Source organism: Actinoplanes sp. NPDC048988, assembly GCF_043197815.1.
GTDB lineage: Bacteria > Actinomycetota > Actinomycetes > Mycobacteriales > Micromonosporaceae > Actinoplanes.
Genome location: NZ_JBICTW010000013.1, coordinates 1 through 56,903, shown reverse-complemented (window position 1 = coordinate 56,903; position 56,903 = coordinate 1). Strand labels below are relative to the sequence as shown.

General features: G+C 71.6%; 52 protein-coding genes and 1 pseudogene (1 of these 53 running past the window's edge). 27 read left to right on the top strand and 26 right to left on the bottom strand.

The genetic code is table 11. The features are described from left to right. A protein-coding gene (locus ACGFJ7_RS32195; protein WP_392645507.1) for an MMPL family transporter crosses the window boundary here: on the bottom strand, positions 1–3,148 show its 5' portion. The gene continues 1,922 nt to the left of window position 1, outside the view; 3,148 of the gene's 5,070 nt are visible here — the first part of the coding sequence; it begins with the start codon at positions 3,146–3,148; the stop codon falls past the left edge of the window. 61 nt (positions 3,149–3,209) lie between these two features. Then, positions 3,210–4,106 carry a hypothetical protein gene (locus ACGFJ7_RS32190; protein WP_360253291.1) on the bottom strand — a complete coding sequence of 299 codons (897 nt, stop codon included), beginning with the start codon at positions 4,104–4,106 and terminating at the stop codon, positions 3,210–3,212. A gap of 213 nt (positions 4,107–4,319) precedes the next feature. Between ACGFJ7_RS32190 and ACGFJ7_RS32185 the strand changes: the two genes are divergently transcribed. Then, complete coding sequence (locus tag ACGFJ7_RS32185; protein ID WP_360253289.1) at positions 4,320–4,940, top strand: FKBP-type peptidyl-prolyl cis-trans isomerase; 621 nt, start codon at positions 4,320–4,322, stop codon at positions 4,938–4,940. Positions 4,941–5,085: 145 nt separating this feature from the next. Here the strand turns inward: ACGFJ7_RS32185 and ACGFJ7_RS32180 are convergent, their stop codons facing one another. The 3 genes from ACGFJ7_RS32180 to ACGFJ7_RS32170 all read right to left on the bottom strand — a co-directional run bounded on the left by ACGFJ7_RS32180 (position 5,086) and on the right by ACGFJ7_RS32170 (position 7,934). Next, complete coding sequence (locus ACGFJ7_RS32180; protein ID WP_392645505.1) at positions 5,086–5,874, bottom strand: YaaA family protein; 789 nt, start codon at positions 5,872–5,874, stop codon at positions 5,086–5,088. 9 nt (positions 5,875–5,883) lie between these two features. Then, complete coding sequence (locus tag ACGFJ7_RS32175) at positions 5,884–6,222, bottom strand: STAS domain-containing protein (RefSeq protein WP_360253285.1); 339 nt, start codon at positions 6,220–6,222, stop codon at positions 5,884–5,886. A 71-nt stretch (positions 6,223–6,293) separates the two neighbouring features. Continuing rightward, positions 6,294–7,934 (bottom strand): copper resistance CopC/CopD family protein, encoded by a 1,641-nt coding sequence (locus ACGFJ7_RS32170; RefSeq protein ID WP_392645503.1) that lies wholly within the window; start codon positions 7,932–7,934, stop codon positions 6,294–6,296. Positions 7,935–8,054: 120 nt separating this feature from the next. Between ACGFJ7_RS32170 and pgm the strand changes: the two genes are divergently transcribed. Together pgm and ACGFJ7_RS32160 are read left to right on the top strand one after the other, a co-directional pair. Next, positions 8,055–9,692 (top strand): phosphoglucomutase (alpha-D-glucose-1,6-bisphosphate-dependent), encoded by a 1,638-nt coding sequence (gene pgm, locus ACGFJ7_RS32165; protein ID WP_360253281.1) that lies wholly within the window; start codon positions 8,055–8,057, stop codon positions 9,690–9,692. Positions 9,693–9,766: 74 nt separating this feature from the next. Further along, positions 9,767–12,082 (top strand): EAL domain-containing protein, encoded by a 2,316-nt coding sequence (locus tag ACGFJ7_RS32160; protein WP_360253279.1) that lies wholly within the window; start codon positions 9,767–9,769, stop codon positions 12,080–12,082. A 106-nt stretch (positions 12,083–12,188) separates the two neighbouring features. Here the strand turns inward: ACGFJ7_RS32160 and gndA are convergent, their stop codons facing one another. Then, on the bottom strand, positions 12,189–13,628 hold the full coding sequence (gndA, locus tag ACGFJ7_RS32155; protein ID WP_360253277.1) for an NADP-dependent phosphogluconate dehydrogenase: 1,440 nt from the start codon (positions 13,626–13,628) through the stop codon (positions 12,189–12,191). 176 nt (positions 13,629–13,804) lie between these two features. Between gndA and ACGFJ7_RS32150 the strand changes: the two genes are divergently transcribed. The 3 genes from ACGFJ7_RS32150 to ACGFJ7_RS32140 all read left to right on the top strand — a co-directional run bounded on the left by ACGFJ7_RS32150 (position 13,805) and on the right by ACGFJ7_RS32140 (position 17,995). Beyond that, entirely contained in the window at positions 13,805–14,119 is a 315-nt protein-coding gene (locus ACGFJ7_RS32150; RefSeq protein WP_360253275.1) for a type II toxin-antitoxin system PemK/MazF family toxin, read from the top strand. Positions 14,120–14,282: 163 nt separating this feature from the next. Beyond that, positions 14,283–16,130: a SpoIIE family protein phosphatase gene (locus tag ACGFJ7_RS32145; protein WP_360253273.1), complete on the top strand. Its 1,848-nt coding sequence runs from the start codon at positions 14,283–14,285 to the stop codon at positions 16,128–16,130. Positions 16,131–16,165: 35 nt separating this feature from the next. After that, the gene (locus tag ACGFJ7_RS32140) at positions 16,166–17,995 is read left to right on the top strand and encodes a diguanylate cyclase domain-containing protein (RefSeq protein ID WP_392645500.1); all 1,830 of its coding nucleotides are present in this window, start codon (positions 16,166–16,168) and stop codon (positions 17,993–17,995) included. On the opposite strand, the gene ACGFJ7_RS32135 is transcribed toward ACGFJ7_RS32140, so the two are convergent. The 5 genes from ACGFJ7_RS32135 to ACGFJ7_RS32115 form a co-directional block, all read right to left on the bottom strand. Further along, entirely contained in the window at positions 17,996–18,904 is a 909-nt protein-coding gene (locus ACGFJ7_RS32135) for an RICIN domain-containing protein (RefSeq protein WP_360253269.1), read from the bottom strand. Positions 18,905–18,969: 65 nt separating this feature from the next. Next, positions 18,970–19,680 carry a 3-keto-5-aminohexanoate cleavage protein gene (locus ACGFJ7_RS32130; protein WP_392645498.1) on the bottom strand — a complete coding sequence of 237 codons (711 nt, stop codon included), beginning with the start codon at positions 19,678–19,680 and terminating at the stop codon, positions 18,970–18,972. Between the two features lie 25 nt (positions 19,681–19,705). Then, complete coding sequence (locus ACGFJ7_RS32125) at positions 19,706–22,447, bottom strand: ATP-binding protein (protein ID WP_392645496.1); 2,742 nt, start codon at positions 22,445–22,447, stop codon at positions 19,706–19,708. A gap of 9 nt (positions 22,448–22,456) precedes the next feature. Beyond that, positions 22,457–22,987, bottom strand: a complete 531-nt coding sequence (locus ACGFJ7_RS32120) for a nitroreductase family deazaflavin-dependent oxidoreductase (protein WP_360253263.1) — start codon at positions 22,985–22,987, stop codon at positions 22,457–22,459. Continuing rightward, entirely contained in the window at positions 22,984–23,412 is a 429-nt protein-coding gene (locus ACGFJ7_RS32115; protein WP_392645494.1) for a hypothetical protein, read from the bottom strand. Before ACGFJ7_RS32115 ends, ACGFJ7_RS32120 begins: the two co-directional genes overlap by 4 nt. 84 nt (positions 23,413–23,496) lie before the next feature. Here ACGFJ7_RS32115 and ACGFJ7_RS32110 point away from each other — a divergent pair, with 84 nt between their 5' ends. From ACGFJ7_RS32110 to ACGFJ7_RS32100, 3 genes are all read left to right on the top strand, one after another. Then, on the top strand, positions 23,497–24,750 hold the full coding sequence (locus tag ACGFJ7_RS32110; RefSeq protein ID WP_392645492.1) for an erythromycin esterase family protein: 1,254 nt from the start codon (positions 23,497–23,499) through the stop codon (positions 24,748–24,750). Between the two features lie 83 nt (positions 24,751–24,833). Next, positions 24,834–25,163: a metalloregulator ArsR/SmtB family transcription factor gene (locus ACGFJ7_RS32105; protein WP_360253259.1), complete on the top strand. Its 330-nt coding sequence runs from the start codon at positions 24,834–24,836 to the stop codon at positions 25,161–25,163. Beyond that, on the top strand, positions 25,160–25,624 hold the full coding sequence (locus ACGFJ7_RS32100) for an SRPBCC family protein (RefSeq protein ID WP_360253257.1): 465 nt from the start codon (positions 25,160–25,162) through the stop codon (positions 25,622–25,624). Before ACGFJ7_RS32105 ends, ACGFJ7_RS32100 begins: the two co-directional genes overlap by 4 nt. Here ACGFJ7_RS32100 and ACGFJ7_RS32095 read toward each other — a convergent pair. From ACGFJ7_RS32095 to ACGFJ7_RS32080, 4 genes are all read right to left on the bottom strand, one after another. Then, a complete protein-coding gene (locus ACGFJ7_RS32095; protein WP_392645490.1) occupies positions 25,611–25,997 on the bottom strand; it encodes a nitroreductase/quinone reductase family protein in 387 nt (128 codons plus the stop codon). The two genes, ACGFJ7_RS32100 and ACGFJ7_RS32095, sit on opposite strands and share 14 nt — an antisense overlap. A 135-nt stretch (positions 25,998–26,132) precedes the next feature. Next, entirely contained in the window at positions 26,133–26,906 is a 774-nt protein-coding gene (locus ACGFJ7_RS32090; protein WP_360253253.1) for a methyltransferase domain-containing protein, read from the bottom strand. A gap of 48 nt (positions 26,907–26,954) precedes the next feature. Continuing rightward, complete coding sequence (locus ACGFJ7_RS32085; RefSeq protein ID WP_360253251.1) at positions 26,955–28,346, bottom strand: MFS transporter; 1,392 nt, start codon at positions 28,344–28,346, stop codon at positions 26,955–26,957. A 24-nt stretch (positions 28,347–28,370) separates the two neighbouring features. Then, positions 28,371–29,216, bottom strand: a complete 846-nt coding sequence (locus tag ACGFJ7_RS32080) for a phosphotransferase (RefSeq protein WP_392645488.1) — start codon at positions 29,214–29,216, stop codon at positions 28,371–28,373. A 157-nt stretch (positions 29,217–29,373) separates the two neighbouring features. Here ACGFJ7_RS32080 and ACGFJ7_RS32075 point away from each other — a divergent pair, with 157 nt between their 5' ends. The 3 genes from ACGFJ7_RS32075 to ACGFJ7_RS32065 are packed head-to-tail and all read left to right on the top strand — an operon-like array spanning position 29,374 to position 32,337. Next, on the top strand, positions 29,374–30,636 hold the full coding sequence (locus ACGFJ7_RS32075; protein WP_360253247.1) for a hypothetical protein: 1,263 nt from the start codon (positions 29,374–29,376) through the stop codon (positions 30,634–30,636). Between the two features lie 10 nt (positions 30,637–30,646). After that, on the top strand, positions 30,647–31,696 hold the full coding sequence (gene pstS / locus ACGFJ7_RS32070) for a phosphate ABC transporter substrate-binding protein PstS (protein WP_360253245.1): 1,050 nt from the start codon (positions 30,647–30,649) through the stop codon (positions 31,694–31,696). 23 nt (positions 31,697–31,719) lie between these two features. Beyond that, positions 31,720–32,337 (top strand): SMI1/KNR4 family protein, encoded by a 618-nt coding sequence (locus tag ACGFJ7_RS32065; RefSeq protein WP_360253243.1) that lies wholly within the window; start codon positions 31,720–31,722, stop codon positions 32,335–32,337. 42 nt (positions 32,338–32,379) lie between these two features. Here ACGFJ7_RS32065 and ACGFJ7_RS32060 read toward each other — a convergent pair whose 3' ends face one another. The 5 genes from ACGFJ7_RS32060 to ACGFJ7_RS32040 form a co-directional block, all read right to left on the bottom strand. Next, positions 32,380–34,089: a helix-hairpin-helix domain-containing protein gene (locus ACGFJ7_RS32060; RefSeq protein WP_392645485.1), complete on the bottom strand. Its 1,710-nt coding sequence runs from the start codon at positions 34,087–34,089 to the stop codon at positions 32,380–32,382. A gap of 197 nt (positions 34,090–34,286) precedes the next feature. Further along, complete coding sequence (locus tag ACGFJ7_RS32055; RefSeq protein WP_360253239.1) at positions 34,287–35,558, bottom strand: PHB depolymerase family esterase; 1,272 nt, start codon at positions 35,556–35,558, stop codon at positions 34,287–34,289. 29 nt (positions 35,559–35,587) lie between these two features. After that, a complete protein-coding gene (locus ACGFJ7_RS32050) occupies positions 35,588–36,898 on the bottom strand; it encodes an endo-1,4-beta-xylanase (RefSeq protein WP_392645483.1) in 1,311 nt (436 codons plus the stop codon). Between the two features lie 89 nt (positions 36,899–36,987). Further along, a complete protein-coding gene (locus ACGFJ7_RS32045; RefSeq protein ID WP_392645481.1) occupies positions 36,988–38,055 on the bottom strand; it encodes a hypothetical protein in 1,068 nt (355 codons plus the stop codon). Positions 38,056–38,089: 34 nt separating this feature from the next. Beyond that, on the bottom strand, positions 38,090–38,863 hold the full coding sequence (locus ACGFJ7_RS32040) for an IclR family transcriptional regulator C-terminal domain-containing protein (protein ID WP_360253233.1): 774 nt from the start codon (positions 38,861–38,863) through the stop codon (positions 38,090–38,092). A gap of 109 nt (positions 38,864–38,972) precedes the next feature. On the opposite strand from ACGFJ7_RS32040, the gene ACGFJ7_RS32035 reads away from it, so the two are divergent. The 7 genes from ACGFJ7_RS32035 to ACGFJ7_RS32005 all read left to right on the top strand — a co-directional run bounded on the left by ACGFJ7_RS32035 (position 38,973) and on the right by ACGFJ7_RS32005 (position 44,190). Further along, positions 38,973–39,926 (top strand): ABC transporter substrate-binding protein, encoded by a 954-nt coding sequence (locus tag ACGFJ7_RS32035; RefSeq protein WP_360253231.1) that lies wholly within the window; start codon positions 38,973–38,975, stop codon positions 39,924–39,926. Next, on the top strand, positions 39,923–40,693 hold the full coding sequence (locus ACGFJ7_RS32030; RefSeq protein ID WP_360253229.1) for an ABC transporter permease: 771 nt from the start codon (positions 39,923–39,925) through the stop codon (positions 40,691–40,693). The genes ACGFJ7_RS32035 and ACGFJ7_RS32030 overlap by 4 nt, the downstream gene beginning before the upstream one ends. Next, positions 40,690–41,454: an ABC transporter permease gene (locus tag ACGFJ7_RS32025; protein ID WP_392645479.1), complete on the top strand. Its 765-nt coding sequence runs from the start codon at positions 40,690–40,692 to the stop codon at positions 41,452–41,454. The genes ACGFJ7_RS32030 and ACGFJ7_RS32025 overlap by 4 nt, the downstream gene beginning before the upstream one ends. A gap of 9 nt (positions 41,455–41,463) precedes the next feature. Next, entirely contained in the window at positions 41,464–42,252 is a 789-nt protein-coding gene (locus tag ACGFJ7_RS32020; RefSeq protein WP_392645478.1) for an ABC transporter ATP-binding protein, read from the top strand. A gap of 51 nt (positions 42,253–42,303) precedes the next feature. After that, positions 42,304–42,567: a GlsB/YeaQ/YmgE family stress response membrane protein gene (locus ACGFJ7_RS32015; RefSeq protein ID WP_360253223.1), complete on the top strand. Its 264-nt coding sequence runs from the start codon at positions 42,304–42,306 to the stop codon at positions 42,565–42,567. A gap of 61 nt (positions 42,568–42,628) precedes the next feature. Next, positions 42,629–43,000: a YciI family protein gene (locus ACGFJ7_RS32010; protein WP_360253221.1), complete on the top strand. Its 372-nt coding sequence runs from the start codon at positions 42,629–42,631 to the stop codon at positions 42,998–43,000. Then, on the top strand, positions 42,997–44,190 hold the full coding sequence (locus ACGFJ7_RS32005; RefSeq protein ID WP_392645476.1) for an RNA polymerase sigma factor: 1,194 nt from the start codon (positions 42,997–42,999) through the stop codon (positions 44,188–44,190). The genes ACGFJ7_RS32010 and ACGFJ7_RS32005 overlap by 4 nt, the downstream gene beginning before the upstream one ends. Before the next feature lie 173 nt (positions 44,191–44,363). Here ACGFJ7_RS32005 and ACGFJ7_RS32000 read toward each other — a convergent pair whose 3' ends face one another. The 5 genes from ACGFJ7_RS32000 to ACGFJ7_RS31980 all read right to left on the bottom strand — a co-directional run bounded on the left by ACGFJ7_RS32000 (position 44,364) and on the right by ACGFJ7_RS31980 (position 49,183). Next, positions 44,364–45,443: a hypothetical protein gene (locus ACGFJ7_RS32000; RefSeq protein WP_392645474.1), complete on the bottom strand. Its 1,080-nt coding sequence runs from the start codon at positions 45,441–45,443 to the stop codon at positions 44,364–44,366. Further along, positions 45,440–46,144: a TIGR03943 family putative permease subunit gene (locus ACGFJ7_RS31995; protein WP_360253215.1), complete on the bottom strand. Its 705-nt coding sequence runs from the start codon at positions 46,142–46,144 to the stop codon at positions 45,440–45,442. The genes ACGFJ7_RS32000 and ACGFJ7_RS31995 overlap by 4 nt, the downstream gene beginning before the upstream one ends. Further along, positions 46,141–47,148, bottom strand: coding sequence for a permease (locus ACGFJ7_RS31990; protein WP_392645710.1), 1,008 nt, complete (start codon positions 47,146–47,148; stop codon positions 46,141–46,143). Before ACGFJ7_RS31990 ends, ACGFJ7_RS31995 begins: the two co-directional genes overlap by 4 nt. 94 nt (positions 47,149–47,242) lie before the next feature. Continuing rightward, positions 47,243–48,400, bottom strand: coding sequence for a 4-hydroxybenzoate 3-monooxygenase (locus ACGFJ7_RS31985; protein WP_360253211.1), 1,158 nt, complete (start codon positions 48,398–48,400; stop codon positions 47,243–47,245). 39 nt (positions 48,401–48,439) lie between these two features. Beyond that, positions 48,440–49,183 carry an IclR family transcriptional regulator gene (locus ACGFJ7_RS31980; protein WP_360253209.1) on the bottom strand — a complete coding sequence of 248 codons (744 nt, stop codon included), beginning with the start codon at positions 49,181–49,183 and terminating at the stop codon, positions 48,440–48,442. A gap of 71 nt (positions 49,184–49,254) precedes the next feature. Between ACGFJ7_RS31980 and pcaH the strand changes: the two genes are divergently transcribed. From pcaH to ACGFJ7_RS31940, 8 genes and pseudogenes are all read left to right on the top strand, one after another. Further along, positions 49,255–49,983 (top strand): protocatechuate 3,4-dioxygenase subunit beta, encoded by a 729-nt coding sequence (gene pcaH, locus ACGFJ7_RS31975; RefSeq protein ID WP_360253207.1) that lies wholly within the window; start codon positions 49,255–49,257, stop codon positions 49,981–49,983. After that, positions 49,980–50,501, top strand: coding sequence for a protocatechuate 3,4-dioxygenase subunit alpha (gene pcaG, locus ACGFJ7_RS31970; RefSeq protein WP_360253205.1), 522 nt, complete (start codon positions 49,980–49,982; stop codon positions 50,499–50,501). Before pcaH ends, pcaG begins: the two co-directional genes overlap by 4 nt. Then, on the top strand, positions 50,498–51,649 hold the full coding sequence (locus ACGFJ7_RS31965) for a lyase family protein (RefSeq protein ID WP_360253203.1): 1,152 nt from the start codon (positions 50,498–50,500) through the stop codon (positions 51,647–51,649). The genes pcaG and ACGFJ7_RS31965 overlap by 4 nt, the downstream gene beginning before the upstream one ends. Continuing rightward, positions 51,643–52,344, top strand: a pseudogene (locus tag ACGFJ7_RS31960) (alpha/beta fold hydrolase); the annotation flags it as partial. The gene ACGFJ7_RS31965 and the pseudogene ACGFJ7_RS31960, both read left to right, overlap by 7 nt. Before the next feature lie 90 nt (positions 52,345–52,434). Beyond that, complete coding sequence (pcaC, locus tag ACGFJ7_RS31955) at positions 52,435–52,776, top strand: 4-carboxymuconolactone decarboxylase (RefSeq protein WP_360254014.1); 342 nt, start codon at positions 52,435–52,437, stop codon at positions 52,774–52,776. Next, positions 52,773–53,423, top strand: coding sequence for a 3-oxoacid CoA-transferase subunit A (locus tag ACGFJ7_RS31950; protein WP_392645472.1), 651 nt, complete (start codon positions 52,773–52,775; stop codon positions 53,421–53,423). The genes pcaC and ACGFJ7_RS31950 overlap by 4 nt, the downstream gene beginning before the upstream one ends. Beyond that, entirely contained in the window at positions 53,420–54,046 is a 627-nt protein-coding gene (locus tag ACGFJ7_RS31945) for a 3-oxoacid CoA-transferase subunit B (RefSeq protein WP_360253199.1), read from the top strand. Before ACGFJ7_RS31950 ends, ACGFJ7_RS31945 begins: the two co-directional genes overlap by 4 nt. Before the next feature lie 142 nt (positions 54,047–54,188). Continuing rightward, complete coding sequence (locus tag ACGFJ7_RS31940) at positions 54,189–55,034, top strand: phosphatase PAP2 family protein (protein WP_360253197.1); 846 nt, start codon at positions 54,189–54,191, stop codon at positions 55,032–55,034. On the opposite strand, the gene ACGFJ7_RS31935 is transcribed toward ACGFJ7_RS31940, so the two are convergent. Next, entirely contained in the window at positions 54,986–56,617 is a 1,632-nt protein-coding gene (locus ACGFJ7_RS31935) for an amidohydrolase (RefSeq protein WP_392645469.1), read from the bottom strand. The two genes, ACGFJ7_RS31940 and ACGFJ7_RS31935, sit on opposite strands and share 49 nt — an antisense overlap. Positions 56,618–56,903 lie beyond the last annotated feature (286 nt).

The following is a 56,903-nucleotide window of genomic DNA, read 5'->3' as shown; positions in this document are numbered from 1 at the left end:
TGGTGAAAGTGCTTGTGGAAGAGGTGAAGAAGAACTCGTCGGGTGCCGAGTAGTCGGTGTAGTTGCTGCTGCTGTAGGTGGAGCCGTTCGAGGGCTCGGACGGCAGGAGGAAGCCGGTCGAGCTGGGGTAGACCGAGCCGTGGGGGAGGTCGTCGTCCTCGATGATCTCGGCGTCGATGATGTCGTCGTCGGGGTCGGAGGTGGTGTCGGTGGTCGACTCGACGGAGACCGGGTCGGGGGCGTGGGCGTAGGCGGCGTCGGCCTCGTCGGCGGCCATCTCGGCCTCGGCGCGTTCGATGCCGGCGCGGACGGCCTCGGCGGCCGCGGCCTCGACCAGCCTGGCCTCGACCGAGTCGGCCGAGGGCTGCTCGAGGGCGGTGTCGGCCGGGGCGGGAACCGGGGACGAGGGCGCCTCCTCGACGGCCGACGGGGCCTCGGCCGGTGACGACGCGTCCGCCGAGGGGCCGGCGGCGTCGGACTCGGTAGCGGCGGTGCCGGTGCCGGCTTCGGAGGAAGCGTCGGACGGGGAAGCGTCCGGCCCGGAAGCATCGGACGAGGAAGCATCGGACGAGGAAGCATCGGACGAGGAAGCGTCGGACGGGGAAGCGTCAGGCTCGGAAACGTCGGACGGGGAAGGGTCAGGGGAAATGTCGGAAGGGGAGGCGACGCTGCCGGCGCCGATCACCGGGTAGGCGGCCGTGCGGTCGTCCGTGCCGAGGTCGGCGACCACAGCGGTCGCGTCGGACGCGGTGGCGGAGGGCGAAGCGGCGGCCGGTTCGGGCTCGGTGGGCGGGAGGTCGGGGATGATCTCGGCGTCGATGGGCTCGTCGTCGGTGACGCGGGGGAAGACCTGGGTGGCGGCGGCGTCGGTGGAGGTGGAGGTGGGGGTGGAGGGGGCGCCGGACGGGAGCGCGTACGGCGAGGAGGCGCCGGGCAGGGCCCGCGGCTCGTCGAAGAACGGGGTCAGCCAGGTCGGGGCCGGGCCGGCCGGCAGGGCCAGCACCTGGGTGTCGTCCGTCGCGGCGTGGCGGCCCGTCGGGAGTTCGCCCGCGTGTTCGGACAGGCCGGCTCGCTCCTGGAGGCGCTTCAGGGGGCCGGGGGCCCACCAGGCCGCGTTGCCCAGCAGGCCCAGGACGGCCGGCACCAGAAGCATGCGGACGACCGTGGCGTCCAGGACCAGGGCGACGATCATGCCGACGCCGACGAAGCGCATGGTGGTGACCGAGGAGAGGGCGAAGGCGCCGGTGACCACGATCAGCAGCAGGGCGGCGGCGCTGATGACGCGGCCGGTGCGGGCCAGGCCGGTCGTGACCGCCTCCTTCGAGGTCGCCCCCTGGGTGCGGGCCTCGACCATGCGGGAGAGCAGGAACACCTCGTAGTCGGTGGACAGGCCGAACACCACGGCCGCCATCAGGACCACGATGCCCGCCTCGAGCGGGGCCGGTGTCACGTTCAGCAGGCCGGCCAGGTGGCCGTCCTGGAAGATCCAGACGAGGACGCCGAAGGTGGCGCTCAGGCTGAGCGCGCTCATCAGCACCGCCTTGATCGGCAGCAGGATCGAGCCGAAGGCGAGGAACATCAGGATCAGGGTGGCCCCGACCAGCAGGCCGACCATCAGCGGCAGCTTGTCGGCGGTGGCCTGGAGGCTGTCGATGTTGCGGGCGGTCGTGCCGCCGACCAGCAGCTCCACCCCGGCCGGGACCGGCAGCGCCCGGATGCTGTCGACCACGTCGCGCGGCTCGGTGCTGAACGGGTCGGTCGACGACAGGGTGGCCGTGAAGACCGTCGTGTTCTTCGCCCGCTGGGCCGGGGTGAGCTGCGCGATGCCCGGGATCTGGCGGAGCTGGACCGCGAACTTGGAAGTGTCGCCGGTGCCGCGCAGCACGATCTGCACGCCGTCGCCGGCGAACTGCGGGTAGCTGGCCTGGAGGGTTTCGATCGCCTGGCGGGCCGAGTCGCCGGCCGGCAGGGTGCGCTCGTCGGCCTCGCCGAAGCGGACGCCGCCGATCGGCAGGGCGAGCAGCAGCAGACCGGCCAGGATCGGCACCGCGACCACGACCGGGCGGCGCAGCACGCCGGTGGCCAGCCGGGCCCAGAACGACTTGTCGGGGTCGCCGCCCGAGAAGGGCAGGCGGACCGGCAGCTTGTCGACGCGCGGCCCGAGCACCGCCAGGACCGCCGGCAGCAGGGTCAGCGACAGGAGCGCGGCCAGGCCGACGGCGGCCAGACCGCCGTACGCCAGGGAATTGAGGAAGCCCTGCGGGAACAGCAGCAGCCCGGCCAGCGCGATCATCAGCAGGGTGGCCGAGAAGAGCACCGTGCGCCCGGCCGTCGCCACCGTGCGCCGCACCGCCTCGGCCGGTGAGCGCCCGGCCGCCTGTTCCTCGCGGAACCGGCCGACCATGAACAGGCCGTAGTCGATGGCCATGCCCAGGCCGAGCAGCGAGGCCACGTTCACCGCGAACGAGTTGACCTCGTGGTGCGCGGCGATGGCGTGCAGGATGCCGAGCGAGCCCAGCACCGCCGCGCCGCCGACCAGCACCGGCAGGGCCGCCGCGACCAGCGAGCCGAAGATGAACAGCAGCAGGATCAGGGTGATCGGCAGCGAGATGGCCTCGGCCTTGCCCAGGTCGGACGTGGAGCGCGTGGTGGACGCGTCGGCCAGCACGGCCGTGCCGGCGAGCTGGACCTTCGCGCCCTCGACGGCGAACTTGTCGTCGATCTCGCGGTACGCGTCGAGCTTGGCCCCGTCGTCGGCGCCGGCCAGGGTGACCACGGCGACGGCGCTGGACTTGTCCTTGGCCGCGTACTGCGGGCTGCGCGTCTGCCAGTACGACGTCGAGCCGGTCACCGCCGACTTGGGCAGCGCGGCCAGCCGCTCGCGGACCCGCTTGCCGAGCGCGGCGTCGTCGATCTTGCCCTTGGTGGGGGTGTAGATCACGACGAGGTCACCGCCCCGCGCACCGAACGCCTCCGTGACCGCCTCGGCGGCCCGGGAGGACTCACTGTTCGGGTCGTTGTAGCCGCCCTCGGACACCTGCCCGAAGACACCGAGCCCCCAGACGCCCGCACTGATCACCGCGACGAGCGCGACGGCCAGCACCGGCCACCGGAAGCGGGCCACCCACGATCCAAAGCCCGCGAACACCTAGTAACCCCTTTTGTCGCCTACGGCCGGCGCTTCCCGGCCGGCCCGATATGCAAGCACGTCATCGAAGCGTCGCCGCTTCCAGGGCCACCCCGCCGCACCCCTTGCCGTAGGTCGCGTCGGTGGTCCAGCTCAACCGCACCTGCCCGTTCTTCGGTGCGTGGTACGCCACGGTCAGCACCGCCGTCCGCAGCGTTCCGGTGCGCTGATCGAGCACGATAGAGCCGCCGGCCGTGCCCGTGGAGAGCCGGGCGGTCAATTTTCCGCGGGCCGCGAGCGAACCCACGTACAGCCGCAAGGTTCTCGTGTCCGGACCGGCCGGCACCGAGAGGGTGAAGCCGTTGTCCTTTCCGCAGGTGCGGATGCCGGTGTTCGTGCCCGTGCTGGCCGCCACCGGGCTGCCACCGGCCCAGCTGAACCGCTGCGGGCTCAGCTCGTGGCGGAACCGCGGCGCGGTCGGCGCCCCCTCCAGGATCTTGAAGCCGCCCCCGGCCGCCCGTTCCAGGGAGAACGTCCCGTTCAATCCCCAATGCACCCAGTCGGCCGCGCCCTCGGCCGACAGGTCGACCGCCGCCGGCACGTCGGCCTGCGTGATCACGACGCGGCCCGGGTCGGGCGTGGGGCTGCGGAACACCGGCGACTTGGGCGGCGTCGGCGACGGTGACGGCGACGCGCTGCCCAGCGGGATCAGGCCGGGCGAGCCGGCCGAGGGCAGCGTCAGGTCGCCCAGCGCCGGCGCCGGCGGGTCGACCGGCGGCAGCGCCTCGTCCCTGTGCACCATCGCCCGGGTGGCCACGAAGCCGAACCCGATGACCAGCAGCACACCGGCCAGGATCACCGCGGCCGAGGACAGCACCTCCTTGCGGCGCCCGCCGGTGTCGAGACCGTCCAGCGGCGGCGCGTCGTCCCGCCGTCGGGAAACGGCCCGATGGCCCGTCGGGCGTCGGCGCGGGGACAAGCGGAACTCCATCAGGGGGATTGGGGAGGTGCCTTAACAGACGCACACGATCTCACTTCGCCGTGTGACGGTGAAGAGCGGGATGCGTGACCGTCCGGACGGGGGATCACCCCCCTCGGCGGTTCGGAGGAGGTTTCACGCGGCGTGTTCGCGTGAAGCGCGTATCGTGTCCGAAGTTTCCGGACCGGCGTGATACAGGAGAGTCGACGACATATGAGTTCCCAGACCGCTCGCCCCGTCAACACCGACTCGAAGAAACGGCGCAGCCAGGCCATCGGCGGTGCCGTGGCCGGTGTCGCCGTGATCGCGGTGCTCGTCGCCGTCTTCGTGACCGTGCGCTCCGGCGACGACGACAAGAACAGCGCCCAGCCCGCGGCCGCCGCTCCCACCTCGGCGGCCGCGCCGGCGGAGGCCGCGCCCACCGAGGCCGCGCCCACCGAGGCGGCCCCGCCCGCGCCGACCGCCGCTCAGGTCGAGACGCCGGCCGCGCTGGCCAAGGAGCCCGAGGTCAAGGCCGGCGAAGGCAAGCTTTCCAAGCTCAACGTCACCGTGCTGGTCCCCGGCACCGGCCCCGCCGTGAAGAGCGGGCAGACCATCACCGCCAACTACAAGCTGGTCGACTACGCCACCGGTCAGGTGGTCGACTCGTCGTGGTCACGCGGCGCGCCGTTCGACGCGCCGATCGGTGTCGGCCGCGTCATCAAGGGCTGGGACCAGGGCATTCCCGGGCAGAAGGTCGGCAGCCGCATCCAGATCGACGTGCCCAACGCGCTCGCCTACCCCGAGCAGGGCAAGGACCTTCGCTTCGTCGTGGACATCCTCGCGGCGCAATAAGACATTCAGCGATACGGGATCAGCGGGTTCCGTCAAATCCGGGCGGAACCCGCCGTAGCGACCGGCTGGGTGCAACTCACCCTCCTCACCGGCTTCCGGCCGGTTCGCCGGGTCGCGGTCAAGGCAAAGTCACAACCGAGCGCGGTCAGAGCGCCTCGACCACCACGTCGAGTTGGCGGGGCTTCCCGGCCGAAGCTGGGTGCTCCTCGACCCGGTACTTCAGGTCACGGAGCGCTCCGATCAGCTCGCCGGTCGACGCCGGGGTCACGCCGGCCTCGGCCAGGGAGCGGACGATGCGGCCCTTGGTCGCCTTGTTGAAGTGGCTCACCACCGAGCGCTTGGCCACCCCGTCCACCACCCGCTCGTGCAGCACCCGGACCGTCGCCGCGTCGGCCCCCGGGGTCCACATCGCCCCGTACGCGCCCGAGCGCAGGTCCAGAATGGGCCCCGCGAGCGGATCGAGCGCCTTCGGCAGGACCTTCTTCCAGTACGCGGTCAGCCCGCCCACCGACGGCAGCGTCACCCCGACCGGGCAGCGGTAGGCCGGGATCCGGTCGTCCAGGCGCACCACACCCCACAGCCCGGAGAAGACGACCGCCCGCTCGTCGAGCCACGACCGGGCCGCCGGCGCCAGCGACGGGGCGTCCAGAGCCTCGTACAGCACCCCGCTGTAGATCGAGGCCGCCGGCGCCGCCGGTGCCTCCAGCAGCGCCGCGTTCAGCGCGATCTCGGACGTCTGCCCCGCGCTCAGCCCCAGCGTGGCCAGGGACTCGGCCACCGACCGGGCGCTCGTCCGCTTGCACATCGCCACCAGCCGCGACAGCACCCGCTTGCGGGCCGGCGCCAGCGACGGCAGCCAGTGCCCGGACGGGTCGACGGGAGAACCGGAGGTGGCGGGGGTCTTGCCCTCGGACGGCGGCAGGAGGATCAGCACGCAGGAAGGTTAGTCCGGGTTGCGGTCGGCCAGCGCGTCGGCCACTGTCGGATAGACCGAGATGCGCGGGGTCAGCCCGACCGTCTCCAGCAGCCGCCCGAGGAATTCACTGGGCGCGGCCAGCCGCAGCCAGCCGCCGTCGGCCCGGGCCCGGTTGTGGCCGACGACCAGCGCGCTCAGCCCGGTCGAGTCGCAGAATCCGACCCCGGACAGGTCGACGATCACCATCGGGGCCGGCCGGTCGAGCACCTGGTCGAGTGTGGTGGTCAGGACGGTGTTGCTGTCGATGTCGAGATCTCCCCGCACGGTGATGACCACCGACTCGTCGGAGTTATCCACCACGGACACATGCACTGGTTCCTCCCCGCTTCCGGCCGCTGAGGGCGTAGCCGAGGTACTGCCCAATCAGCGCGTGAAAGTCACCTGGACGCGGGAACGGAACCGGCCGGAACGGCGACGGTCGTCTTCACCGTCGCTTGGTCGAGCTCGCCGATACGGACGGTGAACTTGATCTCGTACGTGCCCGGGAACGGGAAGGCGACGGCCCCGACCGCGTGGTGCCGGGGGATCAGGCCGAGCAGCGGCTGCGTGACCGGCTCGACGTCGTGGTCGAGCAGCCGGGAGGTGACGCTCCACTCGTCGGCCGGCAGCGGCGCCCCGGCCGGCGTGTAGACGAACGCGTGGATCGTGTTGTTGTCGCCGATCTCGACCGGGTAGATGTTGAACTGCAGCGTGTAGAGCGGTGAGGTCAGCGTCTGCGACACGCCCTCCTCGCGGACGGCGCCCTGGTCGACGGCCGCGCTGCGCCCCGGGTTGACCTGCACCAGCACCGAGCTCAGGCCGAGGATCACGACCGTGGCCAGCACCTCGACGCCGACCGTGCGGCGCAGCCCGGCCGCGCCGGGCGCGCGGTGCACCAGCCTGCGGGCGAACCACGCGAACGCCAGCGTCACCGCGAGCACGGCCACCTTGGCCAGCAGCAGCCGCCCGTACCCGGTCTGCCAGAGCGCGCCGGCCGAGCCCACCTGGACCACCGCCTGCACCACCCCGCCGGCCACCAGCCACACCACGGCCAGCGCGGCCCAGCGCGACCAGACCGGCAGCACCACGCCCAGCACCCGCGGATCGGTGCGGCGCAGCAGGAAGACGGTGAGCGTGACCAGCCCGCCCAGCCACACCGCCATGGCCGCGATGTGCACCACGTCGGACGCGACGATCACCCCGGCCAGCGGGGAGGCGGCCGCGTGCCCGGTCAGCGGCCACGTCGTCATCCCGGCCAGCGCCAGCAGCACGACGGCCAGTGAACGGAGCCGGCCCGCGCCGCCGCGCAGCACCGGCGGCAGCAGGCCCGCGATCACGGCCAGCACGCCGATCCGGGCCAGCAGGGTCACGCCGTACGAGCTGGACAGCACCTCGCCCAGCTCGCGGCCGGAGACGTCCCACAGGGCGGCGCCGCTGCTCGCCGGCGCCTGCGCCCACAGCGAGGCCAGCGTGGCCACCCCGATCAGCCCGAGCCCCGCGTACACGGCCTTGATCGCACCCGCCCGGGAGCGGCGCCGCGGCCACAGGACCGCCAGGAACAGGGCGGGCCCGGCGGCGAGCGTCAGACCGGCGTACCCCAGAAAGCGCGTGACCGGTGTGACCAGCGTGACCGACCGATGGGTCCCGGCCTGGCCGGGGTCGGCGGGCCGCGTCGAGGGCGCGCCGACCGAGAATGTCAGCGCGCCGCCCACCGGATGGCTGTCGGCCGAGATCACCCGGTAGCTGACCAGGTACGTGCCGAGCGGCTGGTCGGCCCGGCGCACGGGAATGCGCAGCGTGGAGCCGGTCGCCCGAGCCGCACCGGAGATCCGCTTGCCGTCGGGCGAGATCACCTGGATGCGCCCGCCGACCGGCGTGACCGCCTCGCTGAAGGTGACGACGATCTCGGTGGGGGAGGTCCCCACGATGCTGCCCGGCGCCGGAACGGCACCCAGCAGCGACGCGTGCGCCTGGGCGGGGGAGGTCGGCACTGCGAGCACACCGAGGGCCACCAGGAGCAGGAGGAGCACGCGCTTCACAGGTGGTAGTTCGGATAACGGGCCGAAATGGTTCAACCGCTTACCGGGCCGATGCCGCGGGTAGTCGGTATGGATACGCTCACGCCAGGTCCGCGTACCGCCAGGAAAGAGGAGACCGTCATGTCCGTCAACCCCCGCGCCGGGAAGCCCGCCGAGCCGCGCGATCTGATCGACGTGCCCAAGGTCGTCTCCCGCTACTACACCGAGCATCCGGACCCCGAGGTGGTGGGTGAGCGGGTCACGTTCGGCACCTCCGGGCACCGGGGCTCGTCGCTGCGGAACGCGTTCAACGAGGACCACATCGCGGCCACCAGCCAGGCGATCGTGGAGTACCGCAAGGCGCAGGGCACCGACGGGCCGCTGTTCGTGGGCCGCGACACGCACGCGCTCAGCGAGCCCGCGATGATCACCGCGATCGAGGTGTTCGCGGCCAACGACGTCACCACGCTGATCGACAGCCGCGACGGCTACACGCCGACGCCCGCGGTGTCGCACGCGATCCTCACCTACAACAGGGGCCGCACGTCCGGGCTGGCCGACGGCGTCGTGGTGACCCCGTCGCACAACCCGCCGGACGACGGCGGCTTCAAGTACAACCCGCCGAGCGGCGGCCCGGCCGACACCGACGCCACCAAGTGGATCCAGGACCGGGCCAACGCCCTGATCGCCGCCGGCCTGAAGGACGTGCGCCGGATTCCCGCGGCGAAGGCCCGCGACCAGGTCGGCACGTACGACTTCCTCGACTCGTACGTGGGTGACCTGGGCGCCGTCATCGACATGGAGGCGATCCGCGCGGCCGGCGTGCGGATCGGCGCCGACCCGCTCGGCGGGGCCAGCGTCGCCTACTGGGGCGCGATCGGCGAGCGGTACGGCCTGGACCTGACCGTGGTGAACCCGAACGTCGACCCGACCTTCGGCTTCATGACCCTCGACTGGGACGGCAAGATCCGGATGGACTGCTCGTCGCCGTACGCGATGGCGTCCCTGATCGCCCAGAAGGACCGCTTCCAGCTGGCCACCGGCAACGACGCCGACGCCGACCGGCACGGCATCGTCACCCCCGACGCGGGCCTGATGAACCCCAACCACTACCTGGCGGTGGCGATCAACTACCTGTTCGGCGCCCGCAAGGACTGGCCGTCGGGCGCCGCCATCGGCAAGACCCTGGTCTCCTCCTCGATGATCGACCGGGTCGCCGAGAGCCTGGGCCGCCGCCTCGACGAGGTGCCGGTGGGCTTCAAGTGGTTCGTGCCGGGCCTGCTCGACGGCTCGATCGGCTTCGGCGGCGAGGAGAGCGCCGGCGGCTCCTTCCTGCGCCGCGACGGCGGCCCGTGGAGCACCGACAAGGACGGCATCCTGCTCGACCTGCTCGCCTCCGAGATCGTCGCGGTCACCGGCCGGACGCCCAGCGAGCACTACCGCGACCTGACCGCCAAGTTCGGCGAGCCGGCCTACGCCCGCATCGACGCCCCGGCCACCCGGGAGGAGAAGGCCGTGCTGGCCAAACTCTCGCCCGAGCAGGTCACGGCCAAGGAGCTCGACGGCGAGCCGATCACGGCCGTGCTGACCACCGCGCCCGGCAACGGCGCCGCCATCGGCGGCCTCAAGGTGGCCACCGCGTCCGGCTGGTTCGCCGCGCGCCCCTCCGGCACCGAGGACGTCTACAAGATCTACGCCGAGTCGTTCAAGGGCCCCGACCACCTCGCGAAGATCCAGGAGGAGGCCCGCGCGGTCGTCAGCGGAGCGCTCAAGAGCTGATCTTCTCAGCAACGGCGTTTCGCGGCCGACAGGTAGGCGGTAGGGACCTGCCTATCCGGGAGCCGTAGACACGCATGACTGAGGCCGTGAAGCCCGCCGCGATCCGCGCGGGCGGCGGCGCCCTGGCGCCGCTGCTGGTCGCGGCGGTCGCCACGCTGGCGGTCGTCGCGTGGCTGGTCGTGCGCGACCCCTCGGACGTGGTCTACGGCTACCTCGGCGGCCCGATCGCGCTGGTCGCGGCCACCTTCTCGCTGCAGCGGCTCGGTTCGACGGTGGTGCTGCCCCGGGTGGTGCGCGCGTTCTGGCGCCAGCTCGGGCACGCCGCGTTCATCCTGCTGGTCGGCTCGTCCACGGCCCTGGCGCTGGCCAACAACAACGCGGGCATGTCCCTCTACGTCGCCGTGCCGCTGCTGACCGGCGTGCTCTGGGCGATGACCGCCTTCCTGCGGCTGCCGATGGGCGACCGCACGGCGCTGGGCTGGTCGCGGGTGCTGCTCGACGGCGCCACCGTGGCCGTCGCCGGCACGCTCGTGTTCTGGTACGTCGTGCTCAGCTACGCCTCACCCGGCGCCGACCTGGTCACCCGGGCCGCGGCCGGGGTGGTCGGCGTGGCCGGCCTGCTCTGCCTGGTGGTGATCGGCAAGGCGGCGGCCCGCCCCGACGCCCCGGTCGACGCGCTGTCGCTGCGGATCCTGACCATCGCCCCGATGGTGGCGGTCGCCCTGGCCGTGCTGCTGATCGCCGGCGACGACACGTCCCGGCTCGTGCTCTCGGTGCTGGGCAGCCCGCTGGTGGCGCTCTCCTTCGCCGCGGCCGCCTTCCGCCAGCGCCGGGTCATCGAGCGGACCGCCGTGCTCAAGGCGCGCGGCCGCCGGTCCGTCTACGAGCTGCTGCCGTTCGTGGCCGTGCTGGCCACCGCCGCCCTGGTCACCGCGGTGTCGGCCCAGGAGATGGCCGGGCGCGACCTGACCGTCATCGTCGGCGCCGTGCTGATCGCCGCCCTGGTCGTGCTCCGGCAGCTGCTGGGCCTGCGCGAGAACCGCCAGCTGCTGGCCGGCCTGAAGGAACAGCAGGCCCAGCTCGAGCGGCTGGCCATGACCGACCCGCTGAGCGGGCTGGCCAACCGCACCCGGTTCAGCGCCGTGCTGGCCGAACGCCTGGCCGCCCACCAGCCCGCGACGGCGCTGCTGATCGACATCGACGACTTCAAGACGATCAACGACTCGATGGGCCCGGCCATCGGCGACCAGCTGCTCTACCAGATCGCCCAGCGCCTGCGGGCCACCAGCGCCGACGGCGAGCTGCCGGCCCGGCTCGGCGGCGACGAGTTCGCCGTCCTGCTCGACGTGGAGGAGCCGTCGTCGGCCGAGGCCACCGCCGGGCGCATCCTGGCCGCCCTGGCCGAGCCGTTCCGGGTCGGCGAACACCAGCTGCTGGCCCACGCCAGCCTCGGCATCGCCATCGCCGGTCCCGGCGACACCGCGGACGAGGTACTGCGCAACGCCGACATCGCCATGTACGCGGCGAAGGAGGGCGGCAAGGCGGCCTGGACCCGCTTCGAGCCGAAGATGCGGGCCGACGTGGTCAGCCACGCCCGGCTCGGCAGCGAACTGCACAACGCCATCATCCGGCGTGAGCTGTACCTGCTGTACCAGCCCGTCTTCGACATCGTCACCGGCCGGCTGCACGGGGCCGAGGCGCTGGTGCGCTGGAAGCACCCGGTGCGCGGCTTCGTCTCGCCGGGCGACTTCATCCCGGTCGCCGAGCGCTCCGGGCTGATCGTGCCGCTCGGCTCGTGGGTGCTGCGCGAGGCGTGCGAGCAGCTGGCCCGCTGGCGCCGGGAGCACGGCGACGGGGCGATCAAGGCGATCAACGTGAACGTGGCGGTGCGCCAGCTGCGCGAGTCCGGCTTCGTGGACGAGGTGGCGGCGGTGCTCAGCGAGACCGGGCTGCTGCCGCAGAACCTGGTGCTGGAGGTGACCGAGTCGTCGGTGGCCGACGGCCGCCAGGTGCGCGAGACGCTGCACGCCCTGCACGAGATGGGGGTGCGGCTGGCGCTGGACGACTTCGGCACCGGCCAGTCGTCGCTGTCGCTGCTGCGGGCGTTCCCGGTGGACGTGCTGAAGCTCGACAAATCGTTCGTCGACGGCATCACGGACGGCGAGGACCGGGGCCGCCTGGCGGTGGCGGCGGCGGTGGCCCAGCTGGCGGAGTATCTGCAGCTGTCGGCGGTGGCCGAGGGCATCGAGTCGCTGGCGCAGCTCGAACGGCTGCGCGAGATGGGCTACCGGCTGGGCCAGGGTTTCTACATGGCGAAGCCGCTGCCGGCCGAGGACGCCGGCGCGCTCATGAGCGCGAACGCGCCGGCCCCGGTGATGTACGCCGCGTGACGCCCACGGCCCGCCCTCCCAAGGGGGCCCCCGTCCCGCACCAGTCTGACCGAAAAGCGCGAGATCGTGCGGGCGGGCTGTGGACGACCGCGGAACTGTGGAAAACCTAGGCCGAAACTTCCTTGCGGTCGTCGGTCGCCCACAGCGTGTGGAACGAGCCTTCCTTGTCGACGCGGTGGTACGTGTGCGCGCCGAAGAAGTCCCGCTGGCCCTGGATCAGGGCGGCCGGCAGGCGCTCGGCCCGCAGGCCGTCGTAGTAGGCCAGCGCCGACGAGAAGCCCGGCGCCGGGATGCCCTGCGCCGCCGCGGTGGCCACGACCCGGCGCCAGGCGTCCTGGGCGCCGCTCACGGCGTCCAGGAAGTACTGGTCGACGAGCAGCGTCGCCAGCGACGGCGACTTGTCGTACGCCTGCTTGATGAAGTCGAGGAACTTGGCCCGGATGATGCAGCCGGCCCGCCAGATCTTGGCCATCGCGCCCGGGTCGATCTCCCAGCCGTACTCCTTGCTGGCCGCCTGGATCTGCTGGAAGCCCTGCGCGTAGGCGACGATCTTGGAGGCGAACAGCGCCTGCTCGACGTCGGCCTGCAGGTCACCGGCGTGGGCGCCGGTGGTCGCGGACGGGCCGGGCAGGCCGGCGTCGGCCGCCGCCTGGCGCACGTCGGCGCCGCCGGACAGGGCCCGGGCGAAGACCGACTCGGCGATGCCGCTGACCGGCACACCCAGGTCAAGGGCCGCCTGTACGGTCCAGCGGCCGGTGCCCTTCTGCTCGGCCTGGTCGAGCACCACGTCGACGAACGGCTTGCCCGAGGCCGCGTCGACCTGCTTGAGCACCTCGGCCGTGATCTCGATCAGGTAGGAGCCCAGCCGGCCCTCGTTCCAGCCCTGGAAGACGTCGGCGATCTCGGCCGGCGTGTGCCCGCCGACGCGGCGCAGCAGGTCGTACGCCTCGGCGATGAGCTGCATGTCGGCGTACTCGATGCCGTTGTGCACCATCTTGACGAAGTGGCCGGCGCCGTCCGGGCCGACGTGCACGCAGCACGGCTCGCCGTCGACCTTGGCCGAGATGTCCTCCAGCAGCGGGCCGAGCGCCTCGTACGACTCCTTGGAACCGCCGGGCATGATGCTCGGGCCGTGCAGGGCGCCCTCCTCGCCGCCGGACACGCCGGTGCCGACGAAGTGCAGGCCACGCTCGCGCAGGGCCGCCTCCCGCCGGCGGGTGTCCAGGTAGTGGGCGTTGCCGGCGTCGATGAGCATGTCGCCCTCCTCGAGCAGAGGGGCGAACTCGTCGATCACGGCGTCGGTCGGCGCGCCGGCCTTCACCATGATCACCACGCGGCGCGGGCGCTCCAGGCTGGCCACGAAGTCCTCGGCGCTCTCGGACGCGATGAACGTGCCCTCGTGACCGAACTCCTCCACCAGTTCCTTGGTGCGGTTGTACGACCGGTTGTGCACCGCCACGGTGTGCCCGTGACGGGCGAAGTTGCGGGCCAGGTTGCGCCCCATAACCGCGAGGCCGGTGACCCCGATCTGAGCCTTCTCCGTCATCACTGACACCCTTCAGTCGCTCTAGCCACGCGCTCATTCTTACGGGTTAATTGCGACGGTGGTTCGACCGTGTTCCGCGGTTCTCATTTATTGGCGGCGCGGCACGTGGGCTGGACGCCGCCTGAGATCGGCGCGGCGGTAGGCTTCAGCGCATGTCGAGCGGGACCCACTGATCGATGAAGCGCGGCGAGATCTGGACCATCGGCAACCGGACGGATCTGCGCTACCGCGTGCTCGTGCTCTCCGCTGACACGTTCAACGACCGGAACAACGCCTCACCGTTCTGCGCGCCCATCGTCCGCCAGCGCGGTGTGACGGAGCTTCCGCCGTACGCGGTCGCCCTCACCGAGCAGGACCCGATCACCGGCGTCGTGGTCGTCAACCGGATGCGCCGCCTGCCCGCCGCCATCGGTGCGGAGCGTATCGGCATGGTCACCGGGCAGAGCATGGCCCGTCTCACCGAGGCCATGCGGTCGCTGTTCGAGCTCTGAACACCGTTCCTCGAGCTCGGAAAACCGTTCGGCCCACCCCATTCGTGTGACGGCGGGCGTTGTTCGCCGCAGGGAGGGCCCGCTCCGTATGAACGGCCGATGACGACCCCGGTCCGGCTGACGTATTCAGGAAGCCGGAGTCGTACGGGACGGGAGTGATCGGGTGGGACAGGCGTATGCCGCCGCGGTCGAGAGTTTGCGGCCCGCGGTGACCACCGACCCCGGCGAGGCCGGCCGGCTCACCGTCGAGCGCGCGGTCGGGCTGCTGGCCGGCCGCGCCCGGTGCCGCCTGGCCGAGGCCCACCGCCACCTGCTGCGGATGGGCGCCGAGCAGGGCCGCGACCTGATCGAGGTGGCGAGCGGGGTGATCCGCTCGCTCGACGTCTCCGACCCGGACACCGCGCCCATCTCCGGCCTGGAGACCGGCCGGCCCCCGGTTTCGCCGGCCGGCCCGGTCCGGCGGTTCGCGCCCTGGCTGGGCATGGTTCAGCGGGTCCTCGACGTGGTGCCCGGCATGGCCTGCTTCCTGACCCCCGAGCGCGATCCGTCCGGCCGGCTGGTCGATCTGGTCTGGGCGGCGGTCAGCCCCGAGGCGGTCGCGCCGAACGGCCTGCGCGGCAGCCAGCTGCTCGGCCTGCGCATCTCCGAGCATTTCCCCGAGGCCCTGGCGAGCGACCGCTGGCAGGCCTACCAGCAGGTGCTCGACGCCGGTGGCCCGGCCGTGCTGGGGCCGTTCCGGCACGGCGACGGGCTCTACACCGTGCGCGCCCACCGGCTCGGCGTGGGCCTGCTGCTGAACTGGACCCGGCACGACGAGCGGCCGGGCGGGGTGAGCGACCGGCTGGCCGGCACCGAGCTGCTGGGCAACCTCGGCTGGGGCGAGTGGGACCTGGTCAGCGGCGAGATCTACTGGTCGGAGCAGGTCTACCGGATCTACGAGCGCGACCCGCGGCTGGGCCCGCTGAGCCGGGAGGAGTCCGACGCGCTCGCGGTGCCCGAGGACGAGCCGCTGCGCGAGGCGGCCCGGGTCGCCTTCGAGCGCGGCGAACGGGTCGACGTGACCACCCGGGTGCGGATCGGCGGGCGGACCAAGTTCCTGCGTACGGTGGCCGACGCCAGCCGTGACGCCGACGGCCGGCCGCTGCGCATCTTCGGCATCGTGCAGGACATCACCGAGCGGGAGACCAGCGCCCAGCGCCTGGCCGACGTGGAACGCCAGCTCGACGAGCAGCGCCGGGACCTGGCGGCCGAGCACGAGCTGGCGGCCAAGCTCCAGCGCATCATCCTGCCCCTGCCGGACGGCCCGATCGAGCTGCCCGGCCTCAAGGTGGCCCTGCGCTACCTGCCGGCCGGCGAGGAGAGCCTGGTCGGCGGCGACTGGTACCACGCGGCCGAGCTGCGCGACGGCTCGGTGCTGCTCGCGGTCGGCGACGTCGCCGGGCACGGCACCCGCGCCGCCAAGACGATGGCCCAGCTCCGGCACGCGCTGCGGGCCCTGGCCGTGACCACCGGCGACCCCGGCGAGCTGCTGCGCCACCTGAACGCGCTCACCTGCGACCTCGAGCGGGAGACGCCCGAGCTGGCCGCCACCGCTGTCGTCGCCCGCTACGACCCGGCCCGCCGGGAGATCGTCTGGGCCCAGGCCGGCCACCCGCCGCCCCTGCTGAGCCGGGACGGCCGCACGGCGCCGCTGGAGAGGCCGGCCGGGCCGATGCTGGGCGTGCTCGACGACGCCCGCTACGAGACCGCCCGGCTCGACCTGCGCCTGGGCGACCTGCTGCTGCTCTACACCGACGGCCTGGTCGAGCACCGCCACCGCGGCCTCGACGACGGGCTGGCCACGGTGATCCGGACGGTCGACCAGGCCGTGCGGGCCAACCCCCGCCAGCCGCTGGGCGAGCTGCTGTCCCGGCTGCGCCAGGCCAACCCGGGCGACGACACCTGCATCCTGGCCGCCCGGCCGGTAAGCGGGGAAACCAAAGATCTTCGGCGCTACTTGTCGGGAGTCTGACCCACCGGGGCCGGATCCGGGAGATCATGTCGCCCGTGACGGGTCGTACGTTCGGGGTTCTCTCGCCCTTCGTCGGTGGCGACTACTACGGCGCGATCATCGCCGGGGTGAACGACGCCGCCGTGGCGGCCGGCGACCGGATCATGGCCATCCAGACGCTCGATCCCGGCTCGTACAGCGCCGACCGCAGCGGGCTGCCGGACTTCCGGCGGCCGGTGTCCTGGAAGCATCTGAACGGTCTCATCGTGCTGCCGGGGGCGCTGCACGCCTCGTACGCCAAAGGGGCCCGCCGGGCCGGTCTGCCCGTGGTGTCGGTGGGGCAGAAGCTCGACGAGTGCGCGGCCGTGCTGGCCGACAACCGCTCCGGCCTGCGCGACGCGGTCGGGCACCTGCTCGGGCACGGGCACGAGCGGATCGCCTACGCCGGTCACCTGGCCCACTTCGACCTGCGGGAACGCCTCGAGGGTTACCGTGAGGCCCTGCTCGCGCACGGCATCGAACCGGATCCGGAGCTGGTGTTCGACTCGGGCGACAACCACGAGAGCGGCGGCGAGGTGGTGGCCGACGTGCTGCTGCGCCGGGGCGTGCCGGTCAGCGCGGTCGTCTGCGGCACCGACCGCAACGCCATCGGCCTGATCGGCCGCCTGGCCGGCGCCGGATACCGGGTGCCGGGCGATGTGGCGGTGGTCGGTTTCGACGACATCGTCGACGCCACCTACATGCGGCCCAGCCTCTCCACGGTCCGCCAGCCGGTCGAGGATGTCGGCACGACGGCCCACCGGCTGGTCTGCGCGCCGGACGACACCGACAGCGCGTACGTCGCGACGACGTTCGTGCGGCGCGGCTCGTGCGGCTGCCCCGGCATCGGGCTGCCGGTCAGCGAGGAGCGGACCCGGTCGCTGTTCGGCGAGGTCCGCTACCTGCAGGAGACGTTGAACGTGCAGCACGAGCTCGGCATCGACCTGCTCGGCGCGCACGAGCGCGACCCCCGCGCGCTGGCCTGGCTGCAGCGCACCGCGCTGACCGCCGGCTGCCTCGGGCTGTGGAACCACTCGGCGGTGCCGGCCCGCGACACCGAGCTGAGCGTCGTGGGGGAGTACCCGGGGCGGCCGGGCTGGGCCGGCGAGCAGATGCGGGTCAGCGAGTTCCCGCCGGCCGGCCTGTTCGCGATGGCCGACGGCGCCGCCGGCGAGATCGTCTTCGTGGTGCCGGTGCGCAGCGGCCTGCGGGACTGGGGTGTGCTGGCCGCGATCGGCACGGTCCAGCAGAGCACCCCGGCCGGCCGGGAGATCATGAACCACTCGGGGGCGCTGCTGGCCACCGCCCTCGACCGGGGCGCGATGGTGGCGGCCCTGCGCGAGCAGGAGCAGAAGCTGCGCGACGCGGCCCTGCACGACGCGCTGACCGGCCTGCCCAACCGGGTGCTGCTGGCCGACCGGCTCGAGCAGGCCGGCCTGCGGTCGCAGCGCCGGCCCGACCACCGGTTCGCCGTGCTGCTGCTCGACCTGAACGGGTTCAAGGCGGTGAACGACTCGCTCGGCCACGCGGCCGGCGACGTGCTGCTCATCGAGGTGGCCCGCCGCCTGACCGGTCTGCTGCGCGAGTCGGACACGGTGGCCCGGCTCGGCGGCGACGAGTTCGTGGTGCTGCTCGACGGCCTGCGCGAGCCGGGCGCGGAACGTGTCGTCCGGGACGCCATCGCGACCAGGCTCTGCGAGCCCTACTGCATCGACGGCGAGCAGATCGAGGTCGGCGTGAGCATCGGCGTGGCCCTCTCGGGCGACGGCTCCACCGACCCCGACCGCCTGCTGCGCGAGGCCGACGCCGCCATGTACCGGGCCAAGCCGGTCAGCCGCAAGCGCTAGTCAGGGCAGACTCCAGGTCTGCTCGGCGGAGCCGGCGCACTCGGTGACCTTGGTGGCGGCGCCGGAGCGGCCCGGGTCGGTGAGGCACTTGCCGTTGGCGGCGATCAGAGACCCACCTTCGCCGGTACGCCACGACCCCGCCCCGTCGCAGGAGCCGACTCGCACGGTCCCGTCGCCGCCGGGGGTGGCGCACTTGCCGTCGACGTGCAGGGTGCCGTCGGTGGCCAGGGTGAAGGTCTGCGCGTCGCCGCCGGCGCAGCCGGCCACGTTGACCGGGCTGCCGTCGATGCCGAACAGTCCGCCCCGGGTCAGGCAGCGGCCGCTGGCGGCGGTGATCGCGCCGGTGCGGTCGACGGCCGGGGCCGTGGTCGGCGCCGACGTCGGCGCGGCCGGGGAGGTCGCCCCCGGCACCAGGGGCTGGAGGGACCCGCTCACCGCGATGCTGGGGGTGGCGCTCACGCTCGCGCTGGCACTCGCGCTGGCCGACGGGCTCGCGCTGGCCGAGGAGCTGGCGCTGGCCGAGGCGGCGGCCGCGCTCTTCGACGCGGCGGCCACCGAGGAGTCCGGGATCGGGGCCCGGGCCGGCATCGCGGGCAGGGCGGCGCCCGGCTGCGGAAGCTCGGGGCCGGAGCCGAGGCCGAAGACGAAGAACGCGGCCACGCCGGCGGCGAGCAGAGCGCCACCGGCGAAGATGGCCAGCCGCAGAATCGGGATGTCGGTCCGCCTCGGCGGCTTGCTCTCCTCTTCCGCGGGCTCCTCGACCGTGGGCTGCACAACGGTCGAGGCGTCGTCCCCGGGCTCGGGCCACTTCTCCGCGTCCTCGACGGCGGTGAACTCGGTGGTGTCCACGCTCGTCGAGACGTACGGGCGAACGAGTACAGGATCCTCGCGATCCGGCGTATCGGTCATCTTGCTCCCTCCGGCCGGATCAAGATACGCGACATTCGCCCGAATCGATCAACCGATACCGCACTTTAACCGTACGTATTCTCGTGTTTCCGGCGCGCGTCCGTCCACACTGTCCGGGCGCGCCGGACGAGCGCCGCGTTGTCCGCCGCCGGCGTGCCGTCGGGCAGCGTCAGGGTGTCCTCGAGCCCGATCCGGGTGGGCAGGCCCAGAGCCCCGGCGTGCGCGATGAGCGGCCAGCAGGCGTCGTTCTCGCCGTGCAGCAGCGCCTCGGGAACCCGCCGCAGGATGGCGTCGGCCGCCGCCACGGCCGCGTCGGCCGGCACGTCGATGATCTCGACGAGGATCCGCAGGAGCGGCAGCCCTTCGAGCGCGTCCACATCGGCCGGTGACCAGACACCCGCCTCGACACCGACCCCGGAGCCGTCGAGGAGACGTACGAGATCGGCGAAGCCCGGCTCGTGGACGTTCACCGAGGCGAAATCGGGCCGCACCCGCCACCCGGCGACCAGTTCGGCCCGCCGCCGCGGATCGCCGCCGGTCATCCAGATGCCCGTCGACACCCCGACCGGAAGCCCGGGGCAGGCCGCGCGGATCGCCGTGACGGCGGCGCCGATGTCGTCGCCGTGCAGGGACTCCCGCCCATCGGCGTCCCGCGGGTGCACGTGAACGGCCGCGGCTCCGGCCGCGGCCGCCTTCTCAGCGGCGTCGGCCAGCTCGTCCGGAGTGATCGGCGCCGGCGACGGGCGGCCACCGTTGAGGCAAGCTTTGATCCACACACCAGCCATGGTGCACGACGGCCGCTCACCGCCCGATGACGCCGGCCACCTCGGTGCGGGACGCGATGCCCAGCTTGCGCAGGATGCTGGAGACGTGCACGGCCGCCGTCTTGGGCGAGATGTAGAGGCGCCGGGCCAGCTCGGTGTTCGTCAGCCCGTCGCTGATCAGCACGGCCACCTCCCGCTCGCGCGGCGTCAGGGCGGCCGGACCGGTGACGGCCTCCGGCGCGTCGGCCGGGGCCAGGCCGAGCCGGGCCCGGACCTGGTCGAGCTGGGCCACCCGCCAGCCGCCCCACCCCCGCAGCAGGGACGCGGCCACCTCGACGTGCGCCGTCGCCTCGGCCCGCCGGTCCTGGGCCAGCAGGCAGCGCGCGGCGCCGGCCCGGATCGTGCCGCGCAGCGCCGGGCCCAGCGCCGGATCCTCGGTGATCGACTCGTAGCCGGCCAGGGCCTCGGCCAGCCGGCCGTGCACCTCGGCCAGCTGCGCCTCGACCAGTGTCCGGTAGGCGTCCCACACCTCGGCGTCGAGCAGCACGGCGGCCGTCCGGTCGAGCCGGTCCACCGGCAGGCCGAGCTCCAGCGCGGCCGAGACCAGGTCGTGGGCCTGCTCGCCGCTGCGCCAGTTCTGCTCGGCCAGATCGGCCATCAACTCCTTCAGGGCCGCCTCGGCCCTCGGCAGGTCGTGCCGGCGGCAGGCCAGGTGGAAGGCGAGGCCGGGGATCGTGGTCGGCGGGTTGTTCGGCAGCGTGGCCAGGTCGTCGATGATCTGGTCGACCCGGTCGAACTCGCCGGCCTCCAGGTAGAGCCCGGCCAGGAAGACACCGTGGAAGTCGGCCCAGCGGCCGCGGCGCTGGTAACCGCGATCCTGCTCGCGGCCCTCCTCGAGCGCGGCGATGGCCGCGCGCAGGTCACCGGCCCGGATGGCCAGCCGGGCCCGGCCCTGGAAGTACGTGGCCACCGACAGCGACTCCAGGCCGGCCCGCTCGGCGTCGACCCGCATCCGCTCCAGGATCTCGGCGTGCTCGGCAGGCGAGGTGGGCGGCGCGTCCTGGACCAGCTTGTTCAGGGCCCGGGCGGCCAGCACCCACTCGCCGGCCTTCTCGGCCTCGTCGACCAGGGCGGACAGGATCTCCCGGCCCTCGGCCGAGCTCTGTGCCCGCTCGGTCAGCGTCGAGCCCTTCTCCAGCAGCGCGGTCAGCCGTACGGCGGGCAGGTCGAACTCGGCCGCGAGAGCCAGCGCCCGGTCGCACCAGAGCAGCGCGTCCTCGAACTCGTCACGCAGGTACGACGACTGGGCGATGGCCGTCATCGCGCGGGCCTGGGCGGCGCCCGGCGGCAGCTGCGCGATCAGGGTCTCGATGTCGCCGGTCAGGGCCCGCATCTGGTCGTATTCGCGGGACTCCCAGGCGATGCGCACCAGCAGGTAGAGCGCCTCGGCCCGGTCGGTCGCGGCCGGGGCCAGGCCGTGCCAGCGCCGCCCGTAGCGCAGGGCGTCGTCCAGCAGCCCGGCCAGCCACGACGCCCGGGCCGCGCCGGCCAGCAGGTCGGTGTCGTCGGGCACCTCGTCCAGGCCCATCTCGGCCAGCTGCAGCGCCTGGTAGGCGGAGCCGATCGACAAATAGAGGGCGGTGCCGCCGCGGGCCGCCGCGATCATGTCGTCGTACCGCCCGGCGCCGCGCGCGTGGTGGGCCACCATGGCCGGGTCGGAGGTCCCGCCGCGCAGCAGCACGTCGAGCGCGGCCTCGTGCAGCCGGCGCCGCTGCCGGCCGAGCATCTGGTCGGCGATCGCCTCGCGGACCAGCGCGTGCCGGAACGCGAACTCGTCCTCACCGGACTCGACCAGCACGCCCCGGGTGACCAGGTCGCGCAGCACGGCGATGAGCTCGTCCTCGCCGGCGCCGGTCACGTCGGCGAGCAGGTCGAACGGGATGCGGTGGCCGAGCACGGTCGCCGCCTCGACGATCCGGTGGCTGAGCGGTTCCAGGTCGTCGACCTGGCGGCGCAGCACCTCGGCCAGGCTCCACGGCAGCGGCTGCTCGACGAGCGCCTCCACGGCGTACCCGGGAAGGGCTCGCAGCAGTTCCTCCAGGAAGAAGGGGTTGCCGCCGGTGCGGTGATGCAGCGCCGTGGCGGCCCGTAACGGCGCCGGCGCGCCGGTGACCGCGGCGAGCAGGGCCGCCGTCTGGGCCGGGGTCAGGCGATCCAGCCGCACGTGGGTGACCGCGTGCCGCCGTTCCAGCCGCGCCAGCAGTCCGGCCACCGGCTGCCGCCGGTCCACCTCGTCCGGCCGGTACGTACCGATCAGCAGCCGCGGGCCGCGCTGGTCGGCGATCCGCTCGAACAGGGCCGCGCTCTCCGAGTCGGCCCAGTGCAGGTCCTCGAAGACGATGACCGCCGGCGCGTCCCCGATCAGGTCGGCCAGGATGGCCAGCCCCGTGTGCAGCCGCTCGACCGGGCTCCGGCTGGCGTCGGCCAGCGCGGCCAGCTGCTCCTCGTCGACCTCGGGCCGACCGTCGATGGCGTCCAGGAGCACCTCGTACGGCCGGGACAGCGACCCCGGTTCGGCCTGTCCGACCAGCACCACCGTCTCGGGCGGAACCTGGGCCAGCACCTCGTGCACCAGCCGCGTCTTGCCGATGCCGGGCTCGCCGGCGATCACCGCGACCGCCGCGCCCTCGGACGCCGGCGGAGCGAGCCGCACCAGCCGGCGCAGCTCGCTCTCGCGCCCGATCATCACCGGGCTGGCACCGCCACGGAAGGTTCGCACGAGGCCAGGTTACCGGTGCTCCGTTCCGTGCCGCTCGGGCTGGATCGCCGGTTCGAGCACGTAGACGGGCATGTCGCGGTTCGGGGCCCGGCGGGCGTACTGGGCCCATCCGGGGTAGATCTTCAGGCCCTGCTCCCAGATGCGGTCGCGGCGGTCGCCGGTGGCCAGGACCGCGGTGACCTCGCGGGTCTCGTTGTCGACGACGACTGTCGCGTGTGGGTTCGCCCGCAGGTTGTAGTGCCATGCCGGGTGGCGGTCCTGGCCCCAGTTCGAGGCGATCACGGCCAGGCCCTCCGAGGTGGGCAGGCCGAGCAGCGGGAGGGTGCGCCGGGCGCCGCTGCGGGCGCCGGTCGTGGTGAGCATGACGACGGGCAGGCCGGTGACGAGGCTGGCGAAGGTGTGCCGGCCGTCGGTGAGCCGGAACAGGGGCCGGTCGATGCGATGCAGGAACCGGGCGAACGCCCACGAGGCGGGTGCGGTCGCGCACACGCGGCGCATCGCCTGGCGGGTCGCGCCGGCCCGCGCGTAGTTGTAGGTCATGGTGCGAGATCCCAACGGGGCATGGAGGCGGTCGGGGGGACCACCGCGTCCGCCGCAGAGTAGGACATCACCTCGGCGGTGGCGTGGCGGATGTAGGCGCACATGGACGCGCGGGCGGCCGGGTCGGTGATGGTGGCCTCGGCGGCGGCGTCGAAGCAGGCGACGAAGCGCTCGCCCAGATCGTCGTCGGCGCCCGAGTTGGCGTGCAGCCGCAGCAGGGCGAGATGGCCGCCGTAGGTGGTGGAGAACACCGGCGGGCCACCGAAGACCTCGCCCCAGTAGTGGGCCAGGCGCTGCACATGGTCGGGGTGCCGCCGGCGGGAGAACGGATGTTCCAGGACCGGGTCGGCCACGCAGCGGCGGTGGAAGTCACCGGCCAGGGCCAGCATCGCCGGGGCGCCCCCGGCGGCCTCGAAGAGGGACATCACCGCATTGTGCGCGCCCACCGCCCGTACGTCTGCCGGGTATGTCCGACGTATGGGGCGAAACGGCGAGGGTATCGCCAAGGCATGCACCGGTACGGAGATGAGGTGGCGGCGATCGCCCGGCCCCTGGTCGACGAGGGTGATCTGGACATCCTCATCGATCGGATCGGCTCGGCCCGGGTGGTGATGATCGGCGAGGCCAGCCACGGCACGCACGAGTACTACGAGTGGCGCTCCGCGCTCACCCGGCGGCTGATCGCCGAGCGCGGCTTCTCGTTCGTGGCGGTCGAGGGCGACTGGCCGGACTGCGAACGGGTCGACGCGACCGTGCGGGGCGGCAGCGCGCGGCCGGAGGAGGCGCTGAAAGGTTACGAGCGGTGGCCGACCTGGATGTGGGCGAACGAGGAGGTGGCCGACTTCGCGCTCTGGCTGCGCGCCTTCAACCTCAACAACGGGCGCGGCGCCGGCTTCCACGGGCTCGACGTCTACTCGCTGTGGGAGTCGATGCGCCAGATCCTCACCTGGCTGCGCGAGCACGACCCGGCCCAGGTCCCGGCCGCGCTGGCCGCCTACCGCTGCTTCGAGCCGTTCGCCGAGGACCCGCACGCGTACGCGTGGGCGACCCGGTTCGTCAACGCCTGCTGCGAGGACGACGTCGTCCGGATGCTCATCGACTTGCGCGGCCGCGACCTGGCGGTGTGGCAGAACGCCGAGGTGGTGGCGGGAGCCGAGCACTACTACCGGTCGATGATCGCCGGTGGCCCGGCCTCGTGGAACATCCGCGACCGGCACATGGACGCCACCCTGGCCCGCCTGCTCGACCACTACGGCGACGGCGCCCAGGCGGTCGTCTGGGCCCACAACACCCACGTCGGCGACGCCAACGCCACCGACCAGGCGGCACACGGCGAGGTGACGATCGGTTCCCTGGCCCGCGAGCGCTACGGCGCCGACCAGGTGGCGCTGGTCGGCTTCGGCAGCTACCGGGGCACGGTGATCGCCGGCCGCGACTGGGGCTCACCGATGGAGGTCATGCCGGTGCCGCCGGGCCGGTCCGGCTCGCTCGAGGAGATCCTGCACGCGGAGGCGCCCCCGCGGGCGCTGTTCGTCTTCCCGCCGATCGCGGATCGCCCCGACTTCCTCGTCGACCCGCTGTCGCATCGCGCGATCGGCGTCGTCTACCGCCCCGAACGCGACAACTGGGCCAACTACGTCCCGTCGGTGCTGGGTGACCGCTACGACGCCTTCCTCTGGTTCGACGAGACCTCGGCCGTACGCCCGTTGCACCCGTTCCACATCGACGCCCGCGAGCCGGAGACCTACCCCAGTGGTGTCTGATCCCTTGACGGACAGCCGTCGCAGCGTAATCTAAACCCATCGGTTGATAAACCGAAAGGTTTAGAGAGTGGGTAGAGCTGATCATGACCGCGGACCCGATCGACGGCGTCTTCGCCGCCCTGGCCGATCCGACGCGGCGGGCGATCCTGGCCCGGCTGGCGACCGGGGACGCCACGGCCGGTGAGGTGGCCGCCGGGTTCCCGATCAGCCCGCAGGCGATCTCCAAGCATCTGAACGTGCTGGAGGCGGCGGGCCTGATCGCGCGCACCCGCGAGGCCCAGTGGCGACGGTGCAGCATCGTGCCGGCGCCGCTGCGGGCGGTCGCGGAGTGGGCCGAGCAGTACCGGCGGCTGTGGGAGCAGCGCTACGACACCCTCGACACCTACCTGGAACACCTTCAGGAGGAATCGTGAGCATCACCGTCCAGACCCCCACCGACACCACGATCGTCATGTCCCGCTCGTTCACCGCCCCCCGCGAGCTCGTCTACGCCGCGCACACCCAGGCCGAGCACCTGCGGCACTGGTGGGGCCGCGGCAACCCGCTCGACGTCGAACTCGACTTCACGGTCGGTGGCAAGTGGCGCTTCGTCGAGCACGCCGACGGCCGGGAGCACCCGTTCCGCGGCGAGGTCCGCGAGATCGACCCGCCGAACGGCTTCACCTGGACCTTCGAGTACGAGCCGATGGCCGGCCACGTCGCCGTCGAGAAGTTCGTGTTCACCGAGTCCGGCGGCGTCACGACGGTCACCTGCACCAGCACGTTCAGCAGCCCAGACGACCGCGACGGCATGCTGAAGAGCGGCATGGAGGTGGGCGCCGAGGAGTCCTACCGGGCCCTCGACGCCCACCTCGAGAAGATCAAGCAGGGGTGAGTACGACCACCGGGATGATCCGGGTTGTCTTGGTCTGATAATCGGCCCAGCCCGGATCGTCGGCGGCCGCCTCGGCGAAGGCGCGGTCCCGGTCCGCCCCGGCCAGCGGGGTCGCCACGGCGTCGTAGGAGCGTGTGCCGTCCTCGACCCTGACCCGGGGGTCGGCCAGGACATTGTGGAACCAGTCCGGGTTCTTCGGCGCCCCGGCCGCGGAGGCGATGACCACAATGCCGCTTTCGTACGGACGGCAGGCCAGCGGCGTGGTGTGCTGAGCCCCGGTCCGGGCGCCGCGAGTGGTCAGCAGGATGAGCCCGGCCTGGCCCCGGCCGGCGCGGAACTCGTCGATGATCTGTTTGTTGTACGGGTTGGGCATGAGTCGCTTTCTGCTCGGTGTCGACGGACGTCTCATCACCGAACAGAAGGCGGCCCCCGGATCAAACGTCGGCCGGGTGCCCCACTAAGTCATGGCCCGAGGCCGACCCGGCAGTCACGAGAGTGACCTTAGCGGTCACACGCCGCCGGTCACCACCCGGATTCTCGTGGTGAAGGTGGTCGGCCAATCGAGATAGTCGGCCACGGCGGCGGTGGCTTCGGGCCGGCGTTCCGGCGGTACGGAATCGAGCAGCCGCCGCCCGGCATGCGAACCGATCCAGCCGATCAGCTGCTCGGCGTCGCGGAAGTGGCTCCTGATGTCGAGTTCGCTCACCTTCGTACGGGAGAAACCGGCCTGTGCCATCGCCGAGCGCAACGATTCCACCGAGCCGAACATGGCGTGGTGGCTGTGGTCCGGCGGCGGATCGTCGCCGATGCGGGCCAGGATGCGCATGACGTTGCGGTGGCGGGGGTCGGGCGCGGCGAACGAGCTGAAGGCGAGGCGGCCGCCGGGCTTGAGGAAACGGCGATAGGTGGCCAGGGCGCCCGGCGGATCGGGCAGGAAGAACAGCACCATGGCGGCGGTGACGACGTCGAGGGACCGGGCCGGGAAGTCCGGGTCCTGAGCGTCGCCGAGCCGCACGGTCACATTGCGCAGCGAGGCGGTGGCCGCGGCGGTGCGCGACACCATGCCGGGCGCGAGATCGATGCCCGTGACATGACCGGTCGGCCCGACGAGCCGGGCGGCCGGCAGCAGGGCGGCACCCCGGCCGCACCCGACATCGAGGACGCGGTCGCCGGGCCTCGGCGCGGCGGCCCGGACCACCGCTTCGGCCATCGGCTTGAAGAAGTCGACGCCGACGCTGTCGTACTCGCCGGAGACGCGGTCGAACACGTCGATGATGTTCATTGGGCCAGCATGGCAGCCGGGCGCATCCCCGGGGGAGACGGCACTTCGTCAGGTCTGGTGGGTGGGCGTTCCGGACGTGAGCCGGGTGGTGGATCGGGCCCAGCGGCCCGTCGTGATCAGAGCGAGGAGCAGAACGGCGACGCCCAGGCCGACGATGATCCACCAGCCGGCGTGGCTGGCCTCGGCGAAGCCGGCGGTACTGCCGGCCACCACCGCGCCGATCACGGCCACGCCCAGGGAGGTGCCCACCTGGCGGCTGGTCGAGGCGATGGCGGCGGCCACGCCGGCCTGCTCGCGGGGCATGCCGGAGACGGCGGTCTGGGTGATCGGGGAGTTGACCATGGCGAAGCCGAAGCCGAACACGACGTAGCAGGCGAACAGCAGCCAGACCGGGGTGTCCGGGGTCAGCTGGGTCAGCGGCAGGATGCCGGCGACGAAGGCGACGCCGGCCAGCGTCAGCGGCAGCCGGGTGCCGCGCGAGCCGACGATCCGGCCGGAGAGAGGGGAGAAGACGACGGTCATGGCCGCGAACGGCAGCGTGTACAGGCCGGCGTGCAGGGCCGACAGGCCCCGGGTGTCCTGCAGGTAGAGCGTGTTCAGGAACAGGAAGCCGGCCAGGGAGCCGAACGCCGACACCGCGATCAAGGTGGCCCCGCTGAACGGCACGCTCTTGAAGAAGCGCAGCTCGATCAGCGGTTCCGCGCGCCGCGGCTCGTAGAGCAGCAGTGCGGCCAGGGCGAGCGCGCCGAGCAGGAAGCAGCCGAGGATTTTCGGCGAGGTGAAGCCGGCGCCGGGACCCTCGATGATCCCGTAGGTGACCGAGGCGAGCAGCACGAACACGATGACCTGGCCGACCGGGTCGAGCCGGCGCGGGTGCGGCGCCCGCGATTCCGGCACGAACCGCCACGCCAGCAGGAAGGCGGCCACGCCGACCGGCACGTTGACCCAGAAGATCGCCCGCCAGTCGATCGCGTGCACCAGGAAGCCGCCGAGCACCGGCCCGACGGCCAGGCTGACCCCGACGACCGCGCCCCAGACGCCGATCGCCCGGGCCCGCTCCTTGGCGTCGGTGAACGTGTTCGTGATGATCGACATGGCGACCGGGTTGAGCATCGAGCCGCCGACGGCCTGCACCATCCGGAAGACGATCAGCCATCCGAGGCTGGGGGCGAGACTGCACAGCAGCGAGCCCGCGGTGAACAGGGCAAGCCCGGTCTGGAACACCCGCCGCCGCCCGATCCGGTCGGCCGTCGACCCGGCCAGCACGAGCAGACTGGCCAGGACCAGGGTGTACGCGTCGATCGTCCACTGGAGCCCCGACAGCGACGCGCCCAGATCGTCCTGCAGCGACGGCAGCGCGATGTTCACGATCGTGTTGTCCATGCCGACGATGAACAGACTGCAACAGCAGATGGCAAGAACCAGATAACGACGCGACACAAGATCGTTTATACGCGTACGCCCTCAGGCGTACCCACCGAAGCGCGCCCAGACCGCATCGTGGTCGTCGTCGAGAACCGTGCGCACCCGCCGGGCCAGCTCATCACCGGCGGGCGGCCGCGCCAGCGGGTAGACGGCCAGCTGAAGATCTCGCAGCCGCCGCAGAGCAGGCCACGCCGGCGAATCCCGAACGTCGAACCCGTACACCTCCACCAGCCGCCCATAGTCACCCGGGTCACGCCGAAACCGCTCCACCCCGTGGGCCGCCGGCACGAGATCGACCTCGGGCGGCCCCCATGCCACAGTGTCGAGATCGCACAGCACCGCCCCACGCCCCGGATCCCGAAGCAGATTGCCGGTGTGCGCATCCCCATGCACCGTCCCCACTCCTAATTCACCGAAGGTCGGGCCCGCTGCCAACTCGTCCGCAATTTCGCGGCATATAGCGGCCAGCCGACCGCGCAGATCCTCGGTTGTCAGGCCGAGCGCGGCTGGGGCCCAGTCCGGCGGCAACGGGCGGTTCACAGCGGCGTGAATCGTGCCGGGCAGATCCCACGGCGGTAACTCGATCGGCAAGCGGCAACGATGCAGCCGGCGCAACGGCTCCGCCAGGGCGGCGGCCGGGAAGCGTTCCGGCGGTGGGGGCGGCAGCAGGTGCCAGGCGGTGGCCGACCAGCCCTCGGCCCGCGCCGGTTCCGGGGTCCACAGCCGCACGGTGGGCGCGCCCGCTTCGGTGAGCGCGGCTGCCACCCGTACCAAATGGGAATCGGAAAGAGAGTCGGGGGACAGCCGGATCACCACTCGAGCGCGGGTAAAACGGATGACCGCGTGGATCGAATGTTGCAGCGGATCGGCCTCGGCGAGGTCCAAACCCCATTTCCGGCATATCGCGGCCAAGGGTGCTTTACGCAGGTGAACGCGGGGTTCAGATGACATGCGGGGAGCCCTTTCATGGACGTGAGGTAAACGGCAGGAATTCGATCTTCCGGCGATCGGAAAATTGCTGGCGTGCATTACCGTGGCCGTTGTGCCAGCAGTTCTCGAAGGGCTTCGGAAAACGGGAACCCCGGCCCGCCTGCGCCGCTGGGTGACCGTCATCGTGCTGACCGCGGCCGCCCTGCTCGTCAGCACCAGCCTGCTGATGGCCCGGGTCCAGGAGCAGGTTCGGGTCATCGGTGACGACGCCGCGCCGCAGGCCGCCACCGCCGCCGATCTGTACTTCGCGCTCAGCGACATGGACGCGCAGGTCGCCCGCCTGGTCCTCAGCAACGGCAAGGAGTCGCTGGCCAACAGCCAGACCGACGCGCTCGGCACCTACCGGGAGCGCGGGCGCCAGGTCGACGCCGACCTTCAGACGCTCATGGCCTCCTCGGTCGGCGTCCTCGACCTGATGGACGGCCTGTCCACCTACCGCGAGCGGGTCTGGCAGGCCCTGACCGCCGGTCCGGGTGCCGCCGGTTACTACACGCAGGCCACCAACGTGCTTCACCTCGACCTGCTCCCCGAAGCCGAGCGGCTCCGCACCCTCAGCGAACAGAGGCTCGACCGGGCGTACGCCGCCAAACAGACCACGCAGATGTGGGCCGTGGCCCTGGCCGCGCTTCTGGGTCTCGCCCTGATGGTTCTGCTTCTGGCCTTCCAGGTCTGGCTGGCCCGCCGGTTCCGCCGATTGTTCAACCCCGCCCTGATCGTCGCCACCCTGCTCACCGTGGCCCTGGCCGGGCCGGCCATCGCCGTCCTGGTCGTGCAGGAGCAGCGGCTCGGCGCGGCCCGCGACGACAGCCTGCGGCCGTTCCTGGCGCTCTCCTCGGCGCGGGCCGTCAGCTACGACGCCGCCGCCGACACCAGCCGCTACCTGATCAGCGACAAGCTCGCCTTCTACAAGCACGACTTCGACCGTAAGGCCGATTTCCTGGACGGCGAGGCGGGGCTGCGCGCCGTTGCGGCCGGGAGCGACGTCAGCCCGTACGACACCGATCAGGTCGTGACCCGATGGCGTGCCTACCGGCAAGCGCACGGGCGGATCCTCACCCTGGCCGACCAGGGCCGCGACGCGTCGGCGATCGGCTACCTGACCGGCATCCGCCGCGGTGACGCCGTGTTCGACTTCTCCTACTACGACGCCGCGGTCGCCGCGATCGCCGACGAGCGCCGGGACGCTTTCGACGACGCCCTGCGTACGACGTCACGGTTGCTCACCGGCTGGACCTGGATCCCGGTCGGCGTGCTCGGCCTGGTGATCCTGCTGGTGCCGTTCTCCGTCCGCCGGCGATTCGCCGAATACCGATGAGGGAGTGTCAGTGAGACTCCGCGCGCTGGCCCTGGCGTTGCTGCTGGCCGTGGGCGCCTGCGGCGCGCCGCGCACCGACGGCGACGCGGCGCCGATCGCCTGCGCCGAGGGCTCCGTCACCGCGCAGGGTTCGTCGGCGCAGGCCACCGCGATCAGCGCCTGGATCAAGAACTACCAGGTGAGCTGCCCGAAGGCTTCCCTGGTGTACGCCAGTACCGGCTCCGGGGCCGGCCTGCGCGCCTTCTACGGCGGCACCGGCACCTTCGTGGGCTCGGACTCCCCGGTCGCCGCCGCCGACGTGGCCAAGGCGACCGCCCGCTGCGCCTCCGGCCCCGTGGTCCACCTGCCCATGGTGATCGGCCCGATCGCGCTGGCCTTCACCGTGCCCGGCGTGGACGAACTGCGCCTGGCCCCGGCCACGATCGCCGCCCTCTTCACCGGCAAGATCAGGACCTGGGACGACCCACGGATCACAAAGGACAATCCCGGCCTGACCCTGCCCTCGACTCCCGTCCGCACGATCCACCGCGCCGACAGCTCCGGCACGACCGACAACTTCACAAGGTTCCTGGCGGCCACCGCCCGGGCCGACTGGCCCTTCCCGCCCGGCCCGGCCTGGCCCGCCCCCGGCGGCCTCGCCCAGCACGGCAGCAACCGCGTGGTGGCGGCCATCGAAAGCACCGACGGCGCGATCGGTTACGTCGAGTCCTCGTACGCCCGCTTCCACCACCTCCCGACCGCCCACGTCGGCAACGCCGCCGGCGTGTTCGTCCCGCTGACCGACGGGGCCGCCGCCCGCACGGTAGCCGCGGCCAAGGTCACCGGCGCCGGCCACGACCTCCAACTCCAGATCGACTACACCACCAAGGACCCCTCGGCCTACCCCCTGGTCCTGGTCACCTACGAGATCGTCTGCCGCTCGGGCACACCCGCCCTGGTCAAGAGCTTCTTGACGTACGCCGCCAGCCCCACCGGCCAGCAAACGGCGACAAGCCTGGGCTACGCGCCCCTACCGGACTCCTTACGCGACCGAGTATCAGCTGCCGTCAATTCCCTCTGACGTTCCCATGCGATTCTGTCCGCGTGGAACTCCTCCTGGAAACGCTTCGAGCCCGGGCCTACGATCCCGCCTGGCGTTTCGACGACGCTCCCGTTCCCGTCGAGTGGGCGACACGGCACTATGGGGAGATTTCCCGGGAGGGCCGCGCCTTCCGCAGTGACGGCATGGTCTTCTATGCGGCCGGCGCGGTCGAGGCGATCGAGTACTACCGGGACGCACCGCGGGGCCCGCTCCACCCGCCCGCCACAGCGGCCGATGTCGAGAACGCCGAACGGCAGATCGGGCGACCGCTGCCCGAACTGCTCAGGCGCCTGTACAGGGAAGTCGCCGACGGCGGGTTCGGCCCCGGTCCCCGCGGTTTCACCAGGATCGACGAGGTGGGCGCGCTCCATCGGCGGGATCGGGAGCACGGCCGGCCCGAGTCGTGGTTCGAGCTCGCTCCCGGCGGCTGCACCATGTACTGGTACACCGACTTCGCAAAGCCCGGCAACCCGGTCCTGCTGTACGACGCCGACGGCTGGGACCCGCACGACGGCGAGAGCCCCCGGGACGGCGTCCGCCAGGTCACTCCGTCGCTCCACGAGTGGCTCGGAACGTGGGCCGAGGGCGGCGACATCTGGGCCGCGGCCCGGAAACAGTGATGCCCGGCGAGTGTGACTCGCCGGGCATCGGGGCGGTGCCGGTCAGTTGCCGGTGTCGAGCAGCTGCTTGGCCTTCTCGGGCCAGGTGGCCACCGACGGCGCCGACCGCAGCCCGCCGGCCAGAATCGCGGCGCGCAAGGTGGTCGCGTCGGCGTCGGCGATTTGGCGGTACGTGGTGAAGCCACCCGCCGCGAGCGCGATCGCGATCTTCGGCCCCACACCGGGAATCTTCGTCAGGTCGTCCGGCTCAGCCACCGCAACCGCCACCGGCGCGACGGCAACTTCCTCGGCCTCGGAGACACCCGGCACAGCGGCAACGGTCTCGGCGACCGGGGAACTCGCCGGCTCGGCCACGGCCGCGACAGCAACCGGCGCGGGAACCGCCGCGACCTGCTCGCTCTCCGCCACACCGGGAACGGCCGCAACGGTGTCGACAGTGGACACCGGCACCTCGGCCGCCACAGGCTCCGCAACCGGCCGAGGCCGGGGCGCCCGGGTCCGCTTCGGCTTGACCATCGGCGCCGCTGCCTCCTCGGACACGGGCACCGCAGCGACCGGCTCAGTCCCGGCCCCGTCAGCGACCGCCTCGTTCTCCGAGACCGCGACGGCCGGCTCGGTCTCCGCGACGGTCGGCTCGGGTTGCCCGATGGCCGCAAGGGCCGGCTCGGGCTCGGCGTTGGCAGCGGCCGGCTCGGTCTCCGCAACGAGGGCAGCGTCCGACTTCGGCTCCGCGATGTCGGCGGCTACCGGCTCGGCGATGGCCGGCTCCGGCTCGGCTACGACCGCGCCGGCGGGCTCGGCGACCGGCTCGAGGTCGGTGACCGACTGCGGCCCCGCGACCACGGTCGGCTCGGCGCCGACGGGCTCGAGGTCGGCGGCCGGCTCGGCCTTGGAGGTGACCGGCTCGAGGTCGGTGACCGGCTGAAGGTCGGCGGCGGCGCCGGAGGCGGTGGCCGACTCAAAGGCGGCGGCCGGCTTAAGGGCTGTGGCCGGCTCGGAGGCGGCGACGGGCTCGAGCTTTTCGGTCTGTTCGGGCTCTACGGGCAAGTCCGTGGCGGCGGCCGAGTTGGTTTCGGTTTCGGGCTCGTCGGCCTGGTTCGGCTCGATCGCCGGGACGACCGGTTCCAGCTGGGTGGCGGCTTCCGGCTTGGTGGTCGTCGGCTCGTCATCGTCGGCGGACTCCGCCGGAGCGGGCTCGTCGTCAGCAGAAGACGAGGCGGGCTCGTCGGCGGAGGACGCGGCGGGCTCGTCGGCGGAGGACGCGGCGGGCTCGTCGGCGGAGGACGCGGCGGAAACGGGCGCGGTGACGGAAAGCGTGGTCGTGGCCGGCTCGGTCTGCGCGTCGTCAGGGGAAGGTGCGGCGACCTCGTCGGCGGGCGTCGCGGGAGTGGGCTCGTCAGTGGTGGCGGGCTCGGTGGGCACCGGCGAGGTGGAGGTCGGCGAGGTGGAGGCCGGCGAGGTGGGGACCGGTGAGGTGAGGACCGGTGAAGTGGGGACCGGTGAGGTGGCGATGGGGTCGGGGTCGGCCGTCGTGGTGGGGGACAGGGCTGAGGTGGGCTCCGGCGTGGTGGTGGCTTTGTGGTCCTCGGTGGCCGGAGTGGGGGTGGTGGCCACGGCCGCCGTGGGGGCGGAGGTGGGCTGGGCGGCGGCGACGGGCGTAAGCGCGGGCTTGCCGGTCTTGCGGGTCGGGCGCAGGAGCCAGCCGGCGGCGAAGCCGATCACGACCCCGGCAATTAGGTAGACGAATGCCATCAAGGGCCTCCGGACAACGAGGAATTCAGATTTAGCGCGCAGCTTTGCACATCCCGCCGTTTGGACACCATGAGGGTGGTACCGACGGGACGACAAAGCTCACCGGCCGTCAGTGATTCGTCACTAATGGATGAGAAATTAAAAGGGCGCCGCCGCGGGGGACGGTCCCGCGGCGGCGCCTGCCTGATCTCGGGAGATCAGGTGGAGGAGCAGGCTGCCCCGTTCAGCGTGAAGCCGGACGGTGCGGCACTGTTCCCAGTGTGTGTGGCCTGGAAGCCTATGGTGATCGAGGCCCCGGGGGCCAGAGCCCCGTTGTAGCTGGCGTTGCGGGCGGTGATCGGGCCCGAGGCCGGACTGTAGGTGGCGTTCCAGCCGGACGTGATGGTCTGGCCGGTGGGCAGGGTGAAACCGAGGCTCCACCCGTTGATCGCCGCGGTGCCGGTGTTGGCGATGGTGATCTGCTCGGTCAGGCCAGTGTTCCAGGAATTGACCGCCGCCGTGACCCGGCACGTCCCCGGCGGCGGGGTGCTCGGGGGCGGGGTGGTCGGCGGCGGGGTGGTGGTGGGCGGGGGAGTCGTCGGCGTGGTGGAGTCCAGGCCGAAGAACGTGATGGCTAGGCGGGCCATGCCGCTCAACGGCAGTGAGTGCCCCACCCCGGCCACGCTGATCCCCTCGACCGGGGCCTGGGCCGACGACGAGCCGTACCGGGTGCGGGTCCAGCCGGACTGCGGCGAGTCGGTCAGCGCCGGCGTCTGGCTGACGCCGTGCACGTTGGTCCACTGCTTGATGGCCTCGCCGAAGTTCGGATACCGCAGCGTCGCGTCGGTGGTGCCGTGCACCAGCTGCACGCGCGGGCGCCGGCCGCTGTATCCGGGGTAGGCCGCCCGTACGAGATCGCCCCACGCCTGTGGGGTCTGGGAGATCTGACCGTTGGCGCAGGCCGAGTTCCAGAGCGACCCGTCGGTTGTGGCGAAGCAGCCGAACGGCACGCCCATGTACGACGCGCCGGCCGCGAACACGTCCGGGTAGTCGCCGAGCAGCACGTTTGTCATCATGCCGCCCGACGAGGCCCCGGTGACGAACGTGCGGTTCGTGTCGGTGCCGTACCGCTGCTGCACGTAGCGGACCATCGACACGATGCCGGCCGGGTCGCTGTTGCCGTCGTGCCGCAGCGCGCCCGGGCTGGACACGTCGAAGCACTGGCCGCTGCGCGTCGCCGACGGGTAGATCACGATGAAGCCGTACTGGTCGGCCAGCGACGCGAACTCCGTACCGGAATAGAAGGCCGGGCCTGTTCCCGTGCAGTAGTGCACCGCGACCAGCAGCGCCGGCGTGGCCGGGAGCCGGTCCGGCACGTACAGATGCATCCGAAGGTTCGTGGGGTTGGTCCCGAAGCCGGTGACCTCCTGGAGCGACGCCGCCGAGGCCGGGGCGGCGGCGAGCGAAACACCGATGACGGCGGTCGCCATGAAAGCCATGAAAGACAGCAGACGCTTGATCATGACTGCCCCGCGCAGGTAGCGGTGGAGGGGCCGGTGCCGGTGCCCTGGAAGCCGAACTCGGTCGAGCCGCCGGCGGCGACCGACCCGTTGTAGGAGACGTTCGTGAAGGACGACCCGCTACGCGAGGCGTTCCACGTGTTGGTGACGGCGGCGCCCGACGGCAGCGTCACCGCGACGGTCCATCCCCGGAGCGCGGAACTTCCGGCGGCGATGCGGATGGTGGCCACGAAGCCTCCGTTCCACTGGTTGAGCGTGATGGCGGCCGTGCACCCGGACTCCGACGGCGGGGGAGTGGTGGTGGGCGGCGGAGTGGTGGTGGGCCCGCCGTTCAGCGCGTCCAGAACCGCCGTGTAGGCCGCCTTCTTGTTCCCACTGCCGTCGAAGAGGAGCGGGGTCCCACTGGCGCGCCACGAATCGGAGTCGCGGATGCCCCACACGGTGATCCCGTTGCACCGGGTCACGGCCAGGCAGGCCCGGGTGGCCGCGGCGAACGACGAGGCCTGGGCCGTGCCCGAGCCCTCGATGTCGAGCTCGGTGATCTGCACGTCGACGCCGAGGTCGGCGAAGCGCTGGAGGTTGGCCTGGTAGTCGGCCGGCAGCGGCGACTGCGCGTTGAAGTGGGACTGGAAGCCGACGCAGTCGATCGGCACGCCGCGCGTCTTGAAGTCCTGCACCATCGCGTAGACCGCGTTGCTCTTCGCGTTCTGCCCGTCGGTGTTGTAGTCGTTGTAGCAGAGCTTGGCCGCGGGGTCGGCCGCGCGCGCGGCGCGGAAGGCGACCTCGATCCAGTCGTTGCCGGTGCGCTGGAGGTTGGAGTCGCGGCGGGCGCCGTTGCCACCGTCGGCGAAGGCCTCGTTCACCACGTCCCACGAGTCGATCTGGCCCTTGTAGTGGGTGGCGACCTGGGTGACGTGGTTGACCATGGCGGTGCGCAGGGCGGTGCCGCTCAGGTTCTGCGCCCAGGGCGGCTGCTGCTGATGCCAGGCCAGCGCGTGACCGCGTACCTTCTTGCCCTGGGAGGTGGCGAGGTTGACGATCTGATCGGCGGAGCCGAAGGAGAACGTGCCCTGGGACGGCTCGGTGGCGTCCCATTTCATCTCGTTCTCCGGGGTGACCGAGGTGAACTCGGTGCTGAGGATGTTGGCGTAGGTGGTGTCGCTGAGTTTGTACGCGGCGACGGCCGTACCGAAGTAGCGGCCGGTGGCCGCCGCCGAGGCGCCGAGCGTGGTGGCCGCGTCGGCGGAGCCGGCGAGGAACACGCCGGCGGCGGGGATGACCAGCGCGAGGGCAAGGAAGCGGGATCTCATGCCGAAGCCTTTCCAAACGCATGAAGCGGCGGAGGCTTGCCCGACCTCGTTGCCGCAGCAGAAGACAGTGACCCGGATCGATCGAAACTTTAACGACTAGTTCCGGAAGATACAACGGCGGATTCCCGTAACTTTCGGCTCTCGTAGGCCGGGCGGTAGCGGTCGTCCAGCAGTGTCAGCAGGCTCAGCAGGACGACGAAGAAGAGGGTGGCGCCCACGTTGAGGTCGCCGCGGCCCAACAGCCACGCGGCCGCGAGGACGAGCCCGGCGTTGAGCACGAGTCGGGCGGCGAAGGCGCCGGCCATGGTGGCCGCCTTGAGCGAGGTGCCGGCGATCCCGAGCGTGACCGCGGCGTTCACCACGACGAAGGCGGCGACGCCGAGGAACAGTTCCAGGCCGGTCGAGCGCAGATCCGGCAGGAGTTCGCCGAAGATCACGCTGAGCAGGCCGATCAGGACGACCTTCTCCAGAGTGGCGGCGGAGAGCAGCCGCGGGGCGGTGCCGGGGCGGGGTGGCAGCGGGTCGGCGTGCACGTGCCACGACCAGTCCGGGCGCGGCAGGCGCGGCCGGGCCCAGATCCAGACGCCGATCGCGATGCCCACGGCGACCAGGGCGACCACCGCGGCGGCGACCGGATAGGCGGCCACGGTGTCGGTGACGTCGAGCTGGGCGATGTGGATCCACCACTCCTGCGGCAGCTTCACGAAGATCCAGATGGCGGCGGCCAGCAGGCACCACCAGCGGAAGCCGTATCGGGTGGGGTTCCAGCGAAGGCGGATCACCTCGTACGCGATGAAGAAGTACTCGAAGGTGTTGGGGAAGATCAGCAGGATGGCCCGCCAGCCGGTGAACTCGAACAGCACGACCCCGGCCAGCCGGTAGAAGTACAGGAACCGGGCGATCGACACGGCCGGCATGCTGGCCCAGTTGCGCAGCGTGGCCAGGTACGCGATGGCGAGGTAGTAGACGTCCATCGCCTTGTCGTAGTTCTGGTAGCCGGGCGGGTCGTACCCGAAGGTCTGGAAGATCGTCTGGTCGACGCCGTCGAGGATGAGCGCGGCCAGGATGGCCGGCAGCGGATAGCGCGGGATGAACAGCGGAACGATGAAGCGGGCAGCCACCACTGCCAGGAACACTGTCGTCGCCCCGGCGCTCATGGATAGACCGTCGTTGGGCCGGGCGCGCCGCGCCTCACCCGATCCGGATGATTGCGGTGCGCCGGAGGTCGGCGTCGATGGCGGCGGCCGTGGCGAGCAGCGGCGGCAGGAACCGGCGTCGCATGACGTCGACTGTCGCCCGGGCGGCCTGGACCGATACGTTCACCGCGCCGGCCACCGCTCCCGAGCGGTCGTGGATGGGGGCGGCGATCGCCCGCAGCCCCTCCTCGAGCTCCTGGTCGACGATCGAGTAGCCCTGGGCCCGTACCTTGTCGATCTCCGCGGCCAACGACGAGGCCGAGGAGATCGTTCGGTTTGTCAGCTTTTCCGGGCGGACACGGGCGAGATAGGCGTCTAAATTGGAGGATCCCGCCAGCAGTACCCGCCCCATCGACGTCGCGTACGCGGGAAAGCGGGTGCCCACGGTGATGGCGACCGCCATGATCCGCGAGGTGGGTACCCGTGCCACATAGACGATGTCATCACCGTCGAGAACGGAGAGTGACGACGACTCGTGCAGCTCGGCGGCCAGTCGCTCCAGGTGCGGGGCGGCCACGTCCGGCAGCGTCAGGCTCGACAGATAGGCGTACCCGAGGTCGAGTACCCGCGGCGTCAGCGAGAAGAGCCGCCCGTCCGTCCGTACGTATCCCAGATCGGCCAGGGTCAGCAGGAAGCGGCGCGCGGCGGCCCGGGTGAGGCCGCAGATCCTCGCCACCTCGCTCAGGGTGAGCTCGGGATGGTCGGCGTCGAAGGCGCGGATGACCGCGAGGCCGCGCTCGAGCGACTGGACGTGATGGGGTTCCCTCATAGATCGCTATCCAATTGATAAAGATCATTGACGTGACACGGGGCACATCCTAGCGTTCCTTATGAGAACGTTTGTTCGCAATGCGCACACCATAAACCGGAGGAACGTTATGCGGCGTGTCCTGATAGGTGTAGCTATAGCGACCCTCGTCGCCGGCGCAGGGGCATGTGGATCGTCTGAAGACAGCGGTGGTGACAGCGTCGACCAGGTCAAGGTCGGCGTCATCCCGATCGTCGACGTGGCCCCGATCTACCTGGGCCAGCAGAAGGGCTTCTTTGCCAACCGCAAGATCAACCTGACCATGGAGAGCGGCCAGGGCGGCGCCGCCATCGTGCCCGGTGTGGTCAGCGGCCAGTTCCAGTTCGGCTTCAGCAACTTCACCTCGCTGCTGCTCGCTCAGACCAAGAACGTGCCGATCAAGGCGGTCTCGGCCGGCGTCTCGTCCGTCGGCGAACAGGGCAAGGACTTCGGCGCCGTCGTGGTCAACGCGAACAGCCCGGTCAAGACCGCGGCCGACCTGGCCGGCAAGAAGATCTCGGTGAACACGCTGAAGAACATCGGCGACACCACCGTGCGCGAGTCGGTGCGCAAGGCCGGCGGCGACCCGTCGAAGATCAATTTCGTCGAGATGCCGTTCCCCAACGCGCCGGCGGCTCTCGCCGGCGGGCAGGTGGAGGCCTCCTGGCTCGTCGAGCCGCAACTCTCGCAGGCCAAGGCGGCCGGCGCGCGGATCGTCGCGTCCAACTTCGTCGACGCCGCGCCCAACCTGTCGGTGGCCGCCTACTTCACCTCGGCCAAGCTCGAGGGCGAGGACGCCGACCTGGTCAAGCGCTTCACCGAGGCGATCAACGAGTCCCTCACGTACGCCGACTCGCACCCCGACGAGGTGCGGGCGATCCTCGGCACGTACACCAAGATCGACGAGAAGACCCGGGCCGCGCTGATCCTCCCCAAGTGGCCGACCGAGATCAACAAGGACTCGGTGCAGACCCTGGCCGACCTCGGTGCCAAGGACGGCATCTTCGACGGCGCGACCCCCGACCTGTCGAAAATCTTGCCGTGAGATCCAAGGCCCTGCTCGGCCTGGCCGGCCTGGCCGGGCTGCTCCTGGTGGTCGAGCTGCTGCCGCGACTCGGCCTGGTGGACGACAGTTACCTGCCGCCCACCAGCGAGATCGCGGCGGCGCTGGCCGGCGAGCTCGGCACCACCGCGTTCTGGCAGGCCGTCGGCGACACCCTCACCGGGTGGGCCCTCGGCCTGCTGATCGCGGTCGTCGCGGGCGTGCTCATCGGCATCGTGGTCGGCGCGGTCCCGGTGCTGCGCGCGGCCACGGCGTCCACTATCGAGTTCCTGCGCCCGATCCCCTCGGTGGCGCTCATCCCGCTGGCGGTGCTGCTCTACGGCACCGACCTGGGCTCGGTGCTGCTGCTCGTCGTCTACGCCTCGTTCTGGCAGGTGCTGGTCCAGGTGCTGTACGGCGTGGCCGACGTCGACCCGATCGCCGACGAGACCGCGCGCAGCTTCCGCTTCAGCACCTGGGCCCGGATCCGCAACGTGCTCTGGCCGACCGCACTGCCGTACGTCTTCACCGGCATCCGGCTGGCCGCCTCGGTCGCGCTGGTCCTCGCGGTCACGGCCGAGCTGGTCATCGGCGCGCCCGGCCTCGGCAAGCTGATCGCGGTGGCCCAGACCTCGGGCGCGGTCCCGGACATGTACGCCCTGATCGCGGTCACCGGCCTGCTCGGCGTGGCCATCAACCTGGCCGCGCGGGTCTTCGAGCGCCGCTCCCTGTCCTGGCATCAGTCGGTCCGCGGGGAGGTCCCGGCGTGAAGCGTTTCCTCTATGTCGCCGGCCTGCCCCTTCTGCTGGCCCTGGGCTGGTTCTTCCTCAGCAAGGGCAGCGAGAACTTCTACGCGCCGCCGCTAAGGGACATTTTGCGCGCTTTTGTCGATACCTGGACGCCCGAGCGCCTGCGCGCCGACGTCTTGCCGAGCCTGGTGCGGCTTCTGTCCGGATATATCATCGCAGCGGCGGTCGGGGTGGCGCTGGGGGTCGCGATCGGACTCAACCGGCGGCTCCGAGCCACAGTGGAACCGGTGCTCGAATTCTTCCGCGCGATCCCGCCGCCCGTCCTCGTCCCGGTGATCATGCTGTTCGCGGGCATCGGCAACGGCATGAAGATCATTGTGATCGTCTTCGGCTGTGTCTGGCCCATCCTGCTCAACACGGTCGAGGGGGTCCGGGCAGTCGACTCGGTCCAGCTCGACACCGCAAAGGCTTATGGCGTACGCGGCCTCGCGTCGATCCGTACGGTAATCCTCCCCTCCGCCTCGCCGCAGATCGCGGCCGGGCTGCGGCAGGCGCTCTCCATCGCGATCATCCTGATGGTGATCAGCGAGATGTTCGCGGCCAGCAACGGCCTCGGCTTCACCATCGTCCAGTTCCAGCGCAGCTTCGCCATCCCCGAGATGTGGAGCGGCATCCTGCTGCTCGGCCTGCTCGGCTTCGCCCTGTCGCTGCTGTTCCGGCTCGCCGAGGGGCGTGCCCTCCGCTGGTACCACGGTCTGCGCGACGCGCAGCGCAAGTCATGAGGGATCGTCATGCTTGAAGTGCAGGGATTGCGCAAGGTCTACCACACCGGCGGCCGCGAGGCCGAGGCGCTGCGCGACCTGACGTTCACCGTCGAGAACGGCGACCTGGTCTGCCTGGTCGGCCCGTCCGGCTGCGGCAAGACCACACTGCTGCGCTGCATCGCCGGCCTGCTCACCCCGACCTCGGGCGCCGTCCGGCTCGACGGGCACGAGGTCAGCGGTCCACCGCCGGGTCTCGCGATGGTGTTCCAGGAGTACGGGCGGAGCCTGTTCCCCTGGATGACCGTGCGCGACAACGTGGCGCTGCCCCTGAAACAGAAACGGGTTCCCCGCCCGCGCCGCGACGAACTCGTCGGCCAGGCGCTGGAGGCCGTGGGCCTGGCCGGCACCGAATCGGCGTACCCGTGGCAGCTCTCCGGCGGCATGCAGCAGCGCGTGGCCATCGCCCGCGCGGTCGCCTACGAGCCGTCGACCCTGCTCATGGACGAGCCGTTCGCCGCCGTCGACGCGCAGACCCGGGCCGACCTGGAAGACCTCGTCCGCGCCCTCTGGCAGCGCCTGAAGGTGACGGTCCTGTTCATCACCCACGACATCGACGAGGCGGTCTACCTGGGCCGGCGCGTCATCATGCTCTCGTCGTCACCGACCGTCGTCCAGGACGAGATCACCGTCGACCTCCCGGCCGAACGGGACCAGCTGCACACCCGCGCCGACCCCCGCTTCACCGAGCTCCGCACCCACGTCTACGAGCAGATCCAGGCGGCGAAGCGGGGAAGGACGGAACCGGCGCAGGGCTAGGCCACCTGGCGCGGGAGGTCCATGCTGGGTGGTGACCCTTCGGGAGGCAGCATGGAGATCACCGGGATCTTTACCGCCATCATCATCGGTCTCATCATCGGAGCGCTGGGACGACTGGTCGTTCCGGGCAAGCAGAACATCCCTATCTGGCTCACGCTGGTCATCGGTGTCGTGGCCGCCCTGGTCGGCACGTTCATCGCGGCGCTGGTCGGCGTCGACGACACGCGGGGCATCGACTGGATCGAGCTGATCCTGCAGATCGCGCTGGCCGCCGGCGGCGTCGCTCTGGTGGCCGGCGTGCGGCGGCGGCCCTGACGATGTAAAGACCTCATCGGTGGCTCCGACTCATGGATGACACCTCGAGAAGGAGCACACCATGAAGTTCGTGATCGGTATGCACATCAACCCGGCCGTCCTCGACGCGCTGACCGACGAGGAGAAGGCGGCCATCGGTGACGGCCACGGCGCCCTGCTGGCCGAGCTCAAGGAGTCCGGCGAGCTGATCGTCACGCAGGCGCTGGCCGACCCGTCCCAGTCGGCCGTGGTGTCGGTCCGCGACGGCCGTACGGTCGTCACCGACGGCCCGTTCGTGGAGGCCAAGGAGTATCTGGGCGGCTTCTACCTGGTCGACTGCGAGAGCCGCGAGCGGGCCCTTCAGATCGCGGCCCGGATCCCCGACGCCGCCCTCACCGGCCTCGCGGTCGAGGTACGGCCGGTGATGTTCTACGACGGGGCGCTTGAGGCGTGACCCGCTCGGCGATCGAGGACCTGCTGCGTGAGCACACGCCGCAGGTCCTCGGCACGCTGGTCCGGCGCTACAGCTGCTTCGAGGACTGCGAGGACGCCGTACAGGAAGCGGTCCTGGCCGCCGCCGTGCAGTGGCCGTCCTCCGGGGTGCCGGCCAACCCACGCGGCTGGCTGACGACGGTCGCCGGCCGCCGGCTGATCGACCAGATGCGCAGCGACCACGCCCGCCGCTCCCGCGAGACGGCCGACTCCCTGGCCACCGTGCCCACCGACGTCCCCGGCACCGACGACACGCTGACGCTGCTGCTCCTGTGCTGCCATCCGGCGCTCACCCCCGGCTCGCAGATCGCGCTGACCCTGCGCGCGGCCGGCGGCCTGACCACGGCCGAGATCGCCCGCGCCTTCCTGGTGCCCGAGTCCACCATGGCCGTCCGGATCAGCCGCGCCAAACGCCTGATCAGGGACGCGGGAGGCCGGTTCAGCGAGCCGGCGCCGCTCACCGCCGTGCTCCACGTCCTCTACCTGATCTTCAACGAGGGCTACACCGCCGTCCACCGGGCCGACCTGGCCACCGAGGCGATCCGCCTGACCCGCGCCGTCCACACCCAGCGGCCCACCGGCAGCGAGGTGACCGGCCTGCTGGCCTTAATGCTGCTGACCCACTCCCGCCATGCGACCCGCACCACCCCGGCCGGCGACCTGGTCCCCCTGGACGAGCAGGACCGTACGGCCTGGAACCGCTCTTTGATCGCCGAAGGCCTGACCCTGGTGAGGGCGGCGCTGGCCGGCCCCACGCTCGGCCCGTACCTCCTGCAGGCCGCCATCGCCGCGACCCACGCCGACGCCGCCACCGCGGAGGAGACCGACTGGCGCCAGATCCACGCCCTGTATCTGATCCTGGAACGTATAGCCCCGAACCCGATGGTCACCCTCAACCGGGCCATCGCCTTGGCCGAGTTGAAGGGTCCCCAGGCCGGCCTGACTCTGCTGGCCACCCTGGACACCGACGACCGCCTGGCCCGGCATCATCGCCTGCTGTCCGTCCGCGCCCACCTCCGGGAAAAGGCCGGCGACCCAGCCGCCGCCCACGACCTCTACCGCCGAGCCGCCCGAGCCACCACAAGCCTCGCCGAACAGCGCTACCTCGAGTCCCGCGCCGTCCGATGCCGCACGCCCCTGTCGCCCAACTGAGCGTCCGGACAGCACCCTCTTTCGCGTTGTCGCCTACCGACGGGAAGGAGCTCGGCTCGTCGACATCTGCGCGATCTTCAACGCCGAAGGAGTCACCACGCCGGCGGGCGCGGCTGTGTGGTACCCCTCGCATGTCTCGCGCCTGCTCCGGACACGAGCGGCCCGGCAGCTTCTCACACCGTGCGCAGGTCCAGGGAGTGCCAGGTGATCTCGTCGTTGGCGGTGGTGGTGGACCACCAGAGCATGCCGGCTCGGAAGAAGGCGCCGTCGGCGTTGGGGGCCACGTCGACGGTGCGGCCGGTGGCCACGTCGTAGACGACCAGGGCGGCGGCGCCGGTCAGGTCGGTTTCGGCTGTGGGTTCGGCCAGGATCTCGAAGCGGTCCAGCACCGCCACGTCGGTGATGGCGGACTGGGCGGCGCCTCCGGCTATCCGGCGCCGGTCGGTGCCGTCGGGGCGGACCAGGTCGATGCGGGCGACCACGTCGCCGCCCAGGACCATGGCCCGGCACCAGACCGGGCCGCAGGTGAGCTGTTCGGTGCCGTTGCTGACGATCGGGTGGTCGCGGGTCGTGGTCAGGTTGCGCAGGCTCGGGGTGCCGGACGCGCTGCCGTCGTCGACCAGCCACGGCCAGGCGGACAGGGACCACTGTCCGGGCTCGAGCCGCACCCGGACCGGGCCGCCGGTCACCGGGACCGAGCGGATCTCGGTCTCCTTGGTGGAGTCGCCCTTGGCCGGGGCGGCCGTCCAGTGGACGCGGCCCTCGGCGACCACCAGGTCGTACTGGTTGCCGTAGAAGACCGCGTTTCCGGTGTCGGCCGTCAACAGGCGGGCCGTGTTTCCGGACAGGTTCGCCGTCCAGATCTTCACCGTGGTCGAACCGGCCGTCGACTCGGTCCAGAACAGCTGGTCGCCGCTGACCGTGAACGCCTCGAACTGCGGGTTGCCGTCGAGTGGCACGCGGCGCAGCTCGCGCACGCCGGAGCCGGAGCGCAGCAGCAGCCGGGCCTGGTCGCCGCCGGGGGTGGGCGCGGTGCCGACCGCCGTGGTCGCGTCCAGGTAGATCGACGGGTTGAACAGGGGGCCGTCGGGCAGGGCGGCCGGGAGGTCGGCGCGGGCGGCCGACGGCCAGGCGACCGACGCCGGCGACCGTGGCGGTGGCGGCGCGGGGGTGGTGGGGCCCGGCGTGCCGATCAGGAGGAAGGCGCCGGCGGCGAGGGCGATGGACAGAGCGAGCCCGGAGAGGCGGGTCATGCGTACGGCTGCTTCGGCTCGGGGACCTCTTCCCAGGTCTTCACCTCGAGGTAGGCCACGTCGACGTTGTTGACCGGGTCCTTGCCCTTCTGCGGCGTGTACGTGCCGACGAGCGCGACCCAGGTGTCGACGGGCACGTCGATCGGCGCCCGGCCGGTCAGGCCGATCTTGATGGGGCGGCCGTCGGCGGCGCAGCAGGACAGGACGATCCGGGCCAGCATCGGTTTGCCGTCGGGGGCGGCCGTGATGAAGCCGGTGAGCCGCACGTCCCGGTCCTTCATGCTCTGGCCGCCGTCGTACAGGGCCCGCGACGCGTAGTCGACCAGCCCGACGTCGACCGGGGAACCCTCGGGCAGCGGCGGATAGTCCGCGTTGTCGAGGGACTGCGCGGTGACGCTGCCGGCCTGCGAGGCCGCGTAGGAACCCAGAGCCGGAGGCGCGACCAGCAGCAGCCCGAGTACGGGCAGGATGAGCAGCCAGCCGACCCGCGGCTCGTGATGATCGTGCTCAGCTTCGGCGGACGGGGAACGGAACGAATACCAGAGGGTCATCACGGCCGCCGCCACCAGCAGCAGCCCCGCCCCGATCAGGAACGGGCGGAGGCCTTCCTTGACGTACCGCAAATAAAGATCGGTGAAGGACGCCCGCAGGATGGCCCCGCCGAACAGGAGCATCACGACGGCCTGGGTCAGTTTGCTCATAGCAGGATCGCCCCCACCCCGGTACCGATGCCGAGCGCCGCGACGAACGTCGCCGGCGCGAAACGGAACGTGAAGCGGCGGCCGAAGACGCCGGCCTGCATCGAGATCAGCTTGAGGTCGACCATCGGGCCGACCACCAGGAAGACCAGCCGCGAGGTCAGCGAGAACTGCGACAGCGACGCCGCCACGAACGCGTCGGCCTCGCTGCAGATCGACAGCAGGACGGCCAGCACGGCCAGCGCGATCACCGACAGCACCGCGTTGTCGGCCAGGCTCTGCAGCCACGCCGCCGGGACGATGACGTTGATGGTCGCCGCCGCGGCCGCGCCGAGGACCAGGAAGCCGCCCGCGTGCATGACGTCGTGCCGGCAGGCCGCCCAGAACGCCCGCGCCCGGGACAGGTCGTCGAGCTCGGGCCGGTGCGGCAGCTTGATCCACTCCTGCTTGCCGAGGCGGAGCCAGAGCCATCCCATGAGTACGGCGACGGCCAGGCTGGCCACGCCCCGGGCCACGGCCATCTCGGGCCGCCCCGGGAAGGCGATCACCGTGGCGGTCAGCACGATCGGGTTGATGGCCGGCGCCGCCAGCAGGAAGGCCAGCGCGGCGGCGGGCGTGACCCCGCGCCGGATCAGCGACCCGGCGATCGGCACGCTGCCGCACTCGCAGCCGGGCAGCGCCACCCCGGCCAGGCCGGCCGCCGGCACCGCGAGCGCCGGGTGTTTCGGCAGCGCCCGCGCCCAGAACGAGCGGGGCACGAAGACCGCGATCACCGCTGACAGCACGACGCCGAAGACGAGGAACGGCGCCGCCTGCACCAGCACCGACACGAAGACCGTGGTCCAGGTCTGCATCCGGGCGCCGTCGACGAGCCCGGCCAGCTGATCGCGGAAGAGGACCAGCAGCACGAGCAGCGCCGCCAGCACCTCCAGCGAGCCGATCTTCCGTTCCGGTCGCGACGCGCCGGCCGGCGGCGGTGAGGGCGCAGTCCAGTCGATGTCCTGCAGGCGGTTCAAGATCACTCCAATGCGGTCGGCCGCGGCCAACATACCGCACTCCGCACCGGCGTTAACCTGCGCATATGTCAATCAGTGCATGTGTTCAGAAGCCGATCGGCAGGCCCGCGTAGTTCTCGGCCAGCCCGCGCGCGCCGGCCTCGCTGGAGGCCACCCACCGCAGCTGCGACAGCTGGAGCTGAGCGTCGAACGGATCGTCGCCGGTGTGCAGCATCGTCGTCATCCACCAGGAGAAATGCGTGCAGCGCCAGACCCGCCGCAGGGCATCGTCCGAGTACGAGTCGGCCAGCGCGGCATCGCCTTCACGCAAAAGGGAGATCAACGCCCGCGACAGCAGCGTGACGTCGGCGATCGCCAGATTGAGCCCCTTGGCCCCGGTCGGTGGCACGATGTGGGCCGCGTCCCCGGCCAGAAACACCCGTCCGTGTCGCATCGGGGTCTGCACGTAGCTGCGCATCGGCAGCACGCTCTTGTCGGTGATCGGCCCCGGCGTCAGCTTCCAGCCGTCCTGCCCGTGCCCGAGCCGGGTCGCCAGTTCCGCCCAGACGCGGTCGTCCGGCCACGAGGACGGATCCGTGCCGTTCGGCACCTGAAGGTAGAGCCGGCTCACCGTCTCGGAACGCATCGAGTGCAGGGCGAACCCGTTCGGATGCCAGGCGTAGATCAGCTCATCGGTCGAGGGCGCCACATCGGCCAGGATTCCGAGCCAGGAGTACGGATACACGCGCTCGAAGGTCTGCGCGGGCACCGCCTGGCGGCTCGGCCCGAAGGACCCGTCGCAGCCCGCGACGGCGTCCGCGTCGAGCCGCTGCTCCTCCCCGTCGGCGTCCACGAAGGTCACGTGCGGCCGGTCCGACTCCACGTCGTGCAGCTGGACGTCGGTGACCTCGTAGAACACCGCGGCCGTACCGGCGGCGACCAGGTCCTTCTGCACCTCGGTCTGGCCGTAGACCCAGACACTGCGCCCGGTCAGGTCGACGAAGTCGAGGTGGTGCCGTTCGCCCGGCCACTGCAGGTAGATGCCCCGGTGCTCGTGCCCCTCGGCGCGCAGCCGGTCCCCGAGACCCATCGATTCCAGCAGCTCGACGCTGGAGCTCTCGAGGATGCCGGCGCGGATGCGCGAGGCCACGTACTCCTGGGAACGGGTCTCGAGCACCACCGCGTCGACGCCGCCGCGATGCAGGAGGTGGGCGAGGAGCAGTCCGGCCGGGCCGGCGCCGATGATGGCGACCTGGGTGCGCATGCGCTCAGCCAACGGCAGGCGGGCGAAAGCGGCAAGGCCCTATTTCCACTGGGCGGAAGCCAACGTCCGGCCGATGCCCCGCGCCGCCACCTGGAGCGCCGAGATCAACCGCGCCTGTTCCCGCCGCAGGTCCGGCACGACGATGCCCAGCGCCGCCACCACCTGGTCGGCCTGGCCGCGCACCGGCACGGCCACCGAGCACGCGCCCAGGCTCATCTCCTCGCCGGTCGTGGCGAAGCCCGTCGTCCGCACCCGTTGGAGCTGCTCGGCGAGCAGCGCCGGCTGCGTGATCGTGTAGGGCGTGATCCGGGTGAGACGCCCGAATGCTTCCGTCCGCACGTCCTCCGGGGCGTACGCCAGAAGCACCTTGCCCACCCCCGTGGCGTGCAACGGAAGCCGCGAGCCGATCTCGCTGACGACCGGGACCGACACGTGCCCGGCGAGCCGGTCGACGTAGAGCACCTCCCCGCCGTCGCGGACGGCGAGATGCACCGTGGCCAGCGTGGCGCCGTAGAGATCGTGCAGGAACGGCGAGGCGGCCTGGCGCAGGCCGGACTGCACGGGGGAGAGCAGACCGAGGTCCCACAGCCGGCGGCCGATCACGTACTGCCCGGTGGAGAGCCTGGTCAGCGCGCCCCACCGGGCCAGCTCGCCGACCAGCCGATGGGCGGTGGCCAGCGGCAGTCCGGCGCGGCGGGCCAGGTCGCTGAGCGTGAGGCTGCGATGGTCGGCGTCGAAGGCGCCCAGCAGATCGAGCACCCGGGAGGTGACAGTAGCGCCCATCGATACCCTGTCTTCCACTGAGCGGAAGGCAAGTATCGTCTCGGGGCCGCCGCCCGTCTAGCGTCCCCGGTGTGGAGACCCAGGCCGACATCAGCGCCGAGATAGCCGAGCTCCGCGGCCGCGGCGGGCCGCAACCGCAGCTCGACTACCCGCCGTACCGCAGCAGTGTGCTGCGGCACCCGACGAAGGACCGGGTCCTGGCCGATCCGGAGGGCGTCGAACTGTGGGCGCCCTGCTTCAGCAGCCGCGACGTCGCCGCCGACGAGGCCGACCTGACGATCCAGCGCGCGGGGGAGCCGCTGGGTGAGCGCATGGTGGTGACCGGCCGTGTCCTCGACGGGCAGGGCAATCCCGTACGTCATCAGCTCGTCGAGATCTGGCAGGCGAACGCCTCCGGCCGCTACTGGCACCAGCGTGATCAGCATCCGGCGCCGCTCGACCCGAACTTCGTCGGCGCCGGCCGCTGCCTGACCGACGCGAACGGCACCTACCGCTTCCAGACGATCAAGCCGGGGCCGTACCCGTGGCGCAACCACCTCAACGCCTGGCGGCCGGCGCACATCCACTTCTCGCTGTTCGGCACGGACTTCACGCAGCGCCTGGTCACCCAGATGTACTTCCCGAACGATCCGCTGTTCGACCTCGACCCGATCTACCAGTCGATCACCGACCCGAAGGCGCGCGAGGCCCTGCTGGCGTCCTACGACCACGAGCTGACCACGCCCGAGTACAGCCTCGGATACCGGTGGGACATCGTCCTGACCGGAACCCACCGCACCCCCCTGGAGGACCAGCCGTGACTTACGCTCCGGGGCAGACCGTCGGGCCGTTCTTCCATCTGGGTCTGCCGTACGCGGGTGACAACGAGCTTGTGCCGCCCGGCCGGCCGGACGCCGTACGCCTGCACGGCCGCGTCCTCGACGGGCAGGGCGACGGGGTCCCCGACGCCGTGATCGAGATCTGGCAGGCCGACCCGTCCGGCGCCGTCCCGAGGGAAGGCGGCTCGATCCGGCGCGACGGCTGGACGTTCACCGGCTGGGGCCGGGCCCAGACCGACCCGGACGGCCACTACTGGTTCTCGACGCTGGAGCCGCCGTCGTTCTTCGCGGTCACGGTGTTCGCCCGGGGCCTGCTGGACCGGCTGTTCACCCGCGCCTACGTACCGGCCGACGAGCTGGACGCGTTTCTCGAGGGGCTGCCGCCGGAAAGGCGGGATACGCTGATCACCACGCGCGAGGAGCGCGGCCTGCGCTTCGACATCCGACTGCAGGGCGAGGGTGAGACGGTGTTCCTGACCTTTCCCGGCCAGGCCCTATGAGCGACCTGCTCTGGCCCGGCGACGCGAGAGCCGACCCCCTCTGCACCGACGAGGCCGTCCTGTCCGCCCTGCTCCGGGTCGAGTCGGCCTGGCTGGCCGCCCTTCACCACCACGCCCCACCCGATCTCTCCACCCTCGTCGGACCGGCGGATCTGCCGGGCCTGGCGCGGGACGCGGAAGCGGGCGGCAACCCCGTCATTCCACTTGTCACGCTGCTCCGGTCCCGCTCCGACATCCGAGACATCCACGCCGGCCTGACCAGCCAGGACGTTCTGGACACGGCGATGGTGCTCGTCCTCACCGACGCCGCGGCCCGGATCCGCGCCGACCTGGCGGCGCAGGTCTCGCTGCTGACCGAGCTGGCCGACCGGCACCGCGGCACGGACATGGCCGGGCGCACGCTGACCCAGCACGCGGTCCCGATCACTTTCGGTCTCAAGGTCGCGGGCTGGCTGCAGGGCGTCCTCGACGCGCGGGACGCTCTGGACGCCGCCGAGCTGCCGATCCAGATCGGCGGCGCCGCGGGCAACCTGGCCGCGCCGACCGTCCTGGCCGGCGGCCCGGCGAAGGCCCGCGAGCTGGTCGCCGCCACCGCGGTCACGCTCGGGTTGCCGCCGCGCGAGCCGTGGCACACCAGCCGCGCCCCCGTCACCCGGTTCGGCGACGCGCTCGTGACCTGCACCGACGCCTGGGGGAAGATCGCCAACGACGTCCTGGTCGGCGCGCGGCCGGAGATCGGTGAGCTCACCGAGGCCCGGGGCGGCGGCTCGTCGGCCATGCCGAACAAACAGAACCCGGTCCTGTCGGTGCTGATCCGCCGGGCCGCCCTGGCCGCCCCGCCGCTGGCCTCGTCCCTGCACATCGCCGCCGCCACCGCGGTCGACGAACGCCCGGACGGCTCCTGGCACGTCGAGTGGTCCACCCTGCGGACCCTCGCCCGCCGCACCGTCGTGGCCGGCTCCCAGACCGCCGACCTGCTGGCCGGACTGCGAGTGGACGCCGTCCGAATGGCCACGATCCTGGCCGAGGCCCGTCCCGGCATCGACGCCGAGCAGCGAAAGTACGCCCCGGCGGGAGGGCCCTATCGGGGTGCGACCGACGAGATCATCGACGCCGTTCTGGCCCGAGCCGCGGAGAAGCCGTGCTGACATCCACCGTTCTCCTCGACGCGCCCGACCGGCCCCTGCTGCTGGTCGGACCCTCGCTCGGCACCTCGGTCCAGGCGCTCTGGGGGCGCTGCGCCCGGCTGATCAAGGGTCATCACGTCGTCGGCTGGGATCTTCCCGGGCATGGGCGCGGTGCTCCGGCGGCCGGCGCCTTCAGCATCGCCGACCTGGCGCGGGACGTTCTGGCCCTCGCCTGCGAGCTCCGGCCCGGATCACCGTTCCGGTACGCCGGCGACTCCGTGGGCGGGGCCGTCGGCCTTCAGCTGCTGCTCGACGCGCCGAAGCGGGTCGAGTCGGCCGCCCTGATCTGCACCGGCGCCAAGATCGGGGAGGCCGCGGGCTGGCGGCAGCGGGCCGAGACCGTACGGGCCGAGGGCACTCACGCCGTCGTCGCCGGCTCGCTTCAGCGCTGGTTCGCCCCGGCCTTCCCGCAACGGCAGCCCGCCGTCGCCGGTGCGCTGCTGGACGCGCTGCGCGCGGTCGACCGGGAGAGCTATGCGCTCACGTGCGAGGCGCTGGCCGCTTTCGACGTACGGCCGCGTCTGCCCGAGATCGTCGCGCCCGTGCTCGCGATCGCCGGAGCCGTTGACCAGCCGACCCCGCCGGAGGGGCTCGCGCAGATCGCGTCCGAGGTGCGCGACGGCCGTCTGGTCGTGCTCGAGGATGTCGCCCACCTCGCCCCGGCCGAGCAGCCGGAGCTGGTCGCCGGGCTGCTCGAGGAACACTTCGGCGGGCCGGCCACCCTCGAACGGGTGCGAGAAGCGGGCATGTCCGTACGCCGCCAGGTCCTCGGCGACGAGCACGTGGACCGTGCCGTGGCCGCGACGACCCCGTTCACCCGCGACTTTCAGGAGCTCATCACGGCGTACGCCTGGGGTGAGATCTGGACCCGTCCCGGCCTGGACCGCCGCAGCCGGTCGATGATCACCCTGACCGCGCTGGTCGCCCTGGGCCATCAGGAGGAACTGGCCATGCACCTGCGCGCCGCGCGGCGCAACGGGCTCACCGACGACGAGATCAAGGAAGTGTTGTTGCAGACCGCGATCTACTGCGGCGTCCCGGCCGCCAACACCGCATTCCGTATAGCGCAGAAAGTCCTGGCCGAATGACCGCGGAGATCATGCCGGCGCTCGAGGCGGTCGGGGCCGTCAAGGACGGCGACACCGTTCTGGTGGGTGGGTTCGGCATGGCCGGCATGCCGGTCGAACTGATCGACGCGCTCATCGAGCACGGCGCCTCCGGCCTCACGATCGTCAGCAACAACGCGGGAAACGGGGACACCGGGCTCGCCGCGTTGCTGGCCGCCGGTCGCGTACGCAAAGTGGTCTGTTCCTTTCCCCGGCAGTCCGATTCCTGGGTGTTCGACGGGCTGTACCGGGCCGGCAAAATCGAGCTCGAACTCGTGCCCCAGGGCAACCTGGCCGAGCGGATGCGGGCCGCCGGCGCCGGAATCGGCGCTTTCTACAGCCCGACCGCTGTGGGAACGCCGCTCGCCGAGGGCAAGGAAACACGCGTCATCGACGGCCGGGAGTACCTGTTGGAATATCCGATTCGCGGGGACGTGGCGTTGATCAAGGCTTACCGATCCGACCGGATCGGCAATCTCGTCTATCGCAAAACGGCCCGGAACTTCGGGCCCGTGATGGCGACCGCGGCCGCTGTGACCATCGCTCAGGTGGGTGAAGTGGTCGGCGCACTCGACCCGGAAGCCGTCGTCACCCCGGCCATCTACGTGAACCGGCTGGTCGTGGCATGAGCCTGACGCGGGAGGAAATGGCGGAGATCGTCGCCCGGGACATTCCCGACGGCTCGTACGTCAATCTCGGGATCGGGCAGCCGACCATGGTCGCCTCCTATCTGCGCCCGGGCAGCGGCGTCGTCCTGCACACCGAGAACGGCATGCTCAACATGGGCCCGGTCGCCACCGGGGACGACATCGACCCCGACCTGACCAATGCCGGCAAACAGCCGGTGACCGAGCTGCCCGGCGCGTCGTATTTCCACCACGCCGACTCGTTCGCGATGATGCGCGGCGGCCACCTCGACGTCTGCATCATGGGCGCGTTCCAGGTCTCGGCGACGGGCGACCTGGCCAACTGGTCGACCGGCGCGCCCGACGCCATTCCGGCGGTCGGCGGGGCGATGGACCTGGCGATCGGGGCCAAGCAGGTCTTCGTGATGATGACCCTGTTCGCCAAGGACGGCAAGCCGAAGCTGGTGCCCTCCTGTACGTATCCGCTGACCGGAAAGGCCTGCGTGAGCCGCGTCTACACCGACGTGGCGACGTTCGCCCTGTCGCCGGAGGGCGTCCACGTCGTGGAGACGTTCGGCACCACGGTCGAGGAGCTTTCGGCCCGGCTGGACGTTCCACTGAGCTGACGTCCCTTTCACAAGCCTGAGGTGACGCTGTGAAGGTGACTGACTTCTCGCCGTAAAAATTTGCGTGTCCTGCAAGATCTGGAAGATGCTGGGGACTTGATCGCGTCCCGCGGGCTCGTCCGGAGGTGCCAGGGTGAACAGGGTGGCTGCCCGACGCGCGGCGCGCGAGTTACTTCTCGTCGCCGTGCTGTTCCTCGCCTACAAGTTCGGCCGCATCCTGGTCGAGGGCCACGTCGACGAGGCGATGCGCAACGCCGCCTCGGTCTGGGACTTCGAACGGCTGCTGCATCTGCCCAGCGAGTCGGCGCTGCAGACAGCGCTGCTGCCGCATGACTTCTGGGTACGGGCGGCGAACTGCTTCTACGCGTACGTGCACTTCCCGGCCACCGCGATCACCCTGATCTGGATGTACGTCAGACGGCCCGAGATCTACCTGTGGATGCGGCGCACCCTGGCCACGCTGACGGCGTTCGCCCTGGTGGTGCACGCGCTCTACCCGCTGGCGCCGCCGCGCATGCTCACCTCGGCCGGCATGGTCGACACCGGACGTCTCTTCGGGCCCTCGGTGTACGGGTCCCCGAGCACCGACACGCTGAGCAACCAGTACGCGGCGATCCCCTCCCTGCACGTCGGCTGGGCCGTCGTGGTGGCCCTGGCCCTGGCCGGGGCCTTCGCCGGCCACCGCTGGCGCTGGGTCTGGCTGGCCCACCCGGTGATCACGCTGCTCGTCGTGGTGGTGACGGGCAACCACTACTGGGTGGACGCGGTCGCCGCCATGGGCCTGCTCGCCGTGGTCCTCGCCCTGGTGCCGCGCCCGGTCGTGGCGCAGCCCGCCCTCGAACCCGCCACGATGCCGGCGCCCGCTCTCGAAACCGCGCCCGTGCCGGCGGCCTTGGAAGCGCCGCCGGTCCCCGCCGTGTGGCCCCGGGCCGTGCCCGTTCAGCGCTCGTCCGACTCCGAGACGAACACCCGCCTGCCGTCGACGTAGGTCTGCGCCACCGCCGTCTCCGAGATCTCCCGGGGCTCGCCGGCGAACGGATCGCGGTTCAGGACGACCAGATCGGCGCGCATGCCGGGACGCAGGCTTCCGGTGTCGTCGAGGTGATTCACGTAGGCCGAGCCGCTCGTGTACGCGCTCAGCGCCGTACGCAAATCAAGGGCTTGATCTTCCAGGAACCTCTCCCGGTCCTCCTCGGGCAGCACGCGATTGACGGCGACGTGCAGGCCCTGAATCGGATCCGGGGTGCTGACCGGCCAGTCACTACCGCCGGCCAGCCGCGCGCCGGCCCGGTGCAGATCGCCGAACGGGTACTGCCATCCGGCCAGCTCGGGGTCGAGGAACGGGATCGTGAGCTCGTCCATCTGCGGCTCGTGAGCGGCCCAGTACGGCTGCATGTTGGCGGTGGCGCCGAGCGCGGCGAACCGGCGTACATCGTCCGGGTGTACTACCTGAAGATGGGCCAGATGCGGACGGGTGTCCCGCTGGCCGTTGGCCTTCCGGGCGGCCTCGACGGCGTCCAGGGCATTCCGTACGGCCTGGTCACCGAGGGCGTGGAAGTGCGTCTGGAAGCCGAGCGCGTCGAGCTCGGTCACGTAGCCCCGAAGCGCCTCCGGGTCGATGAAATCGATTCCTCGGTTGGAGGTAGTACACCCGCACGAGTCGCGATAGGGCGCGGTCATGGCGGCGGTGAAGTTCTCGGCGATGCCGTCCAGCATCAGCTTGATCGAGGAACAGCGCAGGCGGCCGACGGTGAGACGCTCCCGCTTGGCGACCAGCTCGGGGATCTGCTCGGCACCCCGGTCGCGGTCCCACCACAGGGCGCCGACGACGGTCGCGGTGAGCGCGCCGGTCCGGGCGGCTTGCTGGTACGCGTCGGAGATGTCGTCGTAGCCGTTGCTTGCCGCCACCATGGCGTCCTGCCAGGCCGTGATGCCGAGCGAATGGAGCAGGGCCTGAGCCCGCAGGAGACCGGCCAGCCGCTGTTCGGCGGTGGCGGCGGGGACGTCGACGAGGGACATGGCGCCCTCCTGGAGAGCGCCCACGGGGTCGCCGTTCCCGTCGCGGTCGATCCGGCCGGCGTCGGGGTCAGGGGTGTCGCGGGTGATGCCGGCGTACTCGAGGGCCCGGGTGTTGACCCAGGCGGCGTGGTGATCGCGGTTGAGCAGATAGACGGGACGGTCGGGGACGACGCGGTCGAGCAGGTGACGGTCGGGGATGCCGCTTTCGAAGCTCTCCATCGACCAGCCGCCGCCGACGATCCAGGCGGCATCGGGGTTGTCGTCCGCGTACTTCCGGATCCGGCGCAGGTACTCGTCGCGGTCGGTGGTGCCGGTGAGGTCGCACTGGCCGAGCTCGACGCCGCCCATGACGGCGTGGATGTGGGCGTCCTGGAAGCCGGGGATCAGGAGCCGGCCCCTCAGGTCGATCGTCTCGGTCCTGGGGCCGCGCAGGTCCCGGGCCGCCTGTTCGCCGAGCGCCGTGATGCGGCCGTCGCGCACCGCCAGGCCGGTGTCGAAGCCGTCGTCGGTGAAGACAGGACCATTGACGAAGACCAGGTCCGCGTACGCCATACGTGCTCCTCCTCGGGGTGTTTGGGGCATCCCATCACCCTCGGTCTCCTCCGTCAACGGCGTTGACATGGGCTCTGGCCTGGGGGGATGCACTCTTCCGGGCCCCGATTTGGCGTTGCGCCGTTCGAGGAGTAATGTTTTCCGAGCCGCCAGGGAGACGGGCGAGCGAGCGGGACCTTCACCAGGGCCCGGGCGCGGCCGTCCTGACGGAAATCATGAACTCAGCGGGGTTCGCTTTGCTGCGCCTTCGGGTCGGCGGTGCGGGTCGCGGTGGTGAATGGTGCCC

Coding starts and splice junctions, on each gene's coding strand:
- ACGFJ7_RS32010 (WP_360253221.1), top strand. CDS start 42,629: ATGAAGTTCGTGATCGGTATGCACATCAACCCGGCCGTCCTCGACGCG.
- ACGFJ7_RS32185 (WP_360253289.1), top strand. CDS start 4,320: ATGAGTTCCCAGACCGCTCGCCCCGTCAACACCGACTCGAAGAAACGG.
- ACGFJ7_RS32150 (WP_360253275.1), top strand. CDS start 13,805: ATGAAGCGCGGCGAGATCTGGACCATCGGCAACCGGACGGATCTGCGC.
- ACGFJ7_RS32055 (WP_360253239.1), bottom strand. CDS start 35,558: ATGGCGACCGCCGTCATCGGTGTTTCGCTCGCCGCCGCCCCGGCCTCG.
- ACGFJ7_RS32020 (WP_392645478.1), top strand. CDS start 41,464: ATGCTTGAAGTGCAGGGATTGCGCAAGGTCTACCACACCGGCGGCCGC.
- ACGFJ7_RS32095 (WP_392645490.1), bottom strand. CDS start 25,997: ATGCCCAACCCGTACAACAAACAGATCATCGACGAGTTCCGCGCCGGC.
- ACGFJ7_RS31985 (WP_360253211.1), bottom strand. CDS start 48,400: ATGCGCACCCAGGTCGCCATCATCGGCGCCGGCCCGGCCGGACTGCTC.
- ACGFJ7_RS31980 (WP_360253209.1), bottom strand. CDS start 49,183: ATGGGCGCTACTGTCACCTCCCGGGTGCTCGATCTGCTGGGCGCCTTC.
- ACGFJ7_RS32105 (WP_360253259.1), top strand. CDS start 24,834: ATGACCGCGGACCCGATCGACGGCGTCTTCGCCGCCCTGGCCGATCCG.
- ACGFJ7_RS31935 (WP_392645469.1), bottom strand. CDS start 56,617: ATGGCGTACGCGGACCTGGTCTTCGTCAATGGTCCTGTCTTCACCGAC.
- ACGFJ7_RS31945 (WP_360253199.1), top strand. CDS start 53,420: ATGAGCCTGACGCGGGAGGAAATGGCGGAGATCGTCGCCCGGGACATT.
- ACGFJ7_RS32040 (WP_360253233.1), bottom strand. CDS start 38,863: ATGAGGGAACCCCATCACGTCCAGTCGCTCGAGCGCGGCCTCGCGGTC.
- ACGFJ7_RS31950 (WP_392645472.1), top strand. CDS start 52,773: ATGACCGCGGAGATCATGCCGGCGCTCGAGGCGGTCGGGGCCGTCAAG.
- ACGFJ7_RS31965 (WP_360253203.1), top strand. CDS start 50,498: ATGAGCGACCTGCTCTGGCCCGGCGACGCGAGAGCCGACCCCCTCTGC.
- pcaC (WP_360254014.1), top strand. CDS start 52,435: ATGTCCGTACGCCGCCAGGTCCTCGGCGACGAGCACGTGGACCGTGCC.
- ACGFJ7_RS31995 (WP_360253215.1), bottom strand. CDS start 46,144: ATGAGCAAACTGACCCAGGCCGTCGTGATGCTCCTGTTCGGCGGGGCC.
- ACGFJ7_RS32135 (WP_360253269.1), bottom strand. CDS start 18,904: ATGACCGATACGCCGGATCGCGAGGATCCTGTACTCGTTCGCCCGTAC.
- ACGFJ7_RS32060 (WP_392645485.1), bottom strand. CDS start 34,089: ATGGCATTCGTCTACCTAATTGCCGGGGTCGTGATCGGCTTCGCCGCC.
- ACGFJ7_RS32050 (WP_392645483.1), bottom strand. CDS start 36,898: ATGAGATCCCGCTTCCTTGCCCTCGCGCTGGTCATCCCCGCCGCCGGC.
- ACGFJ7_RS32000 (WP_392645474.1), bottom strand. CDS start 45,443: ATGACCCGCCTCTCCGGGCTCGCTCTGTCCATCGCCCTCGCCGCCGGC.
- ACGFJ7_RS32035 (WP_360253231.1), top strand. CDS start 38,973: ATGCGGCGTGTCCTGATAGGTGTAGCTATAGCGACCCTCGTCGCCGGC.
- ACGFJ7_RS32120 (WP_360253263.1), bottom strand. CDS start 22,987: ATGACCTACAACTACGCGCGGGCCGGCGCGACCCGCCAGGCGATGCGC.
- ACGFJ7_RS32115 (WP_392645494.1), bottom strand. CDS start 23,412: ATGTCCCTCTTCGAGGCCGCCGGGGGCGCCCCGGCGATGCTGGCCCTG.
- gndA (WP_360253277.1), bottom strand. CDS start 13,628: ATGACGGAGAAGGCTCAGATCGGGGTCACCGGCCTCGCGGTTATGGGG.
- ACGFJ7_RS32045 (WP_392645481.1), bottom strand. CDS start 38,055: ATGAGCGCCGGGGCGACGACAGTGTTCCTGGCAGTGGTGGCTGCCCGC.
- ACGFJ7_RS32015 (WP_360253223.1), top strand. CDS start 42,304: ATGGAGATCACCGGGATCTTTACCGCCATCATCATCGGTCTCATCATC.
- ACGFJ7_RS32160 (WP_360253279.1), top strand. CDS start 9,767: ATGACTGAGGCCGTGAAGCCCGCCGCGATCCGCGCGGGCGGCGGCGCC.
- ACGFJ7_RS32110 (WP_392645492.1), top strand. CDS start 23,497: ATGCACCGGTACGGAGATGAGGTGGCGGCGATCGCCCGGCCCCTGGTC.
- ACGFJ7_RS32090 (WP_360253253.1), bottom strand. CDS start 26,906: ATGAACATCATCGACGTGTTCGACCGCGTCTCCGGCGAGTACGACAGC.
- pgm (WP_360253281.1), top strand. CDS start 8,055: ATGTCCGTCAACCCCCGCGCCGGGAAGCCCGCCGAGCCGCGCGATCTG.